Raw genomic sequence first — 51,953 nt, 5'->3', positions numbered from 1 at the left:
GAGCGCGCGCGGCGAGTACGTGGGCGGCGTGATCGCGCCGGGCATCGAGATCTCGGTGGACGCGCTGGGCGTCAAGGGCGCGCAGCTGCGCAAGATCGAGCTGGCCCGGCCGCGCAGCATCATCGGCAAGAACACCGTCGAGGCCATGCAGTCCGGCATCCTCTACGGCTTCGCCGGGCAGGTCGACGGCGTCGTGCAGCGGATGGCGCGGGAGCTGGCCGACGACCCCGAGGACGTGACCGTGATCGCCACGGGCGGGCTGGCCCCGATGGTGCTGGGCGAGTCCTCCACGATCGACATGCATGAGCCCTGGCTCACCCTCATCGGGCTGCGCCTGGTGTACGAGCGGAACGTCGGGCGGCAGTGAAGCGCTGCGCCCCGGTGCCCCCTCGGGGGCTTTACCGGGGCGCCTTGCGCGCCGCACCCGGAAATGCCAAATACCGGGGTTTTTGTCCGTTTAGTAATTAAAGTCGGGCCATGCCCACGCCATACGGATTCCGCGGCGGCATGGCGTTCAGCGCGGACGAACTGCGCGTGCTCCGCCGCGCCCTCGCCGCCGCCCTCAAGCCCCTTCCCGCCCCCGCACCCGCCGGCTCCGTACCCGCCTCCCGCGATCCGCGGCGCACCGAAGAGGTCCGGGACTGCCTCCGGCTCGCCGAGGCGCTGGACGAGGCGGAGCGCGAGGGCGGGCGGCTGCGCGCCTTCCTGCTCGCCGACCTCGCCCGGTACCGCGAGGCCCTCCCCGGCTCCGCTCACGGCTACCTGGAGCGCCTCCAGGAGGCCCTGGCGGCCGGGTACGTGCCCGGCTCCGACGACCTCGCGGCGCTGCGCGTGCTGCGCTCGCCGGCCGTCGGCCCGGCCGAGCGGGCCCGCCGTGCCGATCTGCTGCGCCGCTGCGAGCAGATCGCCGAGCGCTCCGCGCGGACCCGGCTGCGCGCGCTCCCCGGCGGCCGGGCGGCCGACGAGCCGGAGCGCCCGGCCCAGCCGCAGCCGGCGCCGAAGCCCGCGCAGCCCGGTCCCGCCGGGCCGCGTCCGGGCCGCCGCGGCGACCGGCCGGTGCCCACGCCCGGCGAGGTCTTCCCGCCGCGCCGCAGACCCACCCCGCCCCCCGCGGCCCGGACCGCCTGAGCGCTGCGCGTACTCTGGAAGTCTCGTCGCACAAGGAGGCCCTCGTCATGGATTACGTGTCCGCTCTGCTTCCCCCTGTCGTGATGGCCGTCGCCTTCACCGCAGTCATCGTGACGATGATCAAGAGCCAGGGCGGCGCGAACAAGGCCAAGGAGGACGCCGCCGTGGACGCGGTCCTCCAGAACGCCGAGGCCGCCCGCCAGGAGCCCCGCGCGCACGGCGCCTGAGGGACGGCGGACCGTACGGGTCCGCTCCGGCCCGCGGGCCACGCGAATGTGACGTACGGCCCGGGATTGCACATCCCGGGCCGTACGTCTTTTCTGTGAGGAATCGGTCGCGCGCCCCCGTCAACACGCGGCATTCTGGACATCTCCCACTATTGTTCTCGTGTGCCGAGACGTTTGGGTGAACTGGAAGATGCCGTCATGACGCGGGTCTGGCAGTGGAACCGGCCGGTAACCGTTCGGGAAGTCCTGGAAGATCTGCAGAAGGAACGGTCCATCGCGTACACCACCGTGATGACCGTATTGGACAACCTTCACCAGAAGGGCTGGGTGCGGCGAGAAGCGGAAGGCCGCGCCTATAGATATGAGGCGGTCTCCACTCGCGCCGCCTACTCGGCCGCACTGATGAACGAAGCGTGGTCGGTCAGCGACAACCCCGCGGCCGCCCTCGTCGCCTTCTTCGGGATGATGTCGCAGGAACAGCGGCAGGCGCTCCGTGATGCCATGCGCGTCGTACAGGCGGGAGCCCCCGAGGAAGTCCAGGAACCCGGCGCCGGACCCCCGGAGTCGGAACGATAGCGTCCCTTGCATGCCACCACTATCGAATGGCGTCACCGTGCGCCGGGCCCGCACCGCCGATGTGCCCGCCGTACGCCGCCTCATCGACTCCTACTCGCGTGACGGGATCCTGCTCGACAAAGCCACCGTCACGCTTTACGAGGACATCCAGGAGTTCTGGGTGGCCGAGCGCGACGAGGACGCCGAGGTCGTGGGCTGCGGCGCCCTGCACGTCATGTGGGAGGACCTCGCGGAGGTCCGCACCCTCGCCGTGGCCCCGCAGCTCAAGGGCGCCGGCGTGGGCCACCAGGTCCTGGACAAGCTGCTGCGTACCGCAAGCTGGCTGGGAGTGCGCCGTATTTTCTGTCTGACCTTCGAAGTCGACTTCTTCGCCAAGCACGGCTTCGTGGAGATCGGTGAGACTCCGGTCGACGGTGATGTCTACAGCGAGCTGCTGCGTTCCTATGACGAGGGCGTCGCCGAGTTCCTCGGTCTCGAACGAGTGAAGCCCAACACCCTAGGCAACAGCCGCATGCTTCTGCACCTGTGATCAGCGTTCTATGTCCGAATCGCGCCCCTATCTCATAGCTGTCGATCGCGCTGTTCCCCGGAGCTGCCGCATCTGAACCCGACCCGGGGGTTTGTGTTTTTCCCGGAAAAGCGGTTTGCTTTCCGTCGTAATCCACATTCGATGAAAGGGAAACCGGTGGCACAGAAGGTTCAGGTTCTTCTTGTCGACGACCTCGACGGTGGCGAGGCGGACGAGACGGTGACGTTCGCGCTCGACGGTAAGTCCTATGAGATCGACCTCAGCGCCGGCAACGCGGAGAAGCTGCGCGAAGCCCTTGAGACGTTCGTGAAGGCCGGCCGCCGTACCGGTCGTGCCGCGAGCGGCCGTGGCAAGGCGCGTGCCGCTTCCTCCGGGAACAAGGACACCGCTGAGATCCGTAAGTGGGCCAAGGAGAACGGCTACGAGGTCAACGACCGCGGCCGTGTCCCCGCGACGGTCCGTGAGGCGTACGAGAAGGCCAACGGCTGATCACCGCGGAAGCGATCCGCTCGACCTTTTCCTGCGCGCAGCAACCGTGCTCGGTGGCATTCCGTTGCCGCCACGCTCACGAGCCGTACGAGGTCGGGGGCGCGCCCCATACGTGACGTACGGGGAACCCCACCACCGCCCCCGAGGCCTGCCCCGCTCCCCGTGGAGGGCAGCGTCGCCTCGACATCGCGGCCCGGCTCCGGAGGCCGTACCCAAGCGGCCCCCCACGGACCGGCCCCCGCAGGCAGCCCGGGCCCCGCTGCCAGGACCGGCGTCGTACCGCCCCGCGCGGCCGACGGCCGGGGCGCCACCGGTGGTGGCGCGGGCATCAGGTCACCGGAGCCGAGAGCGGTCAGCTCCAGGTCCACCGAGCCCCACTCCAGCCACTCCAGCACCCCGGGCAGCTCCTCTGCCGCGCCCGCGGCCACCAGGATGCGCAGAACCGGTTCTCCGGGCTCTGGAAGGCCGTCTCCGGGCCGTTCGCCCCTGCCGAGCGCGACGGGGCCCGTGCGGCCCGCACGGCGCAGCGTGGCGAAGCCCGCGTCCGCGGGCATCTCCAGGACGTCGAAGCGGATTCCCGTCCGCAGCCGGAGCGGCGTGCCGTCGTCCGTCGGCCAGCCCAGCGCCTGCTCGTACCACCGCCGCGCGGCGGAGCCTGCGGCGTGCAGCGGTGCGCGGGGGCGCGGGAGCGCGAGGGCCATGACCGGTGCAACTCCCAGAAGACTCAGAAGTTACGCTGAGTTCGACGTTGTGCACGTAGCGTGTTTGCCGGTGGGTATAGGGCAGGCGTACGGACGCGTAAATCGGCGCAAGGGTGTTCGCCCGTAGCGGAGCTGGGCGGGCCGCGCGGATGGACTGTCAGAGGCAGCGGGTAAGACTTTCCGCGAGGGGAGGGACGATGAATCGCAGCGATGAGCGGGATGTTCGCGGGGATCGCGGCATGAGCGCGCGCGTGTCGGGAGCGGCCGCGTTCGCCATGGGCGTACTGGCATGGGGCGTATATGCCTGGCCTGCGGGAACATCGTCTCGCACCATCGGGTTGGAGCAGATGTCGGCTGTTCGGGGCAGGAGGCCAAGGACGGGTGTCGGCAGTTGGAATGAGCTGTCCCGCCCCGCGGGACTAGCATGCGGAAGGACAGGGAGGGGACCGACCCCTAACTGCCTGACCGCTCTGAGGAGCGATTAACGATGTTCGAGAGGTTCACCGACCGCGCGCGGCGGGTTGTCGTCCTGGCTCAGGAAGAAGCCCGGATGCTCAACCACAACTACATCGGCACCGAGCACATTCTCCTGGGCCTGATCCACGAGGGTGAGGGTGTCGCCGCTAAGGCCCTGGAGAGCCTCGGGATTTCGCTCGAGGCGGTCCGCCAGCAGGTGGAGGAGATCATCGGCCAGGGCCAGCAGGCCCCGTCCGGTCACATTCCCTTCACCCCCCGTGCGAAGAAGGTCCTGGAGCTGTCGCTCCGCGAGGCCCTTCAGCTCGGTCACAACTACATCGGCACCGAGCACATCCTGCTCGGCCTGATCCGCGAGGGCGAGGGCGTCGCCGCCCAGGTCCTCGTGAAGCTGGGCGCCGATCTGAACCGGGTGCGGCAGCAGGTCATCCAGCTGCTCTCCGGTTACCAGGGCAAGGAGACGGCCGCCGCCGGCGGTCCGGCCGAGGGCACCCCCTCGACCTCGCTCGTCCTGGACCAGTTCGGCCGCAACCTCACGCAGGCCGCTCGCGAGTCCAAGCTCGACCCGGTCATCGGGCGCGAGAAGGAAATCGAGCGGGTCATGCAGGTGCTGTCCCGGCGTACGAAGAACAACCCGGTCCTCATCGGCGAGCCCGGCGTCGGCAAGACGGCGGTCGTCGAGGGCCTGGCCCAGGCCATCGTCAAGGGCGAGGTGCCCGAGACCCTCAAGGACAAGCACCTCTACACCCTCGACCTGGGTGCCCTGGTCGCCGGCTCGCGGTATCGCGGTGACTTCGAGGAGCGCCTGAAGAAGGTGCTCAAGGAGATCCGCACCCGCGGCGACATCATCCTGTTCATCGACGAGCTGCACACCCTGGTCGGTGCGGGCGCCGCCGAGGGCGCGATCGACGCCGCCAGCATCCTCAAGCCGATGCTGGCCCGCGGCGAGCTGCAGACCATCGGTGCGACCACGCTCGACGAGTACCGCAAGCACCTGGAGAAGGACGCGGCCCTGGAGCGCCGCTTCCAGCCCATCCAGGTCGCGGAGCCGTCGCTGCCGCACACCATCGAGATCCTCAAGGGCCTGCGCGACCGCTACGAGGCCCACCACCGGGTCTCGATCACGGACGAGGCGCTGGTCCAGGCCGCCCAGCTGGCCGACCGGTACATCTCCGACCGCTTCCTGCCGGACAAGGCGATCGACCTGATCGACGAGGCCGGCTCCCGGATGCGCATCCGCCGGATGACCGCGCCGCCGGACCTCCGCGAGTTCGACGAGAAGATCGCCGACGTGCGCCGGGAGAAGGAGTCCGCGATCGACTCGCAGGACTTCGAGATGGCCGCGGGCCTGCGCGACAAGGAGAAGCAGCTCCTGGCCGCTAAGGCGAAGCGGGAGAAGGAGTGGAAGGCCGGCGACATGGACGTCGTGGCCGAGGTCGACGGCGAGCTGATCGCCGAGGTCCTCGCGACCGCCACCGGCATCCCGGTCTTCAAGCTCACCGAGGAGGAGTCCTCGCGGCTGCTCCGCATGGAGGACGAGCTGCACAAGCGCGTCATCGGCCAGAAGGACGCCATCAAGGCGCTCTCGCAGGCCATCCGGCGTACGCGTGCCGGCCTGAAGGACCCGAAGCGCCCCGGCGGTTCGTTCATCTTCGCGGGCCCGTCCGGTGTCGGTAAGACCGAGCTGTCCAAGACGCTCGCCGAGTTCCTCTTCGGCGACGAGGACGCGCTGATCTCCCTCGACATGTCGGAGTTCAGCGAGAAGCACACGGTCTCCCGGCTCTTCGGTTCGCCCCCCGGCTACGTGGGCTACGAAGAGGGCGGCCAGCTGACCGAGAAGGTCCGCCGCAAGCCGTTCTCCGTGGTCCTCTTCGACGAGGTCGAGAAGGCCCACCCGGACATCTTCAACTCGCTGCTGCAGATCCTGGAGGACGGTCGCCTGACCGACTCCCAGGGCCGGGTCGTGGACTTCAAGAACACCGTCATCATCATGACGACGAACCTCGGCACCCGGGACATCTCCAAGGGCTTCAACCTGGGCTTCGCGGCCCAGGGCGACGTGAAGACCGGCTACGAGCGGATGAAGAACAAGGTCAACGAAGAGCTCAAGCAGCACTTCCGCCCCGAGTTCCTCAACCGTGTCGATGACACCGTGGTCTTCCACCAGCTCACCGAGGACGACATCATCCAGATCGTCGACCTGATGATCGCCAAGGTGGACGAGCGCCTCAAGGACCGGGACATGGGCATCGAGCTCAGCACCGAGGCCAAGAAGCTGCTCGCCAAGCGCGGTTACGACCCGGTGCTGGGCGCCCGCCCGCTGCGCCGGACGATCCAGCGCGAGATCGAGGACGCCCTGTCGGAGAAGATCCTCTTCAACGACCTGCGTCCCGGCCACATCGTGGTCGTCGACATCGAGGGCGAGGGGGAGAACGCCAAGTTCACCTTCCGCGGCGAGGAGAAGTCGGCCCTGCCCGACGCCCCGCCGATCGAGTCCGCCACCGGCGGCTCGGGCCCGAACCTGAACAAGGACGCGTAAGCGCGCGCCTCAGTCCGCTGCCCCGGAACCACCTCGTGGTTCCGGGGCAGCGGCGTTTTCCGGCGGCCGCCGGCCGCTACAGCTCCACCACCTCGATGCCCTCCGGGATGCCGGCCGGGCGGGGGAGGCGGCTCCCGATGAGGAGGGTCTCCAGGCGGGGGAAGGCGGCCAGCCAGTCCATCGGGACGCCCAGGTCGTAGGAGAGCCACAGCCGGGTCAGCGGCTCGGCGACGATGCCCTCGATGAGCTGGTCGGGCGTGAACCGCCCGGCGATCTGGAGGTGCGGCCGGCCGCCCAGCCGGCGCAGCGCGTGCAGCTCCTCCAGGTCGGAGACGGGGAAGTACAGCTCGGCGTCGTCGAGATGGGCGATGATCTCGCGGGCGTACCGCTCGGTGTCGTACTTCCGCCAGGCGCTCGCCAGCTGCGCCCGTACGTCCAGGTGCGGCCGCTCCCGCAGCCCCGTGAGGTAGTCGATCGCCATGTCGTCGCCGATGGAGGTGGCGGTGAGCGCCAGCAGGTACGCCTCGTTGTTGTCGGCCGTGGCCGGGTCCGGCAGCATCTCCAGGACGATCGGCCCGATCCAGCCCAGCGCGCGGGCCGCGGCCGGCGTCGTCGGCCGCATCATGTCGCGAGTGAAGCGCTGGACACGTGCCCGGACCTCCGGATCCAGCTCGGTGGCGTGCTCCAGGCAGGCGGCGGCCAGCAGCTTGCGGTGCCGGGCCTCCGCGGCCTTCACGCCCGGGTGCGGCGCCAGCAGGCCGTTCAGCACCTGGGCGCACTCGTCGGGCCGGGCGAGCGCGACGGCCATCCGGATGACGTCCTCCCACTCGGTGTGGTGTGCGTGGTCCAGCAGCAGGGGGAAGTCGTGCTGCTGCACGGTGGCCCGCGCTGCCAGGTAGTCCTGGAACGTGCGGTGCACGAAGTCCACCGTGCCCGGCGTCGTCTCGCGCAGCAGCCCGGTGCGGTTCAGCAGGTGCCGGTAGACGTCCTCGGCGTCGCCCTGGCGCGCCGCGTCGGGGATGGCGGGCAGATGCCGCGCGAGGGTGCCGACGGCGACGTCCCGGTCCATCTCGGACCGCCCGTTGACCAGCATCCAGTGCGCCAGCCGCTGAAGCAGCTGGATCTTCGGCTGCCGGGGCAGGTCGATGGCGTCGGTGGCCACCATCGCCCGTTCCCGGTCCCGCCGCTCCAGCAGCATCGACAGGCCCGCGTCGTACAGCTCCTTGCGGCCGTGCGGGAGGTAGCCGCGGCGGTCGCGGTGGAGCGCGCACAGCAGCCCGCACATCAGCGGATTGGTGGCCAGCCGCCCGAGGTCGCGGGTGATGCGCACGGCGTTCAGCAGCGTGCGTTCGTAGTGCCCGAGGCGGTCCAGGTCGGCGGGGGACTGCTGGGCAGCGGCGCGGTGCCAGCGCTGGATGAACGCCGCGACGTCCTCGCGGCTCATCGGCGCCAGCCGCAGCTCGGTGAAGCCGTCGGCGGACAGCCAGTCCTCGGGCACGGCGGAGGGCCGTGAGGTCACCACCCAGACGTTGCCGGGGTACCGGTCCGCCCACTCCCGCAGCCGCGTCCGCAGCACCTCGCGGTCGTCCTCCGGCGCCTCGTCCACGCCGTCCACGAGGAGCAGCCCCCGGCCCGCCCGCAGCACCCGCTCCGCCCAGCCGGGCGGCTGCGCGTCCGCCGCCGGGTGGGCCATGGCCGCCAGGAAGCCGTCGGGGGTGGGGATGCCGGAGTGCGAGGCGAAGCGGCGTACGGGCAGCAGGAACGGCACCCGGCCGGACAGCTCCCCGCTCAGCGCCGACGGCAGCTCGTCGCGCGCGGTGGCGACCGCGAGCCACTGCAGCAGGGTCGTCTTGCCCGACCCCGCGACGCCGCGTACGAGCGCCTTGTCCAGCCCGGCCAGTGCCTGTTCGGCCGGGACGGGCGGGGCCTGCCGGCCGGCGTCCGGGCGCTCGCCGGCCGCCGGACCGGACCGCTCGGGCTCACCGCGCTCGCACTGGAGGCCCAGGTAGGCCGCGTCCAGCGGCCAGCTGTCCGGCGAGTGCGCGAGGTCGATGCCGAAGATCGTGAGGTGGTCGTGGAGCACGGTGAGGTCCCGCGCGTACCGCGCCTCGAAGGCGGCCTCGGCCGCGGCGGCGTCGTACGGGGGCGCAGCGCCGGTGGCCGGGCCGTCCGTGGCCGGCTCGTCCGGGACGGCCCCTGCGGTGGCCGGGCCGTCCGCTGCGGTGCCGTCCCCGCCCGCCGCCAGGTCCGCCAGCCGCCGGGTCTCCTCCGGCAGGGTGCGGGCCACGAAGTCCGAGCGCAGCGTGAAGAAGCGCAGGATGTGCACGGCCACCACGTCGAGCACGGCCCGGTGTAGCGCCCGGCCGCCGGCCGTCAGGCCGTGCTCCGCGTCCGGCGCCGCGGCGCGCATGCGCTGCGCGAAGTCGGCGGGCCGCAGCCGTACGGCCTGCCAGTCGTCCAGCTCCGTGGTGGCGAGCGCGCCGAGCGTACGGGCCAGCGCGCCGGCCACCGGCCGGAACGCCCCCTCGTCGGGCGCCGCCGTGGCCACCAGGCGCCCGGCCAGCCGTTCGAGGCCCTCCTCGGTGAGCGCCGGCTTCTCCCCGCGGAAGGCGACGAGCCGGGCCACCGGCACCGGCCGGTCGTCCGCCACGCCCGCCGCAGGGTCCTCCTCCGCGCTCACGAACAGCGTTCTGACGAGCGGCCCGACGAGGCCGGGGACGAGACGGGCGGCGGCGGTCGTGGGATCCATGCGGTGCTGTCCCCCGGTAACTGGTGGGCGCTCGGGACGCTTTCGGGGCTCAGGGTAGGGGAGCGGGACGGGGTTGTGAGGGGCCGTGACGTCACAGCGGCCGGACGACGTCGAGCGTTTCCAGGTGGGGGAAGTGGCGTGCGACGACGGCCTCGTCGGTGCTCTCTCCCGTGGGGTCGAAGAGCCGCAGCGACGCCAGACCGGGCATCGTGAGTCCGGCCGGGCAGGTGTCGAGGCAGTCGGCGTCCACGCTGAGGTGCCTGAGCGACTCCAGCGCCGCGATCGCCGCCCAGCCCGCGGCGTCCCTCGGGCACGCCCGGGAGTCGAGCAGCAGGGTCCGCAGCTCCGGCCACGCCCGCACGGCGAGCGGCCCGGACCAGTCGTGGGCCGCGGTGCCGCCCAGCCGGAGGCTCTGGAGCGGGGCGTCCTTCGGCAGGTCGTCGGGGCTCCAGGGGATCTTCGGCAGATGGACCATGAGGCTGGTGAGCCCGGACAGTGTGGCAACGGGGCGCAGGTCCCGGAGCCGGGTGAGGTGGAACAGGCCGAGCCACTTCAGAGGCAGGCCGGCGAGCGGCGAGAGGTCGGAGACGCGCGGGGTGTCGTAAAGGGTCAGCTGCGTGAGCCGCGGCGTGTCCCGGAGGAAGCCGAGGCCGTGGATGTCGTTGGCCTCGATGCGGAGGAAGGTGGCACCGGCCTCGTGCGCGTACGTCGCGAGTGCGTCCTGGGTCACCCTGCTCCGGACGTCGATCCGCTCGCGTCCGCCCATCCCGCGCAGCAGCCGCAGGTGTTCGTCGGTGTGGACCGAGTACATCAGCTCGTCCGGGTCCAGGTGCCGGACGATCTCGTCCGCGTACCGCTCCGCGTCGAACCGGTGCCAGGCCCAGACCAGTTGGGAGCGGATCCGGATCGCCCGGTGGTCCCGGAAGCGGGCCAGTACCGGCAGGGCGCGCTCCGACTCCACGTTCGAGGCCGCGACCGTGACCGCCACCGCTTCGTCCTCGCTCAACCCCTCGGGCCCCGGGAGCAGTTCCAGGACCAGTGGCCCCGCGGCCGCCAGTTCCCGGGCCTCCTCCGTGGAGCGGGGCGGCAGCAGCTCCGCCGTGCGTTCCTCAACGGCCGTACGGACCGCCGGGTCCAGCTCCGAGGCGTGCTCCAGGCAGGCCAGGGCCAGCAGCCGGATGCGAATGCGTACCGCGCGCTCGTCCGGGCCGCTCGCGGCGTCCGCGCGGGCCAGCAACTCGCGCAGGATCTCGGCGCGTTCGCGCGGCCGCCCGTGCGCCACCGCCATCCGGATCACGTCCTCCCACTGGGAGTCGTGCGCATGGGCGGTCAGCAGCCCGATGTCCCACTCCTCGACGGCGGCCCGCGCGCCCAGGTAGTCCTGGAAGGTGCGGTGCACGAAGGAGACCGCGCCGGGCGCCGGTTCGCGCAGCAGCCCGCTGCGGAGCAGCAGGTGCCGGAAGACGGCGGCGGCGTCGCCCTGGGCCGCCGCCGCGGGCACGGCGGGCAGCGCGTCCGCGATGATGCGCTCCGCGTGGTCCCGGTCCAGCTCCGTCCGGCCGTTGCGGATGAGCCAGTACGCGAGCCGCTGCAGCAGCTGGATCTGCGGCTCGTCGCTCAGCTCGATGCCGTCCGGGCCGCCCATGTCCCGTTCCCGGTCGCGGCGCGACAGCAGCATCGTCAGCGCCGCGTCGTACAGCTCCTTGCGGCCGTGCGGCAGGTAGCCGCGCCGGTCGCGGTGGAGCGCGCAGACCAGCCCGCACATCAGGGGGTTGGTGGCCAGCCGCCCCAGGTCCTGCTTGGTGCGTACGGCGTGCAGCAGCGACTGCTCGTACGCGGCGAGCCGGTCCTCGTCCGCCGGCGCCTCGACGCGGGCCGCCGCGTGCCACCGGCCGATGAACGCGGCCACGTCGTCCCGGCTCATCGGGGCGAGCGTCAGCTCGGTGAAGCCGTCGGCCGCGAGCCAGTCCTCGCGGACGGCGGAGGGGCGCGAGGTCACCATCCACAGGTTGTGGGGGAACGCGTCGAGGAGGTCGCGCAGCCACCGCCGGGTCCGGTCGCGCTCCCGCTCCGGTATCTCGTCCAGGCCGTCCACGAGGACCAGCCCCCGGCCGCTCGCCAGCACCCGGTGCGCCCAGCCGTCCGGCTGTGCGCCGGACACCGGGCAGCCGACGGCCGCGAGGAAGCGGTCCGGCGTGGGGAGGCCGTCCCCGGCGCGCTGGAGCGTCCGCAGCGGCAGTACGAAGGGGATGCGCCCGTAGAGGTGCGGCAGCGCCGCGGCGCCGGCCGCCGAAGCGCAGGAGACGGCGAGCCACTGGACCAGCGTGCTCTTGCCCGAGCCGGCGACGCCGCGCAGCAGGACGCGGTGGTGCCCGGCGAGCGCCTGGTCGGCGCGGACCGGGGAGGCGGGCGGGTCGGGGAGACCGGGCAGGCCGTCGTACGGGCCGTCGGCGTCCGGCGCCGCCGCCTGCTCCCCGTACGTCGCCTGCAGGCTCAGGTACGCCGCGTCCAGCGGCCACCGGTCCGGCGAATGCGCCAGGTCGATGCCGTAGATCGTGAGCCGGCCGTGCTTCCTGCCGAGGTACGCCAGGTAGTCCCGCTCGAAGGCGGTGTCAGCGGCTCGGGGCGACGGATGGCGGGCCAGGACCTCGTCCATCAGCGCGACGAGCCGGTCGAGGCTGCGGCTCTGCTCGACGAGGGTGCGCGCGACGAACGTGGAGCGCTGGGTGAAGAAGTGCACGATGTGCAGGCAGGCGACGCCGAGCAGGGCGTCGTACAGCTGCTCCGCGTCCTGCGAGAGCGCGCCGGGCGGTGCCGCGCCGGCCTGCTGCCGCAGCTGCCGGGCCAGCTCCGGGGCGCCCAGCCGCACGGCCTGCACGTCGTCCATGGTCAGCTCGCCGAGGGCGTGCAGGGTGCGGGCGAGCGCGTCGGCGACGGCGGCCTCCTCGGCGTCGGCGACGGGCCGCTCCCCGGGGCCCGCGGCCCGCACGGCGCGCGCCACCAGCTCCTCGGCGATCTTCCGCAGGTCCCCCTCGGTGAGCGTGCGCTTCCCGCCCGTGAACGACACCAGGGCCGAGACCCGTACCGGCTTGTCCACCAGCCCCGCGCCCGGTCCCTCCTTCACGAAGAGCTTCTTCACGAGCGGTGCCACGGCGGACGACGCCAGCCTGGTCCCGAGCGCCACTGGGTCCATGCCCGGCCCTCCCCCTCCGCGTATGCCGGCCGAATGCGCTTTTCAGGTTACCCGGATCACAGGCCCTTGGTCCCGAAACGGACATACCAAGGGCCTCGCGCAAAGCGGGTGTATCGGGGGGTTCGGTGACATGCCGCACAGCGGATTCCGGGCCTACTAAAGGCGATAGGAAAGGCGCCGGGCAGTGCTGCGGGACGCCTTTCCCGGGTGGTGTGGGACTTTCGGCAGGGGGGTGGGAAGGACCTGCGGCGGAGAAGTCGAGGATCAAGGGAATGCCTGGTGGCGGCGGAATCCGGGCCGGGAAAGCCGTGCCGGAAGGACGGCCCGGGAGATGTTTTGAAGCGCGCGGGGCGGGTAGCGCAAGGGGCCAATTCCCGCGGCTGTCGGTACGGCGTCGGGTAGTAGAAAGGCTTCTTGGCAGGCCCGCGAGCGGCGGTTACCAAGGAATGGCGATCCCGGTTGGTCCCGGCCGGGCGTCTTTTCTTTCGGAGGTAATTCCCGCATGTCGAAGTTCTCCCTCACCCGGTATTCGAAGAAGCCCGCCCTGCGTACCCGCGCCGCCGTTCTGGTGGCCGGCATGGGCGCCTCCCTCGCGCTGGGTGCCGGTGCTGCTTCGGCGATGGACGGCGGCGCGCTCCAGGCCCTTTCCACGGACGTGGCGAGCACGGTGCACGCGCAGGCCGACGCGCAGAAGAAGGCGGTCGACGCGGAGAAGAAGGCCGCGGCCGACCGTGCCAAGGCCGCCGCCGACCGCCATGAGCGGGCCCAGCGGCAGCTGCAGAAGACCAACGGCTGGGAGAAGCCGGTGGACAAGTACGGCATCGGCGAGAAGTTCGGCCTGGCCGGCAGCCACTGGTCGCACCGCCACAGTGGCCAGGACTTCGTGGTGCCCACGGGTACCGAGGTGAAGGCCGCGCACGAGGGCACCGTCGTGAAGGCGGGCCCGAACGGCGGCGGTGACGGCCCGGCGTACGGCAACGCCATTGTGATCAAGCACGGGCCGCATACGTACACGCAGTACGCGCACCTTTCGAAGATCCAGGTCCAGGTGGGCCAGAAGGTCTCCGCCGGGCAGAAGATCGCCCTTTCCGGCAGCACCGGCAATTCGACCGGCCCGCACCTGCACTTCGAGGTCCGTACCGGCCCGGACTACGGCACCGGTATCGAGCCGGTGAAGTACCTCCGCGGCGAGCACGTGGACGTCTGAGCCGCGGCAGGACACAACTCAATCCCGTGGTGACCCGGCATTCGCCGCGGTGACCAATTCGAGGGCGACCTCGAGGATGGCCGTGCGCTTTTCCTCGGGGTCGCCCTCGACGTTCTGCATGGCGAACATGCCGGCGTGCAGCGACACCAGTGCGGTGATGCAGCGCGCCTGATCCTTCAGCTCGGCCTCCGGCTCCTTGAGCAGGCCGATCATCGTCAGCATCCGTTCCTTGAACGATTCGCCGACGCTGAGGTCGCGGACGGTGGCCTGGTTCTCCTGCATGAAGCGGAAGAGCGGGGCCGCGTCGCGCAGCGCCTCGCTGTAGCGGCGGACGACCTCCTGCTTCGTCTCCAGCGTGCGCGGCCTGCCCGCGGCCCACTCGATCAGCTCGTCGCAGGGCCTGGCCAGGTCCTCGAAGAGGCTGATGACGATGTCTTCCTTGGTCTTGAAGTGGTAGTACAGCGCCGCCTTGGTGACGTCCAGCTGCTCGGCGATCTCGCGCAGTGAGGTCTTCTCGTACCCCTGCTGGGCGAAGAGGTCCAGGGCCACGTCCTGAATGCGCTGCCGGGTGTTCCCCCTGCGCGCGCGTGCTGTGCCCATGGTGCTCTCCTACCTCGTCGGTGCTCCGGTGCCCGCAGGCTATCCCTGGTCAGGCGGGGCCGGGCAAAACTTACTTGACGCCCGGCAAGTACATCCCTTACCTTCCCCCTCGTCACCAAACTTGCCGGGCGGCAAGTAAGTAAGTATCTGGAACGGGGGAGTGATGGCCGCAACCCAGGCCGCCGCACCGACGGACTCCGGCGGCAGACAGCCGGCGAGCGTCCGCGTGGTGCTCTTCGCACTGATGATCGCGATGCTGCTCGCGATGCTCGACAACATGATCGTGGGCACCGCGATGCCGACGATCGTCGGCGAGCTCGGCGGCCTCGACCACCTCTCCTGGGTGGTCACCGCCTACACGCTCGCCACCGCAGCCTCCACGCCCATCTGGGGCAAGCTCGGCGACATGTACGGACGCAAGGGCGTCTTCCTCGCGTCCATCGTGCTGTTCCTGATCGGCTCGGCGCTCTCCGGCATGGCCCAGGACATGGGCCAGCTCATCGCCTTCCGCGCCGTCCAGGGCCTGGGCGCCGGCGGTCTGATGGTCGGCGTCATGGCGATCATCGGCGACCTGGTGCCGCCCCGCGAGCGCGGCAAGTACCAGGGCATGATGGCCGGCGTCATGGCCATCGCCATGATCGGCGGCCCGCTCGTCGGCGGCACGATCACCGACCACCTCGGCTGGCGCTGGAGCTTCTACATCAACCTGCCGCTCGGCGCGGTGGCCCTGGCCATGATCGTGGCCGTGCTGCACCTGCCGAAGAAGCGGACCGAGGCACGCATCGACTACGTGGGCGCCGCGCTGCTCACCGTCGGCATCACCGCGCTCGTCCTGATCACCACCTGGGGCGGTACGGAGTACGACTGGCTGTCGGCGCAGATCGTGGGCCTCGGCGCGCTCGGCGTGGTCTCCCTCGCCGCGTTCGTCCTGGTCGAGCGGAAGGTCAGCGAGCCGGTCCTGCCGCTGCACATCTTCCGCAACGGCAACTTCTCGCTCGTCACCCTGATCGGCTTCCTGGTCGGCTTCGTGATGTTCGGGTCGATGACCTTCCTGCCGCTCTTCCAGCAGACCGTCCAGGGCGCCTCGGCCACCAACTCCGGGCTGCTGCTCCTGCCGATGCTGCTGGCGATGATGGCCGTCTCGCTGGTCGCGGGCCGGATCACCACCAGCAGCGGCCGGTACAAGGTCTTCGTGGTGGGCGGCGGCGCGCTGATCACCGCCGGCCTCTTCCTGCTGTCCCTGATGGACACCGGCACCAGCCGCTTCACCTCGGGCGTCTTCATGGCCGTCCTGGGCGCCGGCATGGGCTTCCTGATGCAGACCACCATGCTGATCGCGCAGAACAGCGTCGAGATGAAGGACATGGGCGTCGGCTCGTCCTCCGCCACGCTCTTCCGGACGATCGGTGGCTCCTTCGGCGTGGCGATCTTCGGCGCGCTCTTCACCCACCAGGTGCAGAACACCATGGCCGAGCGGGTCGGCGCGGCCGGCGGCAAGGCCATGGCGGGCGGCGCGCAGCTCGATCCCGGCGGGCTGGCGAAGCTCCCGGCCCCGCTGAAGGACGCGTACCTGCACGCGGTCGCCGACGGCACCCACCTGGTCTTCCTGTGCGGCGCCGCCATCAGCGTGCTCGGCTTCCTCGCGGCCTGGTTCCTCAAGGAGGTGCCGCTGCGCGGCGGCCCGGCGGCCAAGCCGGCCGCCGAGGCGCAGCAGGACGCCGCCCCGGCCGCGAAGGAAGAGCTGCCGCAGGGCGTCTGACCTGCTACAACGCCATGTACGGCCCCGGCACCGGTCCTCGGTGCCGGGGCCGTTGTCAGTGGCGCGTGCCAGCATCGGAGCGTGGACAGTGCACCCGGCTCCGCGCGCCTCGCCCATCTGCGGCAGCTGCGCCTGGCCAAGGACGCGATGGACCGCGACTGGGCCGAGCCGCTCGACCTGGACGCGGTGGCGGCGCACGCCGGCTACTCCCGCTTCCACTTCGTCCGCGCCTTCAAGGCGGTCTACGGCCTCACGCCCGGCCAGTACCTCAGCCGGCGCCGCATCGAGCGCGCCGAGGAGCTGCTGCGCACGGCCGACCTGTCCGTCACGGAGATCTGCACGCTGGTCGGCTTCGCGAGCCTGGGCACCTTCTCGGCGACCTTCAAGAAGCAGACCGGCCTCTCGCCGAGCGCGTACCGCGACCGGCACGTCGGCCGCGGCACCGCGCTCATACCGGGCTGTTACGCCCTCCTGTGGTCCGGCGGCTTCAAGAGCCTGGAGGACCGCGGCCCGCAGGGCCGGGCCGCGCAGGACCCCGGCCCGCAGGACCGCAATTCCGGAGAAGCGCCGTAGCGGGCGGCCTGCCTACGGTGACGGGGACGGACGGAAAAGCCGGCCGGCCCGCGTGGGAGCGGCCGCGGCCCGCCCGTTCCCACCTCTCTCATCCCACCAGGAGCACATCATGATCAAGGGACTCTCCATCACCACCGTCTGGGTTCTCGACCAGGACCGGGCGAAGGAGTTCTACACCGAGAAGCTGGGCCTGGAGGTCCGCACCGACATGCGGATGGGCGGCGAGGACGGCATGCGCTGGCTGACCGTCGGCGCCAAGGACCAGCCCGACCTGGAGCTGACGCTGATGGTGCCGGGCACGCCGGGCCTGGACCCGGAGTCGGCCGAGGCGTTGAAGAAGCTGGTCAGCAAGGGCGCGCTGGGCGCCGGGGTGCTCCGCACGGACGACATCCACGCGGAGTACGCCGCGCTGAAGGCCAAGGGCGTGGAGTTCCTCCAGGAGCCGCAGGAGCGTCCGTACGGCACGGAGGCGATCTTCCGCGACGACTCCGGCAACTGGTTCTCCCTGACCCAGCCCAGCGAGCGGCTCGACATGGACAAGAGCTGGGGCGACTGCGTGGAGGGCTGAGGGGGCCGGTCCGGGGACGGAGCGCGCCGCGGGGGTTGCCCCCTCGCGCGAGGGGAGTGGACTGGTGACGGCGGCCCGCACGGGGCCGCCGGATCCGGGCGCCGCGGGCGCCCACAGGGGGATCGGACACGCCATGAAGAGCAAGAGGGAACGGGTACGGACACCGGACAGGGCGGTGTCGAACGCCGTGGCGGCCGTGCTGCTCACGCTGGTCACCATGGCGATGGCGACCTGGCGGGTCGGAGTGGCGGACGCGGGCGCGACGGGGGCGGCGCACACGGCCGGCGTGACGGAGGAGCAGTTCCGCGCGTGGGCGGGCCTGGCGCTGGCCTACGCCGAGGCGTGCGCGCGCCACCTCGCGGAGCCGGCCGGGACCGAGCCGAACGGGCAGTTCTCGGTCGAGGTCGCCGTGGCGGTGAGCGCGCTGCTGACCGTGGCGGTGGGCACGCTGCTGCTCCTCCGCTTCGGCATCCGGATACGCGTCAGGAAGAAGCGGATCGAGCGGTCGTCGTCGAGGCGGTACTGACCGGCCGCCCGGCCCGGTGCGGCGCCGCCCGGACCGGCGCGGGCGTGCGGCCGGCGCGCCCGGCCCGCCCCGTGCCGGCACCCGGCCCCGTCAGTCCTCAGGGCCCGGGAGGCGGATGACCGGGAAGCTGCCGGTGGCGGTGGGGGCGTTCTCGGGGAGCCAGAGGACGGCGACGGCGCCGGTCGTGCCGTCCACAGCGGCCTCCGCGTTGCGGAAGGTCAGCCGGGCGCCGAGCACCCTGGCCTGGCCGGCGGCGATGGTCAGGCCCAGGCCGTGGCCGCGGCCCGAGCGGTCGCTGCTGCCGGTGCGGAAGCGGCTGGGGCCCTCGCGGAGCAGCGCCTCGGGGAAGCCGGGGCCGTGGTCGCGTACGCGGATCACCCGGCCCTCGACCGTGACCTCCACCGGCGGCTTGCCGTGCCGGGAGGCGTTGGCGATGAGGTTGCCGAGGATGCGCTCAAGGCGGCGCGGGTCCGTACTGACCTCCGCGTCCCGCAGCACCTCGATCCTGATGTCGGGGCCCAGCGCACGGACCCGGCGGCGCACGAATTCGCCCAGGTCGACGTCCTGCAGCTCGGCACGCTCCGCGTAACCGTCCAGCCGGGCCACCTCCAGCACGTCCTCGACCAGCGTCCGCATGGCCTGCGCCCGGTCCCGTACCAGTTCCGTGGGGCGGCCGGGCGGCAGCAGCTCGGCCGCGGTGAGCAGTCCCGTGACGGGCGTACGCAGCTCGTGCGCGATGTCGGCGGTCACCCGCCGCTCGGCCTCGATCCGGGTCTGCAGCGCGTCCGACATGGCGTCCATGGCGTGCGCCAGCTCGTCCGTCTCGTCCCGCACCCGGCCGCCGATCTCGTCCCGCACCCGTACGGAGGTGTCGCCCTCGGCGAGCTTGCGGGCCGCGGCCGCCGCTTTCCGCAGCCGCTTGGAGAGCCGCCCGCCGACCAGCACGCCCAGCGCGCAGCCGGCCGCGACCACCGAGATCGACCCGATGAACAGCGCCTGGTCCAGGTCGTCCAGGACGGTGAAGCGGTCGGGGAAGTCGTTGTGCAGGGAGAGCACCCGGCCGTCGTCCAGCGGGGCCGCGGCCCACACCTCCGGCGCTGCCTCGCCGTTGTCCTCCAGGTAGGTCGCGCGCCGGCCCTCGGCGACCTCGGCGCGCAGCGCCTTGGGCAGCTTGGGGTCGTCCAGCTGGGCGCCGAACTGCAGCCGGTTGGTGGTCTCGTAGATCCGCTGGGTGAAGTTCAGCCGCTCGATCTGCACGTCGCGGCTGTTGTCGAGCATGGAGACCCGGGCGGCGTTGTGCACGACGAGGCTCAGCGCGATGGCGACCAGGGCTCCGACGAGCGCGATCGCCGCGCTGAGCTTCCAGCGCAGTCCCGTACGCAGGGCGAGTCCGACCACGCCGCGGTCAGCCTCTCAGCTTGTAGCCGAAGCCGCGGACCGTCTCGATGCGGTCCTGGCCGATCTTGCCGCGCAGCCGCTGCACGTGGACGTCGACGACCCGGGTGTCCCCGCCCCAGCCGTAGTCCCACACCCGCTCCAGCAGCCGGTCGCGGGAGAGGACCGTGCCCGGCGCGTCGGAGAACTCCAGCAGCAGCCGCATCTCGGTCGGCGTCAGCGCGACCGGCTCGCCGGCCCGCCGTACCTCCATGCCCTCGGTGTCCACCTCCAGGTCGCCGAAGCGCAGCAGTCCGTCGTCGGCCGCCGCGCTCTTCTCGACGGCCCCGCCGCGCGCGTCGGGCCCGCTGGCGTGCCCGAACCGGCGCAGCACCGCCCGTATCCGGGCCACCAGCACCGCGCCGTCGAACGGCTTGGTGACGTAGTCGTCGGCGCCCGCCTCCAGGCCGAGCACCACGTCGATGGAGTCGGCGCGCGCGGACAGCATGATCACCGGGACCGTGGACTCGTCCCGGATGCGCCGGCACAGGCTGACCCCGTCCAGGCCCGGCACCATCACGTCCAGCAGCGCGATGTCCGGCCGGCTGGCGCGGAAGGCGTCCAGGCCCGACAGGCCGTCGGGCATCGCCGTCACCCGGAAGCCGTCGCGCTCCAGCGCGAGCTGGGTGGCCTCCCGGATGACGTCGTCGTCCTCGACGAAGAGCACATGGGTCTCGGCCATGCGTGTTCTCAATCCTCCGATGGTGTGGCGCCCGTGTCGGTGCCGTCCCCGGTCTTGCTGTAGTCCGTGTGGTACCGGGCGTACTCCTTGAAGCGGTCCTTCGCCCAGTGGTACGTCATCACATCCTCGCCCGTGGGGCAGCAGACGGCGTCGCCGGTGCCGTAGGTCTGCTTGGTGATCTCCAGCTCGCCCTTGTTGACCCCGGCGTAGACCGGCGGCTGTTCGTTGCTGAAGACGTTCTCGTAGCCCTTGCCGCCCTTGCGGTACACGTACGAGCCGATGCCGACGGAGTCCGCGCAGGTCATCACGTTGATGATGACGTCGGGGGCCTTGTCGCCGGTCAGCGAGGCGTACGTGACGTCGATCGGGTACTCGTCGGCCGTGCACGGCTTGGCGAGGGTCTTCTTCACCTCGGCGCCGACCGCGGGGTCCTTGCGCAGCAGCGCCCGCGCGTCGACCTTCTTGTACGCCACGGACGACGAGGGGGAGGGGGTCGGCGTCGCACTGCGCGGCCTCGCCGGCACCGGCGAGTCGGCCGCCGAGCCCTCGGACCGCACCCCGTCACCGGTCGTCTCGCACCCGGCCAGCAGCAGCGCGATCGCGGCGATGCCCGCGAGGGCCGTGCCGGCCATGCGCCACAAGGTCGCGGGCAGGCGCGAAGAAGCGGCCGGCCGCTTCTTCCCGGCCGGCCCGCCGTCGGCTCCGCCGCCTCTGGTCACACCGCTCCTGCTCACCATGTGCCTGTCACCCGTCGCCGGCCGGCGGGCCGGCCGTGCCGCGGCCGGTCAGGCCGCGCACCGCTCCCGCTCCTGGTCGTCGCGCTCCAGTACGCGCGCGTCGGCCTCGCGGTTCACTAGCTCCTGGCGCAGCCGGGCCAGCGCCCGGTGCAGCGTGCTCTTGACCGTCCCCGTGGACATGCCCAGTGCCGCCGCGGTCTCCTCCGTACTCATCTGCTCCCAGTGTCGCAGGACGACGACGCTGCGCTGCTTGGGAGCCAGCACCGAGAGGATGTCCATGAGCAGGGCGCGGTCGGCGCGCTGCTCGGTGCCGTCGTCCACGCTGGCGTCCGGGAGCTGCTCGGTGGGCACCTCCTCCAGCTTGCGCGCCCGCCACCACTCGGTCCGCGTGTTGATCATGACGCGGCGCAGGTAGGCGTCGGCGAGGGACTTGTCGGCGATGCCGTCCCAGCGCCCGTACGTCCGCACGAGGGCGGTCTGCAGCAGGTCCTGGGCGTCGACCGGGTCGGGCACCAGACGCCGGGCGCTCCGCAGCAGGGCATCCTGCCGGGTGCGCACGTACTCTTCGAAGTCCAGTACCTTGCCGCCGCTGGTCGCCATACCGACGCCTCCGATCCTCTGCTGCGTTCCCCACGTTGTCCGTGCCGGTGGTCGCGGACCGGCCGAACGGGTCGGTGCACGGTCTCTCTGTCCAGCACGAAGAGGACGCTACGGAGGGGGTGTTGCGGCGCAATGTGCGGCTGCCCCACAGCGAGTTCACGGAAATCCGTCGGTTGTGTAACAGCGCCGCGCGGCTCCTCCTCGCGGGGGACGGCGGCGGCCGGGAGGTCCTTCCACAGGGGGAGACGGGTCCGCCCGGCGGCGGGTTCCACCGGACGCGGCATTCGGCGGTACCGGCATATGCCATTGCCCTGTTCTGTGGTCGTATGACGGAGAATCATCCGCTCTGCCCGAAAGGATGCACTTTGTCATGCGCCGCCTCGCCGCCGCCCACAGCCCGCCGACCGGTGAAGCAACCAGGGGCCGGAGGAGACCCGGCCTGCCGGGCCGCCGCGGACGCCGTGCACGGAGCCGGTGGTGCGCGGTCCTCCTCGTGCTCGCGGCCGTACCGACGGCCACCTGCGGGGTGCGGGACGCCGGGAGGACGGACGACGCGCCGGGACTGACCGGGGCACGCGGCGCGGCCGGGCCGCGGTACCCGGTCCGGGTGCTGGCCTTCGCCGCCAACACCGGCTCGGACACGCTCTCCGCGTACGACGCCCGGCTGGCCCGGCCGCTGGGCGCCTCCCCTGTGGGCAACGGCCCGACGGGGGTGGGCGCGGCCCCGAACGGCGACACCGCGTACGTGGCCGACAGCAGGAGCGACACCGTGTCCTTCGTGGACACCGAGACCCGGCGGGTGCGCGCCGCCGTCCGGGTCGGGGACCGGCCCTTCGCCGCGGTGCCCAGCAGGAACGGCGCCCGCGTGCTGACCGCGGACTCCGGCGCGAACACCGTCACCGCGGTCAGCGTGGCGCGCCGCCGGGTCATCGCGAAGGTGCCCGTGGGCCGCATGCCGCACAGCATCGTCACCGTCCCCGGCGGCCGGGCGTACGTCACCGACAACGGCTCCGACACCGTGACGGTCATCAGCCCCGGCCTGCGCGCCGTCGGCGTCATCCGCGTCGGGGACTTCCCCAGCGGGATCAGCGCCACGCCCAGGGGCGACCGGGTCTTCGTCTCCAACACGGGCTCGGGCACCGTCTCGGTGATCAGTACGGCCTCGAACCGGGTGGTCGACGTGCTGCCCGCCGGCGAGGCGCCCGTGGGCAACGCCGTCAGCCCCGACGGCCGCAGCCTGTACGCCGCCGACTCGACGGCCAACGAACTGGTGATCACCGACGTCGGCCGCGGCCGCGTCCGGGCCAAGGTGCCCGTCGGCGTGAACCCGCAGGGCGTGGCCATCACCCCGGACGGACGCCGGGTGTGGGTCACGAACGAGGCGTCCGACACGGTGACTGTCGTCAATCCGGCGGTCCTGCGGGACCGGGCCACCCTGCCCGCCGGCCACCAGCCGGAGGGCATCGCCGTCACACCCCGCTGATCCCCGCTCCGGCCGGGCCGCGTGCCCGGCCGGAGCGGTCAGAACGGATCAGGCCAGACGGATCAGGCCGGGTCAGGTCAGGTCAGCGGGAGCCGGTACAGGCCGTCCGGGAGGGGTTCCACCAGGCCGTCGGCGACCAGGCCGTCCAGGGCGCGGGCCCGCTGGACCGGCTCGTGCCACACCGCGTCCAGCCGCGCCTGCGGGACCGGGGTGACCGCCTCGCGCAGCACGGCCAGCAGCTTGCCCCGCACCTGGCGGTCGGTGCCCGCGTACGTCTGGACGCGGCGCGGCGGGCCCTCGTGCTCGGGGGAGCCGGCCAGCCGCCAGGCGCACTGCGCGGCGATCGGGCAGCGCACGCACTCCGGGCTGCGCGCCGTGCACACCAGCGCGCCCAGCTCCATCGTGGCCGCCGCCCACTTCGCGGCCGTGGCCTCGTCCTCGGGCAGCAGCGCGCGGGCCAGCTTGCGCTCGGCGGCGGTGGTGGCGTTCGGCGGGTACTGGCGGCCGGTGACCGCGCGGGCGAACACGCGCCGGACGTTGGTGTCCAGCACCGCGTGCCGCTGCCCGTACGCGAAGGAGGCCACGGCGGCCGCGGTGTACTCGCCGACGCCGGGCAGCGCCAGCAGCTGGGCGTGCTCGCGCGGCACGTCACCGCCGTGCCGCTCCTTTATCGCCGAGGCGGCGGCGTGCAGCCGCAGCGCGCGCCGGGGGTAGCCGAGCCGGCCCCAGGCGCGTACCGCCTCGCCGGACGGCTCGGCGGCCAGGTCGGCCGGGCGGGGCCAGCGGGCCAGCCACTGTTCGTAGACCGGCAGGACACGGTTGACGGGCGTCTGCTGCAGCATGAACTCGCTGACCATCACGCCCCAGGCACCCGCCTCGGGGCGGCGCCACGGCAGATCGCGGGCGTGCTCGTCGAACCAGTCGTTGACCGGCTCGTGCAGCCGCCGGCCGGCCTTGTCGACGGCGTCGGCGGCCGTGACGGTGCCGGTGGCGGAGGCTGCGGCAGGGGCGGAGGCGGCGGCGGAGTCGGCAGGGCGTGGCGCCGGGGTCCCGGCGGTACGCCCGGTGGGCGTGACGGCCGGGTCGCCGGCGGACTGGGCGGTGGCAGGAGAGGAAGTCATGGCACCGTCGATCCTGACACGGGGCGTCTCGGCGGTGAAACGTGCCGGGCCCGTGCCGCCCGTTGTGCACCTGCACGTGGTACCCGCACTGCTGCAACGGGGCGTGCGCGGCCGCTCTGCCGGAGAGGCGGAAACAGGCGGCGGGCGGGCTCCTGCGCGGCGCGCGGCCGTACGCGGAGCGGCTGCCCGGCCGCGGGTGGCGGCCGGCGCGTCGGTCCGGCGCGCGAGGATGGCCGCATGACCGACAGCACGCCCTCCGGCCTCCCCTGCCCGCCCGGCATCCTGCGGGCCCTCGCCGACCACACGACCATGACCCTCGCCTACACGGACGACGAGGGGCCCCAGGCCTGCGCCGTCCTGTACGCGCTGACCGAGGACACCGAGCCCGCCCTCGTCTTCGTCACCGCCGAGTCCACCCGGCACGGCCGGGCGCTGTCCGCCGCCGGGCCGGCCGCACCGGTCGCGTTCACCGCCCAGCAGGACGGCCAGGACTGGACGGGCCTGACCGGCGTCCAGGGCCGCGGCCGGTGCCGCCGGCTGGAGGGTGCGGAGCGCCGCCGGGCCTGGCGCGCGTACGCCGACCGCTTCCCCTACGTGGCCGTCAGCCCCAAGCTCCGCAGCGCCATGGACCACACCGGCTTCTGGCTGCTCAGCCCCACCTGGCTCCGGCTGATCGACAACGGCCGCGGCTTCGGCCACAAGGAGGAGTGGACCGCCCCCGGCGCGCCGCCCGCGGCCCGGTGAGCAGCCGGCGCGCCCGGAGGAGGGTCACCCCGGGACGAACGGGTACCCAGGGTGCGGCAGCGGAGGAACCGCACGTACGGCTGGAGGCGGCATGGCGAGCGGCCACGCGACGAACGGCAGCCTCGCGCACCGGCTCCTCGCCGACCACCTGGTGGACGGCGAGCTGGTGCCGGGCAGCGAGATCGGCCTGCGCATCGACCAGACCCTGACGCAGGACGCCACGGGCACGCTGGTCATGCAGGAACTGGAGGCCATCGGCCTGGACCGGGTGCGCACCGAGGTGAGCGTGCAGTACGTCGACCACAACATCCTGCAGGCCGACGGACGCAACGCCGAGGACCACGCGTTCCTGCGCTCGGCGGCCCGCCGGTTCGGGCTCTGGTACTCCAAGCCCGGCAACGGCGTGTCGCACCCCGTCCACATGCAGCGGTTCGGCATCCCGGGCCGGTCGCTGGCCGGGTCCGACTCGCACACCTGTGCCGCGGGCGCGCTCGGCATGCTCGCCATCGGGACCGGCGGGCTGGAGGTCGCCCTCGCCATGGCCGGCCGCCCGCTGCGCCTCACCATGCCGGAGATCTGGGGCGTCCGGCTGACCGGCTCCCTGCCGGAGTGGGTGAGCGCCAAGGACGTGGTGCTGGAGATGCTGCGGCGGCACGGCGTGAAGGGCGGCGTGCACCGGATCATCGAGTACCACGGCCCCGGCCTCGACCGCCTGTCCGCGATGGACCGCCATGTGATCGCCAACATGGGCGCCGAACTGGGCGCCACCACCACCGTGTTCCCCGCCGACGAGGCGGTCCGCGACTTCCTGCGCAGCGAGGGCCGCGAGGACGCGTACCGGCCGCTCGCCGCCGACCCGGACGCCCGGTACGACCACGAGGACGAGATCGACCTGAGCGGCCTCGAACCACTGATCGCCCGCCCCACCTCGCCCGGCAACGTCGTCCCGGTCCGCGAGGTCGCCGGAGAACGCGCCGACCAGGCCGTCATCGGCTCCTCCGCCAACCCGGGGCTGCGCGACTACGCCGTCGCCGCGGCGATGGTCAAGGGCCGGCAGACCGCGCCCGGCGTGAGCTTCGACGTGAACCCGACCTCGCGCGAGACCCTGCTCGACCTCACCCGGTCGGGCGCCGTGGCGGAGCTGGTCGCCGCCGGGGCCCGCATCCACCAGGCGGGCTGCCTCGGCTGCATCGGCATGGGCCAGGCGCCCGCCGCGGGCCGCAACTCCCTGCGCACCTTCCCGCGCAACTTCCCCGGCCGCTCCGGCACCGAGGACGACCGGGTCTGGCTCTGCTCCCCGGAGACCGCCACCGCCTCCGCGCTGACCGGCGCCCTCACCGATCCCCGCGCCTGGGCCGCGGAGGCAGGCGCCGCGTACCCCACCGACCTTCCGGCGCTGCGGCGCGAGCCGGTCAACACGGCCATGCTGGAGCCGCCGCTGCCCCCGGAGGAAGCCGCACGCGTCGAACTGGAGCGCGGCCCCGGCATCTCGGCGCTGCCCGCACTCGACCCGCTGCCCGGCACGCTGGCCGGCCCGGTCCTGCTCAAGGCCGGCGACGACGTGTCCACGGACGAGATCTCCCCAGCGGGTGCCCGGGCGCTGCCGTACCGGTCCGACATCCCGCGGCTCGCCGACTTCACGTTCACGCGCCTCGACCCGGAGTACCCGCGGCGCGCCGCGGAGCACCGGGACAGCGCCGGACGGGACGGGCAGGGCGGCGGACACCTCGTCGTGGCCGGTGACAACTACGGCCAGGGCTCCTCCCGTGAGCACGCCGCGCTGACCCCGCGCTACCTGGGCCTGCGCGCCGTCCTCGCCAAGTCCTACGCCCGCATCCACTGGCAGAACCTGGCCAACTTCGGCGTACTGCCACTGGAGTTCGAGGACCCGGCCGACTACGACAGGATCCGGCAGGGCGACGAACTCCGCCTGGAGAACCTGCACGCGGCGCTCGCACCGGACGCCGAACCGGCCCTCACGGCGGTCAACGTCACCCGCGACGAGCGGTACCGGCTGCGCCACCGGCTGCCCGCCGGCCGCCGCGACGCTGTACGGGCGGGCGGGGTCATCCCCGCGCTCGCGGCAGAGGAGGCCGGCCGCTGAAGACCCGCCCCGGCGCCCGAACTTCCCGGGTTGACCAGGAAGAACCAGGCAGATGATGGGAAAAGTAGGGGCCCCGTCGGCGGGTACTGGCTGGCATCGGCCCTGATCTCTCGTACAGTTTCCGCGTGGGATCTCTGCGCAATCCGATCGGGCCGCTTCCCTCGTCCATCTACTGGCGACGGAGGGCGGTCGCGCTCGCGATCCTGGCGCTCCTCGTCCTGCTGGTGGTGTGGGCCGTGAACCTGGGCAACACCAGCGGTGACGGCAGCGCCAACGGCAAGGGCTCGGCCGGCGGTCCCGCCACGTCGATCACCCCGGGGCCCAACGCCACCGACTCCGGCATCAGCCAGAAGCCGGGCGGCCGCGACGAGTCGGGCGACGGCGGCGGCGCCGGCGGCTCCGGCACGGGCTCCGGCGGTGCCGGGAGCGGCGGTTCGGGCGGTGCAGGCGGTGCCGGTGGCGGCACGGGCGGCGGCACGCCCATCGGCGAGGGCGGCTCGGGCTCCGGCGCGGGCGCCGGCAGCGGCGGCGGCGTCCTCGTCCCCGGCGGCTCCGCGCTCGCCAACTGCCAGGGCTCCGGTGTGGAGTTGAAGCTGCGCAGCGTGAAGAACTCCTACGGCCCCGACGACCGGCCGAAGTTCGAGGTGACCGTCAGGAACACCTCGGACCAGGACTGCAAGGTCGACCTGGGCCGGAAGGCCGCCGTGCTGACGATCAGTCACACCGACAGCGACGACCACCTCTACGCCTCTGACGACTGCCCGCCGGACACCGGCGCCGCGCTCCTGAAGGTCCCCGCCGGGTCGGCCATCACCCGGACCGTCGAGTGGGACCGCAAGCCCAGCGGGCCGCACTGCGCGACCCCCGCCGGGAAGTCCGCGAAGGCCGGCACCTACCTCGCCGAGATCACCGTCGACGGCCTCGCCTCGGACAGCACGTCGTTCGTCCTGGCCAAGGACTGAGAACCGCCGTACCGAGACCGAGACCCGCCGTACGGGCCCCGGTCGTACGGCCGCGGGGCCGCTCGACGAGGTACGAACGGCTCGCACGCCGCACGCCGCACGCCGCACGCCGCACGCCGCACGCCGCACGCCGCACGTCGCACGCCGCACCTCGGCGTGCGAACGGCTCAGACGTAGCGTTCGAGGATCGAGGACTCGGCGAGGCGGCTGAGGCCCTCGCGGACCGAACGGGCGCGGGCCTCGCCGACGCCGTCCACCGTCTGCAGGTCGTCGACGCTGGCGGCCAGCAGCTTCTGCAGACCGCCGAAGTGGTCCACGAGCCGGTCGATGACCGCGCCGGGCAGCCGCGGGACCTTGGCGAGCAGCCGGAAGCCGCGCGGCGAGACCGCGGAGTCCAGGGTCTCGGGGGAGCCGCTGTACCCGAGGGCGCGCGCCACGATGGGGAGTTCGAGCAGCTCGGTGTGGGACAGCGCGTCCAGTTCGGCGAGCGCCTCGGAAACCGTACGGGACCGCTTGGCCGTCGGCTCGGGGACGTAGTCGCGCACCACCAGCTCGCGCTCCGGCTCGACGCCCGCGATCAGCTCGTCCAGCTGCAGGGAGAGCAGCCGGCCGTCCGTGCCCAGCTCGACGACGTACTCGGCGATCTCGGTGGCGATCCGGCGGACCATCTCCAGGCGCTGCGCCACGGCGGTCACGTCCCGGACCGTCACCAGGTCCTCGATCTCCAGCGCGGAGAGCGTGCCGGCCACCTCGTCCAGCCGGAGCTTGTACCGCTCCAGGGTCGCGAGCGCCTGGTTGGCGCGGGAGAGGATCGCGGCCGACTCCTCCAGCACCCGGCGCTCGCCGTCCACGTAGAGCGCGATCAGCCGCATGGACTGGCTGACCGAGACGACCGGGAAACCGGCCTGGATCGACACCCGCTGTGCCGTGCGGTGCCGGGTGCCGGTCTCCTCGGTCGCGATGGAGGCGTCCGGGACCAGCTGGACGCCGGCCCGCAGGATCTTGGTGATGTCCTTGTCGAGCACCAGCGCGCCGTCGAGCTTGCACAGCTCACGCAGCCGGGTGGCGGTGAACTCCACGTCGAGGACGAAACCGCCGGTGCACATCGACTCGACCGTCTTGTCGAAGCCGAGGACGATGAGACCGCCGGTGTTGCCGCGGAGGATGCGCTCCAGTCCGTCCCGCAGTGCCGTGCCCGGCGCGACCGCGCTGAGCGACGCGCGCATCAGACTGTCACCGCCGGAGCTACCGCCGGACCTTCCGGGGGACGACGCCCGGTCGTTGGCTGCCACTGCACTCCTCCGTCGCAAGGTCTGTCGGTGCCGCAGCCCGCCCGGAGCCGCCGTGGCCGCGTACGTACGTCGCGGACGCGATCTGCGGCAGGACTGCGTTGACGGGCGAGACCAGGGCAAAGTCTACCGGCGACGCGCCGTTTACCTAGGGGAGTCCTGCCCGGACGGCGCCGGGCGGCACCCGCCCGGCGCACCGGAGGCGGCCTCCGCGGCAGCGCGGGCGGCCGCCCCGCGGCTCGCAGGGCGCCCGGTCCCCGCGGCTCAGCGGCCGCTCAGCGGCGACGCCCCGGCCTCCTCCGGCGAGCCCTCCTGCCGGGGCGGCTCGCGGCGCGGACGGCGCGGCAGCACGCGCAGCGCCTCGCCGACGTCCGCGACCTCCCGGACCCGCATGCCCGCCGGGATCTTGCCGGGATCGGCCGGCACCAGCGCGTGGGTGAAGCCGAGGCGCGCCGCCTCGGCGAGCCGCCGCTGCACGCCCGTGACCCGGCGGACCTCGCCCGCGAGGCCGACCTCGCCGATCGCCACGAGGTTCTTCGGCAGCGGCGTGTCGGAAGCGGCGCTGGCCAGCGCGAGCGCCACGGCCAGGTCGGCGGCCGGCTCGGACAGCTTCACGCCGCCGACCGTGGCGCTGTAGATGTCCCGCTTGCCGAGCGCGGAGATCCGGCCGCGCTGCTCCAGCACGGCCAGCATCATCGAGACGCGCGAGGTCTCCAGCCCCGAGGTGGTCCGGCGCGGGGAGGGGATCTGGGAGTCGACCGTGAGCGCCTGGACCTCGGCGACCAGCGGGCGGCGGCCCTCCAGGGTGACGGTCAGGCAGGTGCCCGGCACGGGCTCGTCACGGCGGGTCAGGAAGAGGCCCGACGGATCGGCGAGGCCGGTGATCCCCTCGTCGTGCAGCTCGAAGCAGCCGACCTCGTCGGTCGCGCCGTACCGGTTCTTGACGCCGCGTACGAGACGGAGGCGGGCGTGCCGGTCGCCCTCGAAGCTCAGCACGACGTCGACCAGGTGCTCCAGCAGGCGGGGACCCGCGATGTTCCCGTCCTTGGTGACGTGGCCGACCAGGAGCGTGGACATGCCGCGCTCCTTGGACGCGCGGATCAGCGCGCCGGCCACCTCCCGGACCTGGGCCATGCCGCCGGGCGCGCCGTCGATCTCGGGCGAGGCGACGGTCTGCACGGAGTCCAGGACCAGCAGCGAGGGCTTGACCGAGTCGAGGTGGCCGAGGACGGCGGAGAGGTCGGTCTCGGCCGCGAGGTAGAGGTGGTCGTCGAGGGCGCCGATGCGGTCGGCGCGCAGCCGCACCTGGCTCGCGGACTCCTCGCCGGTGACGTACAGCGTGCGGTGGTCGTCGCTCGCGGCCTTGGCGGCGACGTCCAGCAGCAGCGTGGACTTGCCGACGCCGGGCTCGCCGGCGAGCAGCACCACGGCTCCGGGCACCAGGCCGCCGCCGAGCACGCGGTCCAGCTCGGCGACTCCGGTGGAGCGCGCGGTGGCCTGCCGGCCGTCGACCTGGCCGATGGGCAGTGCGGCCGTGGTGACCCGGCCAGGGGCCGTGGTCCGGACGGCCGCGCTGCCGCCGGCCTCCTCGACCGTGCCCCACGCCTGGCACTCGGGGCAGCGGCCGAGCCACTTCGCGGTGGTCCAGCCGCACTCGGTGCAGCGGTACGACGGGCGGTCCTTGGCCGGCGATTTACGGGTTGCCATGGGAGCCACCGTAGCCGTGGGGTCCGACAACGCGGCCGGGCGGCGGGACGGACGGTGCGTTCCGGGCAGCGGCCCGACGACGCGTTCGGGCGGCCGGGACGGAAGGTACGCGTGTGAGGGACGGGGCGGATCGGACGCCTGTCCCCTTTTGAGGGAGAACGCCACCCGAAAGGATTAAAAGCGCCCGAGTGGCCCTGACCGGTCTCCGTCATCTGTCTACGGTCGCCGGGTGATGAGCAGCAGGCCCGGACATCCCACGCAGACCGCCGCCGAAGCGCCCCACGCCGTGCGTACGGAGCGCAGCCGGCGGCCGGGCCGGGCCGGCCGTGCCGCCCGGTCCGACCGTCACGACCGCCACGACCTCTCGCTGGAGCGTTACGAGCCGCACGTGGACGGCCTGTTCACGTACTGCCTCTCCGTCCTGTGCGAGCACGGCGCGGCCACCGAGGTGCTCGGCGAGGTGCTCGCGCTCGCCGAGCGGCAGCACGGCCGCCGCCCCTCCGACCCCGCCCTGTACCGCCCCTGGCTGTACGCGCTGGCCCGCTGGGCCTGTCTGCGCCGGCTCGCCGACCCGGACGCGCGCCCCGAGCCCGCGGCCGCCGACGAGACCGACCAGCGGCGCGAACTGGCCGCGCTGGCCTGGCCCGAGGCGGCCGGCACCACGCCCGAGCAGCGCGAGGCCCTGGAGCTGTCCGTACGGCACGGGCTGGGCTCCCGCGAGCTGGCCGCCGTGCTGGGCATGGAGCCGGTCGCGGCGCGCGCCCTGCTGTCGACCGCCGCCTGCGAGGTGGAGCGCACCCGGGCGGCGCTGGCCGTGGTCGAGTTCGGCCGCTGCCCCGACGTGGCCCGGCTGGCCGGGGACACCCGGATGCTGCTGGGGACGGCGCTGCGGCGGGAGCTGGTGCGGCACGTGGACGCGTGCGAGGAGTGCCGGCGCACGGCCGAGCGGGCGACCGCGGGCGGGCCGTGGCCGGGTGCCGAGCCGGTGGCCCAGGGGCCGCTGCCGATGGTCAGCGCGCCGCGCGCGGCGGCCCGCGTGGCGATGCGGGCCGCCCTGCGGTCGCGGACCGGGCGGGCGGTGGAGCCGCTGGACAAGGGGGCGCAGGGGCGTACGAAACGGGCGGGGGGCGTAAACGGTTCTGCACCCCGGTACGACCGCAGCGGCTTCCCGCTCGGGCCCAAGGACCGGGCGGCACGCAACGCCCGGCTCCGCAGCCGCGCGCTCACCACGACCGTGGTCGCCACCGTGGTCGCCGCGCCCGTGCTCGCGCTCTGGGCGGCCTACCGCGGCGCCCCGCTGACCGGCGAGACCGAGGGGCCCGCCGTCACCGCGGGCGACAGCGACGCCGACCGGCTGGGCTCGAGCGAGTACGAGAAGGCGGGCAGCGCGCAGACCACGCCCGACCCCGGCTTCAGTGCCGGCAAGCGCTCACCGGACGTCTCGGTGGAGGTCATCGGGACGCACGGCGAACGGCTGCGGGAGGCCGCGCCGAGCCCTTCGCGGTCCCGCTCGGGGCCGGGGCGGCTGACCGTCGCGGCGCAGCCGAGCGGGGACCTCACCCTGGTCACGCTGTCCGCCTCCGGCGGCTCAGCGGTGCGCTGGGCGGCGCATGCGGACGCACCGTGGCTGCAGTTCAGTACGACGGCGGGGGTGCTGCGGCCGGGCGAGAGCACGACGATCAAGGTGTACGTCGACCACGACCGGGAGCCGGCCGGCTACTGGCGGGCCCGGGTCACGGTCGATCCGGCGGGCGCTGTGGTGACGATCGAGGGGCGCGGTGCGACGCGGCCGGACCCGGGCGGGCCGCGGCCGACGCCCACGGATCCGCCGGGGCACCCGACGACTCCGCCGCCGGATCCCACGCCGTCGGATCCGTCACCGAGCGATCCGCCGCCGTCGTCCACGCCCACTCCGACGCCCACGGAGCCGTCGCCCAGCGACCCGCCGCCCAGCTCGGCACCGCCTCCGTCGGACAGCGGCAGCCCGACGGGCTGAGCATCCGGGGAGAAGCTGCCCCGGCCCCGCCCCTTCCCGGAACCGGGGGCGCTGCCCCCGGGCCCCCGGTCCTCACACGCCGGACGGGCCGTTCTTTGCGGGCATCGTCGGCATCGGGAGCAGGACCGGGTCCGCCGGGTGCGGGGCCACCGGGCGTTCCGTCGCCAGGCGTTCCTCGCAGAGTTCGGCGAGGCGGTCGTAGCCCTCCTTGCCCATCAGCTCGATGAGTTCGGGCGCGTACGACTCGTACACCGCCTTCGACGCGCCGTGCGCCGACGTCGCCGAGGTGCACCACCAGTTCAGGTCGTGGCCGCCGGGGCCCCAGCCGCGGCGGTCGTACTCACCGATGGTGATCTGCAGCACGCGGGTGTCGTCGGGCCGGTCGATCCACTCGTACGTACGGCGGACCGGCAGCTGCCAGCAGACGTCCGGCTTGGTCTCCAGCGGCTCGCGGCCCTCCTGGAGCGCCAGGATGTGCAGCGAGCAGCCGGCGCCGCCGGGGAAGCCGGGGCGGTTCTGGAAGATGCAGGAGCCCTTCCAGCGCCGGGTCTGGCGCTCGCCGTCGTCCTCGTCCTCCTCGACCCAGCCGGTCGTGGTGCCCACGTCGTGGAACTGCCAGATGTCCGGTGTGAGCCGCGCCACGTGCTCCGCGACCCGCTCCTCGTCCTCCTCGTCGGAGAAGTGCGCGCCGAGCGTGCAGCAGCCGTCGTCGGCGCGGCCGGCCTCGATGCCCTGGCAGCCGCCGCCGAAGACGCAGTTCCAGCGCGAGGTGAGCCAGGTCAGGTCGCACTTGAAGACCTGCTCGTCGTCGGCCGGGTCGGGAAAGGTGACCCAGGCGCGGGCGAAGTCGAGGCCGACCTCGTCGGTCACCTCGTCGGACGCCGCCCCGCGCGCCTGTTGCTTTTCGAGCTTCTTGAGGGCTTTTTCCTGCTTCGCCTTTTTCGTCTTCGCCACATCCCCAGCCTAAGGGCGACACCGGGCCGCAGTAGCTTTCTGTCCATGAGACTCGGTGTCCTCGACGTGGGTTCGAATACGGTGCATCTGCTGGTCGTGGACGCGCACCCCGGTGCGCGCCCGCTGCCCGCCTGGTCCCACAAGGCGGAGCTGCGGCTGGCCGAACTCCTCGACGAGGACGGGAACGTCGCGGAGGCGGGGGTCGACCGGCTGGTCGCCACGGTCCGCGAGGCGATGCAGGTCGCGGAGGACAAGGGCGTCGAGGACGTGCTGCCGTTCGCCACCTCCGCCGTGCGTGACGCACCCAACGGCGAGGCGGTGCTGGCCCGGGTCGCCGAGGAGACCGGCGTCACGCTGCGGGTGCTCTCCGGTGAGGACGAGGCGCGGCTCACCTTCCTCGCGGCCCGCCGCTGGTTCGGCTGGTCGGCCGGGCGGCTGCTGCTCCTGGACATCGGCGGCGGCTCGCTGGAGATCGCGTACGGCCTGGACGAGGACCCGGACGCGGCGGTCTCGCTGCCGCTCGGCGCGGGCCGGCTGACCAACAGCGACCTGCCCGGCGACCCGCCGGACGCGGAGGACGTACGGGCCCTGCGGCGCCGGGTCCGGGCCGAAATCGCGCGGGTGGTGAGCGACTTCACACGCTTCGGGCCGCCGGACCACGTCGTGGCCACGTCCAAGACCTTCAAGCAGCTGGCCAGGATCGCCGGCGCGCCGGGTTCGGCGGAGGGACTGTACGCGCAGCGCGGGCTGACCCGGCGGGCGCTGGAGGAGTGGGTGCCGCAGCTGGCCACGATGACCGCGGAGAAGCGCGCCGAGCTGCCCGGGGTCTCCGAGGGGCGGGCCCGCCAGCTGCTGGCCGGGGCGCTGGTCGCGGAGGCGGCGATGGACCTCTTCAAGGTGGACGAGCTGGAGATCTGCCCGTGGGCGCTGCGCGAGGGCGTCATCCTGCGGCGGCTGGACCACCTGCCGAACGGCGAGGCGGCCTAGGGCGACCGGGGCCCGCCCGCGGACTTCCGGGCCGGCAGGATCGCGTCATGGGGGCGTCATAGTGGCGTCTGACATACCGGACCGCCTGCCCCCGGTAGCGCACGGGCCCGTACCCTGTCCCTCGTGACGGAGCCAGTGGTGCGCATCCCGGATGCGAAGGTCGCCCTGTCCACGGCGTCGGTGTATCCGGAGTCGACCGCGACGGCCTTCGAGATCGCCGCACGCCTGGGGTACGACGGCATCGAGGTCATGGTCTGGACCGATCCGGTCAGCCAGGACATCGAGGCACTGCGCCGGCTGTCCGACTACCACGGCGTGCCGATCCTGGCCGTCCACGCGCCGTGTCTGCTGATCACCCAGCGGGTGTGGTCCACCGACCCGTGGACCAAGCTCCAGCGCGCGCGGAACGCCGCCGAGAAGCTGGGCGCCTCCACGGTCGTGGTGCACCCGCCCTTCCGGTGGCAGCGGAACTACGCCCGGGACTTCGTGCGCGGCATCTGGCGCATGGAGGGCGAGACGGACGTGCGGTTCGCCGTCGAGAACATGTACCCCTGGCGGTACCGGGACCGCGAGATGCTGGCGTACGCGCCGGACTGGGACCCCACCAAGGACGACTACCGGCACTTCACCGTCGACCTGTCGCACACCGCGACGGCCCGCAGTGACGCGCTGCACATGGTGGACCGGATGGGCGACCGGCTCGCGCACATCCACCTCGCCGACGGCAACGGCTCCAACAAGGACGAGCACCTGGTGCCGGGGCGCGGCAAGCAGCCGTGCGCCGAGCTGCTGGAGCGGCTGGCCGCCACCGGGTACGACGGCCACATCGTGATCGAGGTCAACACCCGCCGCGCGCTCTCCGCCGCCGAACGCGAGGCCGACCTCGCCGAGGCCCTCGCCTTCACCCGCCTCCACCTGGCCTCGCCGAACTCGGTGTACGGCTCGTGAGCGGCCCCGGCGAGGGCACCGCCGGGGCAGCGCCGCGGCGGCGCGGCCGGCCCGCGCGCTCGGCGGGCGCGGAAGGCCCCGGCGCGCGGGAGCGCATCCTCGCGGCGGCCCGTACGGAATTCGCCGAACGCGGCTACGACAAGACCTCCATCCGCGGCATCGCCAAGTCCGCGCAGGTGGACCCGGCGCTGGTGCACCACTACTTCGGCACGAAGGAGCAGGTCTTCGGCGCGGCCATCGAGGTCACCATGGAGCCGGCGCTGCACCTTCCCGACCTGCTGGCGCAGGGTGCCGACGGCATCGGGGAGCGGTTCGCGCGGTACTTCATCGGCATCTGGGAGAACCCGGTGAGCCGGGCCTCGCTCCTCGCCGTCGTCCGGTCCGCCGTGACCCACGACACCGCGGCGAAGGTGCTGCGCGGCGTCGTGCTGCGGCGGATGCTGGAGCGGGTGGCGGCGGAGCTGGCCGTGCCCGAGCCGCGCTTCCGGGCCGAGCTGGCCGCCTCCCAGCTGGTCGGCATCGCGATGCTGCGGTACGTGATCCAGGTCGAGCCGCTGGCCTCGGCGGACACCGAGGAGATCGTGCGGATGGTCGCGCCGACGCTGCAGCGGTACCTCACGGAGGCGTGAGCGGCCGCCGTCCGCCGGTGGCCGGATGCGTCCGGTCCCGTCCGCATGGCGATCGGGCGTCTCACATTCCGGAGGGACTGTCCAGATCTTGGATCAGGGGCGTAGTCTCGGATCAGCTGATATGTGACTGCCGTGACGTGACTGCGCCGCAGGCCGGAGGCCCGGCGCAGGGTCCCGCGAGGCGCCGGCGTGGCGGCGAGTCCGACGAACCCCAAGGGAGTGACCATCGTGCCTGAGCTGAGGTCCCGCACCGTTACCCACGGCCGCAACATGGCGGGCGCCCGTGCCCTTATGCAGGCCTCGGGCGTAGCGGGCGCGGACATCGGCCGGAAGCCGATCATCGCGGTGGCCAACAGCTTCACCGAGTTCGTGCCGGGCCACACCCACCTCGCGCCGATCGGCCGGATCGTCTCCGAGGCGATCCAGGAGGCGGGCGGCATCGCCCGGGAGTTCAACACCATCGCCGTGGACGACGGCATCGCGATGGGCCACGGCGGCATGCTCTACTCGCTGCCCTCCCGCGACCTGATCGCCGACTCCGTGGAGTACATGGTCGAGGCGCACTGCGCCGACGCCCTGATCTGCATCTCCAACTGCGACAAGATCACCCCGGGCATGCTGATGGCCGCGATGCGGCTGAACATCCCGACGGTCTTCGTCTCCGGCGGCCCGATGGAGGCCGGCCGGGCCACGCTGGTCAACGGCACGGTCCGCAAGCTGGACCTGATCGACGCGATCTCCGACGCGGTCAACGAGAACGTCTCCGACGAGGACATCCTCCGGATCGAGAACAACGCCTGCCCGACCTGCGGCTCCTGCTCCGGCATGTTCACCGCCAACTCGATGAACTGCCTGACCGAGGCCATCGGCCTGGCCCTGCCGGGCAACGGCTCGGTGCTCGCCACGCACACCGCGCGCAAGGCGCTGTACGAGCGCGCGGGCCGGACCGTCGTGGAGATCACCAAGCGCTACTACGAGCAGGACGACGAGACGGTCCTGCCGCGCAACGTCGGCTCCCGCGCGGCCTTCGAGAACGCCATGGCGCTCGACATCGCCATGGGCGGCTCGACCAACACGATCCTGCACCTGCTGGCCGCGGCCCAGGAGGCGGGCCAGGACTTCGGCCTGACCGACATCGACGCGGTCTCCCGCCGGGTCCCCTGCCTGTCCAAGGTCGCGCCGAACGTCGCGCCGCAGGGCACGTACTACATGGAGGACGTGCACCGCGCGGGCGGCATCCCGGCCATCCTGGGCGAGCTGTTCCGCGGCGGCCTGCTGAACGAGGACGTCTCCTCCGTGCACGCCGACTCGCTGGCCGACTGGCTCAAGGAGTGGGACATCCGCGGCGGTTCGCCGTCCCCGGAGGCGGTCGAGCTGTTCCACGCCGCGCCCGGCTGCAAGCGCTCGGCGACGGCGTTCTCCCAGTCCGAGCGCTGGGACTCGCTCGACACCGACGCCGAGAACGGCTGCATCCGCTCCCTGGAGCACGCCTACTCCAAGGACGGCGGCCTGGCCGTGCTGCGCGGCAACCTCGCCGAGGACGGCTGCGTCGTGAAGACCGCCGGCGTCGACGAGTCGATCCTGGTCTTCGAGGGCCCCGCCGTGGTCTGCGAGTCCCAGGAGGAGGCCGTCGAGCGCATCCTGAACAAGCAGGTCAAGGAGGGCGACGTGGTCGTCATCCGGTACGAGGGCCCCAAGGGCGGCCCGGGCATGCAGGAGATGCTGTACCCGACCTCCTTCCTCAAGGGCCGCGGCCTGGGCAAGGCGTGCGCGCTGGTCACCGACGGCCGCTTCTCCGGCGGCACCTCGGGCCTGTCCATCGGCCACGCCTCCCCGGAGGCGGCGGCCGGTGGCACCATCGCGCTGGTCGAGGACGGCGACCTGATCAAGATCAACATCCCGGAGCGGTCGATCGAGCTGGCCGTGGACGAGGCCACGCTGGCCGCCCGCCGCGAGGCCCTGAACGGCGTGTACGCGCCGAAGAACCGCGAGCGCAAGGTCTCCGCCGCGCTGCGCGCCTACGCCGCGATGGCCACCAGTGCCGACCGCGGCGCGGTCCGGGACGTCAGCAAGCTCGGCTGACCGGCTGACCGGCTGGTCACGCGCACCACTCGCCCCCGGCGTACGGACCTCCGTACGCCGGGGGCGCTCGCGTACCGGCTACCAGCGCCCCGGGTCCTCGGCGTCCACCCCGAAGACCGTGCCGTCCGGGGCCGAGGCGAAGACCCGGCGCCCGGCCGCGTCCACCACCGGCGACGGCACCGTCTCCAGGAAGCCGCCGCGCCCCGTGGCCAGCCGCGGCTCCGTCTGCCCGAGCAGCGCCCCGCGCCGGGTGTCCACCGCCAGCAGCCGCCCGTCGGCCGAGCTGAAGTACAGCCGGTCGCCGGCCACCACCGGCCGTGAGCCGCGGCTCACCGATGTCTCCACCGACCAGGTCCGCGCGCCGACCGCCTGCAGCGTCCCGCCGTAGGCGAGCAGGTAGACCGTCCCGCCGCGCACCACGGCCAGCGCGTCGTCCAGCGGCGCCGCGAGCCGGTACCGGCGGACCGCGCCACTGGCCGGGTCGTACCGCACCACCGCCTCCGTACGGGAGTCCGGCGCCGCCGCGGTCAGGAAGAGCGCCCCGCCGGCGCCGGGGCCCGCCGGGGTGAGCGTGCCGGGCAGCACCTTCTCCCACCGGACCGTGCCGTGCGCGAGGCCGATCGCGGTGACGAGGGTGCGGCCGTCGTCCCGCACGGTGGCCGCGTACGCCGTGGAGCCGTCCGTGCCGTACGAGCGGAAGCCCGGCAGCGCGTGCCCCGGGAACGCGCGGTGCCAGCGCTCCTCGTGCGTCCGGGCGTCCAGCGCGGTGACGGTGCCGTCGGCCGCCGTGAGCAGCACGGCGTCACCGGCTACGGCCACCTGCCCGTGGTAGGCCGAGACGTTCTTGGTCCAGCGCCGGGCGCCCTTGCCGTCCGCCGAGGGATCGAAGGCGTCCAGCCGCTTGCCGTCGGCGGACAGCACGTACACCAGCCCGCCGGCGGGCACGGGCGCGGCCGGCGGCAGGTCGGTGGCGGCGGCGGGCCCCGCGGGCAGCCGCCATGTCACGGCGCCGTGCTCCGGCTCCACGCGCGCGGCCCGCACGCCCCGCTGCGCGCAGAAGAGCGCGGGCGAGGCGGCCGCTCCGGACTGCGCGGCACGCGGCGCGAAGGAGCAGAACGGCATCTCGGCGGCATGCCCCGCGGACCGTTCCAGCAGGGCGGTGCGCCACGGGTGGAACGGCTCCGCCGCGCCCGCCCCGGCCCTGACCTCGGGGGCGTCCGGCGGGAGCAGCGCCCGTACGCCCAGGAAGCCGCCCCCGCCGACGACGACGGCGGCGACCGCGGCCCAGGCCGCCCAGCGGCGCGCGCGGCGCGGTGCGGCCGGCTCCTCGGGCGGTGCGCCCGTGAGAGCGGGCGACGGCACCGGCGGCCTGGCCCGCACATGGGTGGGGTCGGCCTCGGCGGGCTCCCGCGGGGCCGGTATCCGCGGCGCCGGCGGAGCTGCGGAGGCCGCGGGCTCGGGCGCGTCGAGCGTCGAGTCCGGCTCCAGCAGCGAGTCCGGGACGGGGCCGGACTCCGGGCCGAGGAGGGATTCCGGGCCGTAGAGGGAGCCGGTGGCGTGCGCGGCGACCGCGGCCGGCGGCTCGTGGAACGGCGCGAGGTCCAGCTCCGTCGGCAGGTCCACGCGGAGCCTGGCCATCAGCTGGCTCGGCGTCGGCCGGTCCGCCGGGTCCTTCGCCAGACAGCTGCGCAGCAGCGGCGCCAGCTCCTCCGGCACGCCCGCGAGGTCGGCCTCGTCATGGACGACCTGGTACGCGACGAGGTACGGGCTCTCCGAATCGAAAGGGCCGCTCCCGGTCGCCGCGTGCACCAGCACCGAGCCCAGCGCGAACACATCGGCGGCCGGTCCCACTTCGCGCGGCCGCTGGAACTGTTCGGGTGCCATGAAAGGCGGCGTCCCGATCAATTTGCCGGTTTCCGTCCGCATTTCGCTGTCGGACGGTCGGGAAATGCCGAAATCGATGACTTTCGGGCCGTCGGGGGCCAGCAGGACATTGCTCGGTTTCAGATCGCGGTGCACCACGCCCGCACGGTGGATGTCGCGCAGCGCCTCCGCCAGACCGGCGCCCAGTTTCCGTACCTCGTCCGGAGCCAGCGGGCCGTTCCGTTTCACATGGGCGGAAAGCGTGGGGCCCGGAATGTAGAGCGTCGCCATCCACGGGCGCTCCCCGTCGGGATCGGCGTCCACGACCGGCGCGGTGAATGCGCCGCTCACCCGGCGCGCGGCCGCCACCTCCTGCCGGAACCGGCCGCGGAACTCCGGGTCCTGCGCGAATTCCGCGTGCACCACCTTCACCGCGAGCCGCAGCCCGGACGCGGAACGCGCCAGGTGCACCACGCCCATGCCGCCCGCCCCGAGCAGCTTTTCCAGCCGGTAGTTCCCCGCGTATTCCGGATGTTCCGCTTCCGGTCCGGCGCCGGAACTCCGCAGCGGCGGCATCTCCCCACCCCCGTGTATTCGGCCGCGCAAACGGCCGCAGATGCGACGCTCGGAGCCTAGTGGATGACCGTTGCGGCCCGGACACCGCTTGCTAGCCTGACCCCCGTTCGCGTCGCCGAGAGGTGCGGCGGGAACGGCCGGAAATCGCCCCGCCGGGCGACGGCATTCACACCACATTCCACGGGGGAACGCACGATGAGCACGCAGGAGAACACCGTCGACGGCGCGGCCGGACAGGCCGCCGCGGTATCGGCCTACCGCAGCTACCCGATCGCGCCGGGCTACCGCCTCAACGTCCGCAGCGGCCCGAGCACCGGCGCCGCTGTCGTCCGCACGCTGCCGGCCGGCTCCTCGGTCCCGATCCGCTGCCAGCGCACCGGCCAGCGGGTGATCGGCCCGTACGGCACCAGCGACATCTGGGACTGCATCGGCAGCGGCCAGTACGTCTCCGACACGTACGTGCACACCGGGAGCGACGGCTTCGTCGCGCCGCGCTGCGCGAGCTGACCGGACGACGGCGCGCGGGGACGGCCGGGGATAATCGACGGCATGAGCGAGGAGCACAAGCGCCCGGCCGCCGAGCCGGCCGGCCCCGAGCCGGTCGCCCTCCGGTTCTTCGGCACCACCTGGGTTCACCACGACGGCGGCTACGCGCTGCGCCGCGTCGGCGTGGCCCTCGGCGCGCTCGTGCTGGCCGCGCTCGGCGCGCTGGTGCTGCGCTTCGCCTTCGAGGGCCTGGCGGTCGCCGAGGTCGGCTCGCTGGTGAACGTCCTGATCGTGGTCTGCTTCGCGGTCTGCAGCGCGCTCGCCTTCCGCCGTACGTGGGAGGGGTTCGTCCGCCGCCGCGAACCGGCCGCCGACCGGGCCGCCGAGAAGGCCGAGAAGTCCGCGCAGAGCCTGATGATGATCGGTTTCATCGGCTCGCTGCTGGCCTACTTCTGCCGCGCGCTCATCGAGGCGCCCGGCGAGAAGCTGCACCGCGCGGAGTACGAGGAGGCGCGCGCCCGGTACGAGCGCCGCCGCACCGCCCGCACGGGCAACCCCGCGGCGCGCAAGGCGGCCGCGAAGGCCGGCGGCAAGGGCAGGAAGCGCCGCTGACCCACGCCGGCGTCACACCTCCCGCCGCCGTCAGTACGTCCGGTCCGGCTTCCCCTTTCCGTACAGCCAGGTGTCGAACAGCCCCGACAGGTCCTTGTGCGCCCGCCGCTCGCAGAAGGCGATGAAGTCCCGGCTGCTTGCGGTGCGGTGCCGGTACTCGGCCGGCCACTCCTTCAGGATGCGGAAGAAGGTCCGGTCGCCCACCGCGTTCCGCAGCTGCTGGAGGACCATCGCGCCGCGCTCGTACACCGGGGTGTCCATCACGTTCGCGGCCTTCCCCGGGCGGCCCGGCGGGAAGTCCCACAGCGGGTCGCCGGCCGGCAGCCGGTAGTGCGCGTCGAACTGCTTCTGCGGCGACTTACCGCCGTGCTCATCGGCCCACAGCCACTCCGCGTACGTCGCGAAGCCCTCGTTGAGCCAGATGTCCTGCCAGGTCTTCGGCGTCACCGAGTCGCCGAACCACTGGTGCGCCATCTCGTGCACCACGGTCAGCTCGTCGGGCGCCCCCGAGTAGATCGGCCGGGTCTGCGTCTCCAGGGAGTAGTCGACGCTCTTGGGCGGATGATCGACGATGGCGCCGGCGGAGGAGAACGGGTACGGCCCGAACACCCTGCTCTCCCAGTCGACGATCTCCGGCAGGCGGCCGAGCGGCCGGGCGCTCTTCCGCTCCTCCTTCGGGTCGACGGCCGTGATCAGCGGCACGCCCTGCTGCGTACGGCCGGTCCGCAGCCGGAACTTCCCGACGGTGGCGGTGGCCAGGTACGAGGCCATCGGCTCGGCACTGTGCCAGCGGAAGGTGCGCGTGCCGTCCGCCGCCTTCTTCCGGCTCCGCAGCTCGCCGTTGGAGACGGCGGTCCAGCCGTCGGGAACGGTGACCGCGATGTCGTACGTGGCCTTGTCGCTCGGGTGGTGGTTGCCGGGGAACCAGGTCTGCGACCCGGCCGGCTCGCCCACGACGAACGCCCCGTCCGCCGTGCGCACCCACCCCTCCGTCGAGCCGTCCGGGTCGGTGAAGTCCGAGGGGCGGCCCCCGTAGGCGAGGGTCGTGCGGAAGGTGTGTCCCTTGGCGAGCGCGCTCGCCGGGCGCACTCGCAGTTTGTCACCGCGCCGGGAGAAGTCGGCCGGCTCACCGTCCACCTGAACGCGCGTCACCTTCAGGCCGTGCAGGTCCAGCGAGAAGGACGCCAGGCGCTGCCGGGCCCGCGCGGTGAGCCGGGCGGTGGCGTCGAGCGTGCCGTGCGGCACGTCGTAGTCCAGGTCGAGGTCGTAGTGGCGCACGTCGTAGCCGCCGTTGCCGAGGGCGGGGAAGAGAGGGTCGCCGAGGGTGTCCCGGCCGTCCACGGCGGCGGTGCCGGCGCCGGGCGTGATGCCGGAGGTGCAGGAGGACAGCAAGAGTGCCACGGACAGGGCGGCGGTCGCGCCGCAGGCGCGCAGGGGCCGGCGTTTCACGAAGAGTCCTGGGGGTGTGGGGGCGGAAGAGGACGCGCTGACCTTATGGGGTCATACGGTTTCCTGTATCCCCCCGGAAGCGGAAACGTGTTCCGCCGCCGGGGGGATGTCCCAGGACAGGGCCCCCGTTTCAGGGGCGGCGGGTCAGGAGGCCGCGCCGCGCACCGGCATGTGGTCGATGCTCACGCCGGCCGGCTCGGCCAGCCGGCGGCGGCGCTGCTCGGCCCAGGAGAGCAGGGCCGCCTCGCACGCGTGGTCGAGGTGGCGCAGCCCCGAGAGGTCCAGCTGGATCTCCCGGTCGGCGGGCAGCTCCTCCAACTGATCCAGGAGGCGCGGCAGCCGCAGGAAGGTGGCGTTGCCGACGGCGCGCACCCGGACCGGCCCCGCGGTCCTGTCGGCCGCGGGCTCCGCGGCCTCGAGCGGGGGAGCGTCGAGCGCGGTGGCCTCGGGCGCGGTGGCCGTGGCGGCCCCGCCGCCGTGCACCGACTTGGCGACCACGAGGCTGTGCACCTCGCGGGCCTGAGCGCCGTCGATGCCGTCGCCCGTCACCTCCAGGTGTACGTGCGAGGTCTCCCAGGCGGTCTTCGCGACGGCCATGAGCAGACCGATCAGCACGCCCTCGAACATGTTGGTGACCACGATGGCGATCGCGGTCGTCGCGAGCACGATGGCCTCGCCGCGGTGCGAGCGCCACAGCGGGCCGATCTCCTTCAGCGGCATCAGCTTCCAGCCCGCGTGCACCAGCACACCGGCCAGCGCGGCCACCGGGATGACGCCCAGCGCGGCCGGGAAGGCAGCGGCGAACACCAGCAGCCACACGCCGTGCAGCACGCGCGAGGCCTTGGTCTTCGCGCCGGCCGACACATTGGCGGAGCTCCGTACGATCACCGCGGTCATCGGCAGCGCGCCGAGCACGCCGCACACGGTGTTGCCCGCGCCCTGGGCCATCAGCTCCTTGTCGTAGTCGGTCTTCGGCCCGTCGTGCAGCCGGTCCACGGCGGCCGCGCTGAACAGGGACTCGGCGGAGGCGATGAGCGTGAAGGCGAGCACCGTGCCGATGACGCCGAACTCGGCGACGCGCGAGAAGTCGTCGGCGCCGGGCGGCTGGATGGCACCCAGCAGGCCCTGCACCTCGACGCGGGCGACCGGCAGGTCGAGCACGAAGACGGCGAGCGTGGCGAGGGCCACCGCGGCGAGCGGCGCGGGCAGCACGCGGGCCGCCTTCTTCCAGCGCGGCCACAGGACCAGGACGGCTATGGTGCCGGCGCCGATCGCCAGGGCCGCCAGCGCGGAGTTGGAGCCCACGGTGTCGATGAAGAGGTCGGGCAGTCCGCCCAGGTTGGCGAGGCCGCTGCCGGGCGCCTTCGCGTCGGCGAGCGCGTACAGCTGGCCCGCGATCAGTACCAGACCGATGCCGGCCAGCATGCCCTGGACCACCGCGACCGAGATGGCACGGAACCACCGCCCGAGCTTGAGCGCGCCCATGAGCAGCTGGAGCAGGCCCGCGACGAGCACGAGGATGCCGAGCGCGCCGACGCCGTACTCCTTCACCGCTTCGTAGACCAGCACGGTCAGGCCGGCGGCCGGGCCGCTGACCTGGAGGCTGGAGCCGGGCAGGAGGCCGGTGAGCAGACCGCCCACGATGCCGGTGACGAGACCCAGTTCGGCGGGTACGCCGGAGGCCACGGCCACGCCGACGCAGAGCGGGACGGCGACGAGGAAGACGACGAGTGAGGCGGTGAAGTCGGCGCGGAAGGTGCCGCGCCGGCCGGCGGAGCCCGGCGGCGCGTCGGTGCCAGGGGGGCCGAGACGGGAGTTGAAGATCCGTTCGACGACATTGCGCATGAGGATGCCTCCAGCTGGTGCCCGCCGGCAGCGCGTACTGCGGCAGGAGCTTGCGGATGGATTGCTGGATCCGTACGAAGCGGACGGGCACGCCGGGGCGGCCGGAAGCGCCGGGCCGCGCGGCCGGTCACCGTCGGCCACCGGCCGCCCGGAGGCGGTCGTGCGGCGGTCGGTTCCGGTCAGCGGTCCGTTCCGGTCAGGTGTTCATGGCGTGCGGACGCCCGTGTGGTGCGGTTGCGCGGGCAGGGGGAAGCCCGTTCCGACATCCCTCAGCAGCGGAAAACACAGAGGGTGAGAGGAATTTGACCGATTCTCTGCGGTGATGTGGCGTGCGCGTGCCCGAGCGGAACGGCCGAGTCGTGCTGGTCCACCGGCGCGGTGCGGCAGCACACGCAGTAGGCGCGCGGGTCGGGCGGTGTGGGCGGCCCGGCGGAAGTGCGGACGGCCCGTCGGAGGTGACAGGTCTCGGGCCCGACCTCGCCCTTGGCGCCGCCTTCGAGGGCGGCCTTGGCGGTGGTCTCGGCGGCCGGTGCGGAGGCGCCGTTCTTGGGCGCCGACAGATGACTGCCGTGGGCCTCGGCCGGCTCGGCGAAGGCGAAACCGGCCGTGGTCAGCAGGGCCAGCAAGGAGGCAATGAAGATGGCCAGGGCAGGGCGTATCGCGGTACCCGGCTTCCCCATCGTCGCCTCCTCCGGCGCCCGTGGACAGTCGATTCCATTGTGTCCAAAGTCGGCCCCCGTACGGCAAGTCCGCGTGTAACCGTCAAGTTAACGCGGAGTTATCGGAGAGGAACGATCTCCTCCGTTCGCTCCGGCGGCCGCCGGGAGTACGTACCGAACCCCCGCACGCCGGGCGCTCGGCCGCCGGCCCGCGCCGGGCCGGTGACACCACGCACGTGCGCCTCTACTGAACGTCGCCTCCCCCCGCCAGGTTCCCTCCCGCGCGCTCCTTGACGCCCCACCATCGCCAGGCGCACTATTCAACACGTGATGAATTACGAGCCCGGCAGCACGCACGAGCCGCACGCGCCCCACAGCACACACGAGGTCCCTGCGCCCGGGGATCCCGGCGCTGCCGACGCGGACACCGGCACCGACGCCGGCCCGGCTCCCGCCGTACACGCCCGCGGCCTCTCCGTCGTACGCGGCGGCCGCACCGTCCTGGACTCCCTGGACTTCGACGTCCCGCGCGGGCAGGTCACCGGCCTCCTCGGCCCCTCCGGCTGCGGCAAGACCACGCTCATGCGCGCCCTCGCCGGCACCCAGGCACACGTCACCGGAGCGCTCGACGTCCTCGGCCGGCCCGCGGGCGACGCCGCACTGCGCCCCCGCACCGGCTACGTCACCCAGGCCCCCTCCGTGTACGACGACCTCACCGTCCGGCAGAACCTCGCGTACTTCGCCGAGGTCCTGCACCCGGGACGGGCCGCCCGCACCACCCGCCGCGAGGCCGTCGACCGCGCCCTCGACGACGTCGACCTGACCTCGCACGCCGACGTGCTCGCCGGAAACCTCTCCGGCGGCCAGCGCAGCCGCGTCTCCCTCGCGGTCGCCCTCCTCGGCGACCCCGAACTGCTGGTCCTGGACGAACCGACCGTCGGCCTCGACCCCGTGCTCCGCCGCGACCTGTGGCGCCTCTTCCACACCCTCGCCGCCGACCGCGGCGTGACGCTGCTGGTCTCGTCCCACGTCATGGACGAGGCCGAACGCTGCGACCGCCTCCTCCTCATGCGCGAGGGCCGCCTCCTCGCCACCGGCTCGCCGTCCGACCTCACGGCCCGCACGGACATGCGGACCGTGGAGGAGGCGTTCCTGACCCTGGTGGACCGGGCCGAGGATGCGGGCACGGCGGCACCCCCGCGGCAGGACGCCGGCCCCGCCCGCCCGCACCCCGAGGCCGCGCCCCACGCCCCCCGCCGCTCCGCGGCGCCCCGCACCGCCGCCACCACCGCGCGCGTCCTCCACCAGCTCCGCCACGACCCCCGCACCATCGCGCTGCTCCTCCTCGTGCCCTGCGCGATGATCGCCCTGCTCCGCTACGTCTTCGACGCCGATCCCCGCACCTTCGACACCATCGGCGCCTCCCTCCTCGGCATCTTCCCGATGATCACGATGTTCCTGGTGACCTCCATCGCCACCCTCCGCGAACGCACCTCGGGAACCCTCGAACGCCTCCTCGCCATGCCCCTCGGCAAGGCCGACCTGATCGCCGGCTACGCCCTCGCCTTCGGCCTGCTCGCCGTCGTCCAGTCGGCCCTCGCCACCGGCCTGTCCGTCTGGCTGCTCGGCCTGGACGTCACCGGCTCCCCCTGGCTCCTCCTCCTGGTGGCCGTCCTGGACGCCCTCCTCGGCACGGCCCTCGGCCTTTTCGTCTCCGCCTTCGCGGCCTCCGAATTCCAGGCCGTCCAATTCATGCCGGCGGTCCTCATGCCGCAACTCCTGCTCTGCGGCCTCTTCGCCCCGCGCGACGCCATGCAGCCGGCGCTCTCCGCCCTGTCCGACGTCCTCCCGATGTCGTACGCGGTCGACGCCATGAACGAAGTACTCCGCAACGCCGACATCACCGCCACGTTCCTCCGCGACGCCGGCATCGTCACCGGCTGCGCCCTCCTCGTCCTCGCCCTGGGCGCGGCAACCCTCCGCCGCCGCACGCCCTAGCCCCGGCCCACCGAAGGGTGAGCCGGGGGCCGGTGGCCGGGAGCCGGGGCGACAGCCCGGGGGCCGGCTCAGCAGCGCTCCGTCGCCCCGCCGTCGTCGAGGTACTTGCCGTAGATCCAGCCGAGGCTGCTGCCGGCCGTGTCACGGATCCAGGTCCACCTGTTGCCGGCGGTGTTGGTGACGTAGCAGTCGTAGGTCACCTTGACGCCCTTGTTGACGTACCCGACCGTGGTGCAGTCGCCGTACGGACCGGTGTGCACGGCCGCCGAACCGACAGAGATCTTCCCCGAACCGCTGTCCTTGTTGCTGTGCGGCCAGTGGGCATTGCCGCACGTCACGGCGGAGGGCGCGGCGCCCGCCGAGGTGGCGGGCAGGAGCACGGCACCGGACGTGAGTGCTGCGCCCAGGGTGGTGATGGCCAACGCCTTACGGATACGCATGGAGTCTCCTCACAGGCTGTGCGCCACGGACGGCAGCGCCGTGGCGGATGACGGACGTCGGACGTACCGGACGGCCCCGCTTCCGCCGCTCCCCGTGACAGCGGCGGGCGGCGGGGCGACCGGGACGTTTCGAGACTCCGGAGGCGGGCGGTGCCAGGTCAACGGCGTACCGCTGTCCCGGACAGCGCACGTCTGTCCCAGCAGGTCAGCGCCCTGTTCGGGGTGCGGCCCGGACGCCGCCCGCCCGGTGCGGGGGCGGCGCGAAGTAGCCGTTGGCCGGATGGCATGTCCCGGGCAATATGACAGCCATGGGAGACGGGGACGGCTCAGCGCCGTACGCGGCACGCGATACGGGCGAATTCATCGAGGCGATGCGGCGCCTGAAGGAACAGTCGGGCCTGACCTACCGCCAACTGGAGGAGAAGGCCGCCGCACACGGGGACACACTGCCGCGCAGCACCCTGGCCAACGCGCTCGGCGGCCGCTCCCTGCCGCGCCCCGACCTGCTGGCCGCTTTCGTACGCGCCTGCGGAGCCGGCGACCAGGCGGCGGAGTGGACCCGAGCCCGCAGCCTCCTCGCCACGAAAGCCGCAGCGGGAGCAAAGGCAGGAGCGGGCGTGGGAACGAGCGACGGAGCCGCCGCTCCCACCGCCCCGCCGTCCCCGCGGCCGGGCCGCCCCTCGGCGTGGCGCACAGCACTGCGCCCCACCGCTCTGTCGGCCCTCGCGGCCGTCTTCGTACTGACCGCGCTGCTCCTGTGGGCACTGACGTCCCTCGGGGGTGGCGACGACCACTCCCCGAATGCCGGGCGGAACCACCCCTCCACAGGCGCAGCGGGAGGCCAACCCTCAGAGACGGCGGAGGACACCACCTCGGACTCCGCCACCGCGCTCCCCGAAGGCCCGGTCCGCATCCACCCTCTCAGCGCGCCGAAGCTCTGCCTGACCGAGGGATACGTTCCGGACGGCCGGTACGACTCCGTGGTGGCCGTCCAGCGCCCCTGCGCGGACGTGGCACCTCAGCGCACCACCCTCGTCCCGGCGGGCTCCGGCACGTACCGCATCCAGTGGTACCGCCCCGACCAGGGGAAAGGCTGCCTCGCCGTACGCACCGCCGGTCCTGCCACCGGCCTCCTCGAACCGCAGGACGACTGCCCCGGCGCCACCCGCCTCCGCATCGAGCCCGCCGCGGCCCGCAGTGACGATTCCGCCGTCCACCTCTTCCGTACCGAGGACGGCCGGCGCTGCGTGACCATCGCCGCCCCCGCCACCACCGAAGGCGCCGAGGCCGTCCTCACCCCCTGCACGGCCTCCAAGGCCCAGCGCTTCCGCATCGCCCCCGCACCGTCCGGCCCCGCGCCCGCGGACTCCGCCGGGCCCACCGCGTCGGACCCGCGCGGCGCCTGAACACCCGGCCGCACCCGCCCCGCACCCCCGCCCACAACGTGAAACGCCCCGGCACCCGCGCGTCCCCGAATGCGAGGATGACGCGGTACCGCGCGCCCGGCGCGCACCGCGAAGTCCCACCGGCGAGGTGAACCGCATGTCCCACAAGGTCGCCGTCCTAGGCACAGGAAAGATCGGCGAGGCCCTGCTCAGCGGCATGATCCGCGGCGGCTGGTCGCCCACCGACCTGCTGGTCACCGCCCGCCGTCCCGAGCGCGCGGCGCAGCTCCGCGAGCGCTACGGCGTCGAGGCGGTCAGCAATGCCGACGCCGCCAAGGGCGCCGACACCCTCATCCTCACCGTCAAGCCGCAGGACATGGGCGCGCTCCTGGACGAGCTGGCCCCGCACGTGCCCGCCGACCGCCTCGTCATCAGCGGCGCCGCCGGCATCCCCACCTCCTTCTTCGAGGAGCGCCTCGCCCCGGAGACCCCGGTCGTACGGGTCATGACGAACACCCCGGCCCTCGTCGACGAGGCCATGTCCGTCATCTCCGCCGGCACCCACGCCACGGACGCGCATCTCGCGCACGCCGAGGAGATCTTCGGCGGCGTCGGCAAGACGCTCCGCGTCCCCGAGAGCCAGCAGGACGCCGCCACCGCGCTCTCCGGCTCCGGCCCGGCCTACTTCTACTTCCTCGTCGAGGCCATGACCGACGCCGGCATCCTGCTCGGCCTGCCCCGCGACAAGGCACACGACCTGATCGTCCAGGCCGCCATCGGCGCTGCCGTGATGCTCCGCGACAGCGGCGAGCACCCGGTCAAGCTGCGCGAGAACGTCACCTCGCCGGCCGGCACCACCATCAACGCCATCCGCGAGCTGGAGAACCACGGCGTACGCGCCGCACTCATCGCCGCCCTCGAAGCGGCCCGCGACCGCAGCCGCGCCCTGGCCTCCGGCAACGGCTGACGCCCGCGACCGGCGGCTGCCCCGCCGGGCAGCCGCCGCGGCGAGCCCTCGCCCTTCCCGGCCGCGCGACCGGGCCACCGGCCCGGCCACACGCGACCGCACGGCTACGCCACCAGCCCCATCGCCCGGTACGCCGCGTCGACCCGGGGCCGGGCCAGCCGCCGGGCCCGCTCGGCACCGGCCCGCAGCACCCCGTCCACGTACGACGGATCGGCGGCCAGCTCCGCGTGCCGCTCCCGCACCGGCCGCAGCGTTTCCACCACGGCCTCCGCCGTGTCCTTCTTCAAGGCGCCGTAGGAGTCGTACTCCCCGGCCAGCGCCCGCGGGTCCCCACCGGTACAGGCCGCCAGCACGTCCAGCAGGTTGGCGACCCCGGGCCGCTCCGCCCGGTCGTACACGACGTCGCTCCCCGCGTCCGTCACGGCCCGCATCACCTTCTTGCGCACCACGTCCGGCTCGTCCAGCAGGTAGACGATCCCCGCCGTACGGGTGCGCGACTTCCCCATCTTGGCCGTCGGCTCCTGCAGGTCCATGACCCGTGCGGCCACCGCGGGCAGCGTCGCCTTCGGCACCACGAACGTCTGCCCGTACCGCTGGTTGAACCGCACCGCCAGATCCCGGGTGAGCTCCACGTGCTGCGCCTGGTCCTCACCCACCGGCACCTCGTCCGTCCCGTACGCCAGGATGTCCGCCGCCATCAGCGCCGGATACGTCAGCAGCGACAGCCGCACGCTCCCGCCGCGCTCCCGCTCCCGCGCCGCCTTCTCCTTGTACTGGATCATGCGGCGCATCTCGCCGTCCGTGGCCGTGCACTCCATCAGGTAGGCGAGCCGCACGTGCTCGTCGACCTGGCTCTGCACGAAGACCGTGCACCGCTCCGGGTCCAGCCCACTGGCCAGCAGCAGGGTCGCCGCCTGCCGGCTGAGCCGCCGCACCCGCGCCGGATCGTGCTCGACGGTCAGCGCGTGCAGGTCGACCACGCAGAAGAGCGCGTCAGCGCGGTACTGGTCCTCCGCAGCCCAGCGCCGCATCGCCCCGAGGTAATTGCCCAGCGTCAGATGCCCCGTCGGCTGCACCCCACTGAAGATCCGCGTCATCTCTCGATCCCCTTGCCTGCTCATTCGCTCGGTCACTGGAGACCGCCGCACCGGCCCGGCCGGCCGGTCACAGGAGGGAGATACGCGAACGGCCGCCGGAGGCGGCGGCCGTGAACATGCATGCGCTGTGGTCGGCCGCCGTCAGGCGGGCCACCACTGCTGTACGAGCGCACGCGTATGCATGGCCTCAAGGTACCGCCGGGAGGCCGTCCAGGCACGGGTTTGAACGAAGTCGGGGCGTCGTGTAGTGTCCTCCGAGTTGCCACGGAGTCAGCGACT

44 protein-coding genes and 1 pseudogene are annotated in these 51,953 nt (G+C 73.1%); 27 read left to right on the top strand and 18 right to left on the bottom strand.

Features of this window, described 5'->3' with window-relative positions; genetic code table 11:
- The 6 genes from C3486_RS23065 to C3486_RS23040 form a co-directional block, all read left to right on the top strand.
- A partial coding sequence (locus C3486_RS23065; protein ID WP_146075042.1) for a type III pantothenate kinase occupies nucleotides 1-367 on the top strand: 367 nt, incomplete at its 5' end.
- Between the two features lie 110 nt (nucleotides 368-477).
- A complete protein-coding gene (locus C3486_RS23060) occupies nucleotides 478-1,128 on the top strand; it encodes a hypothetical protein (protein WP_103834662.1) in 651 nt (216 codons plus the stop codon).
- Nucleotides 1,129-1,175: 47 nt separating this feature from the next.
- The gene (locus C3486_RS23055) at nucleotides 1,176-1,355 is read left to right on the top strand and encodes a hypothetical protein (RefSeq protein WP_103834661.1); all 180 of its coding nucleotides are present in this window, start codon (nucleotides 1,176-1,178) and stop codon (nucleotides 1,353-1,355) included.
- Nucleotides 1,356-1,517: 162 nt separating this feature from the next.
- Nucleotides 1,518-1,931, top strand: a complete 414-nt coding sequence (locus C3486_RS23050) for a BlaI/MecI/CopY family transcriptional regulator (protein WP_103834660.1) — start codon at nucleotides 1,518-1,520, stop codon at nucleotides 1,929-1,931.
- 10 nt (nucleotides 1,932-1,941) lie between these two features.
- Complete coding sequence (locus tag C3486_RS23045; protein ID WP_051872224.1) at nucleotides 1,942-2,460, top strand: amino-acid N-acetyltransferase; 519 nt, start codon at nucleotides 1,942-1,944, stop codon at nucleotides 2,458-2,460.
- A gap of 156 nt (nucleotides 2,461-2,616) precedes the next feature.
- A complete protein-coding gene (locus C3486_RS23040; RefSeq protein ID WP_103834659.1) occupies nucleotides 2,617-2,949 on the top strand; it encodes an Lsr2 family protein in 333 nt (110 codons plus the stop codon).
- Here C3486_RS23040 and C3486_RS37700 read toward each other — a convergent pair.
- A complete protein-coding gene (locus tag C3486_RS37700; RefSeq protein ID WP_103834658.1) occupies nucleotides 2,880-3,650 on the bottom strand; it encodes an SCO3374 family protein in 771 nt (256 codons plus the stop codon). The genes C3486_RS23040 and C3486_RS37700 overlap by 70 nt on opposite strands.
- Nucleotides 3,651-4,137: 487 nt before the next feature.
- Between C3486_RS37700 and C3486_RS23025 the strand changes: the two genes are divergently transcribed.
- Nucleotides 4,138-6,663 (top strand): ATP-dependent Clp protease ATP-binding subunit, encoded by a 2,526-nt coding sequence (locus C3486_RS23025; RefSeq protein WP_103834657.1) that lies wholly within the window; start codon nucleotides 4,138-4,140, stop codon nucleotides 6,661-6,663.
- Between the two features lie 76 nt (nucleotides 6,664-6,739).
- Here C3486_RS23025 and C3486_RS23020 read toward each other — a convergent pair whose 3' ends face one another.
- Together C3486_RS23020 and C3486_RS23015 are read right to left on the bottom strand one after the other, a co-directional pair.
- A complete protein-coding gene (locus tag C3486_RS23020) occupies nucleotides 6,740-9,412 on the bottom strand; it encodes an NACHT domain-containing NTPase (protein WP_103834656.1) in 2,673 nt (890 codons plus the stop codon).
- 91 nt (nucleotides 9,413-9,503) lie between these two features.
- A complete protein-coding gene (locus C3486_RS23015) occupies nucleotides 9,504-12,605 on the bottom strand; it encodes an NACHT domain-containing NTPase (RefSeq protein ID WP_103834655.1) in 3,102 nt (1,033 codons plus the stop codon).
- A gap of 502 nt (nucleotides 12,606-13,107) precedes the next feature.
- Here C3486_RS23015 and C3486_RS23010 point away from each other — a divergent pair.
- Nucleotides 13,108-13,812, top strand: coding sequence for a M23 family metallopeptidase (locus C3486_RS23010; protein ID WP_103834654.1), 705 nt, complete (start codon nucleotides 13,108-13,110; stop codon nucleotides 13,810-13,812).
- A gap of 18 nt (nucleotides 13,813-13,830) precedes the next feature.
- Here the strand turns inward: C3486_RS23010 and C3486_RS23005 are convergent, their stop codons facing one another.
- Nucleotides 13,831-14,412, bottom strand: a complete 582-nt coding sequence (locus tag C3486_RS23005; protein ID WP_103834653.1) for a TetR/AcrR family transcriptional regulator — start codon at nucleotides 14,410-14,412, stop codon at nucleotides 13,831-13,833.
- A gap of 163 nt (nucleotides 14,413-14,575) precedes the next feature.
- Between C3486_RS23005 and C3486_RS23000 the strand changes: the two genes are divergently transcribed.
- The 4 genes from C3486_RS23000 to C3486_RS22985 all read left to right on the top strand — a co-directional run bounded on the left by C3486_RS23000 (nucleotide 14,576) and on the right by C3486_RS22985 (nucleotide 17,838).
- A complete protein-coding gene (locus C3486_RS23000) occupies nucleotides 14,576-16,171 on the top strand; it encodes an MDR family MFS transporter (RefSeq protein ID WP_103834652.1) in 1,596 nt (531 codons plus the stop codon).
- A 147-nt stretch (nucleotides 16,172-16,318) separates the two neighbouring features.
- Nucleotides 16,319-16,744 carry a helix-turn-helix transcriptional regulator gene (locus C3486_RS22995; RefSeq protein WP_103834665.1) on the top strand — a complete coding sequence of 142 codons (426 nt, stop codon included), beginning with the start codon at nucleotides 16,319-16,321 and terminating at the stop codon, nucleotides 16,742-16,744.
- Between the two features lie 109 nt (nucleotides 16,745-16,853).
- Nucleotides 16,854-17,312 (top strand): VOC family protein, encoded by a 459-nt coding sequence (locus C3486_RS22990; protein WP_103834651.1) that lies wholly within the window; start codon nucleotides 16,854-16,856, stop codon nucleotides 17,310-17,312.
- Between the two features lie 133 nt (nucleotides 17,313-17,445).
- A complete protein-coding gene (locus tag C3486_RS22985) occupies nucleotides 17,446-17,838 on the top strand; it encodes a hypothetical protein (RefSeq protein ID WP_146075041.1) in 393 nt (130 codons plus the stop codon).
- Between the two features lie 90 nt (nucleotides 17,839-17,928).
- Here C3486_RS22985 and cseC read toward each other — a convergent pair whose 3' ends face one another.
- The 4 genes from cseC to C3486_RS22965 all read right to left on the bottom strand — a co-directional run bounded on the left by cseC (nucleotide 17,929) and on the right by C3486_RS22965 (nucleotide 21,291).
- Entirely contained in the window at nucleotides 17,929-19,236 is a 1,308-nt protein-coding gene (gene cseC / locus C3486_RS22980; protein WP_103834649.1) for a two-component system sensor histidine kinase CseC, read from the bottom strand.
- A 7-nt stretch (nucleotides 19,237-19,243) separates the two neighbouring features.
- Nucleotides 19,244-19,954: a two-component system response regulator CseB gene (cseB, locus tag C3486_RS22975; RefSeq protein WP_103834648.1), complete on the bottom strand. Its 711-nt coding sequence runs from the start codon at nucleotides 19,952-19,954 to the stop codon at nucleotides 19,244-19,246.
- Nucleotides 19,955-19,962: 8 nt separating this feature from the next.
- Nucleotides 19,963-20,586, bottom strand: coding sequence for a hypothetical protein (locus tag C3486_RS22970; RefSeq protein WP_258052952.1), 624 nt, complete (start codon nucleotides 20,584-20,586; stop codon nucleotides 19,963-19,965).
- A gap of 153 nt (nucleotides 20,587-20,739) precedes the next feature.
- Nucleotides 20,740-21,291: a SigE family RNA polymerase sigma factor gene (locus C3486_RS22965; protein ID WP_030260466.1), complete on the bottom strand. Its 552-nt coding sequence runs from the start codon at nucleotides 21,289-21,291 to the stop codon at nucleotides 20,740-20,742.
- A 493-nt stretch (nucleotides 21,292-21,784) separates the two neighbouring features.
- Between C3486_RS22965 and C3486_RS22960 the strand changes: the two genes are divergently transcribed.
- Nucleotides 21,785-22,774: a beta-propeller fold lactonase family protein gene (locus C3486_RS22960; RefSeq protein ID WP_258052951.1), complete on the top strand. Its 990-nt coding sequence runs from the start codon at nucleotides 21,785-21,787 to the stop codon at nucleotides 22,772-22,774.
- Between the two features lie 77 nt (nucleotides 22,775-22,851).
- Here C3486_RS22960 and C3486_RS22955 read toward each other — a convergent pair whose 3' ends face one another.
- On the bottom strand, nucleotides 22,852-23,895 hold the full coding sequence (locus C3486_RS22955; RefSeq protein ID WP_258052950.1) for an A/G-specific adenine glycosylase: 1,044 nt from the start codon (nucleotides 23,893-23,895) through the stop codon (nucleotides 22,852-22,854).
- A 237-nt stretch (nucleotides 23,896-24,132) separates the two neighbouring features.
- Between C3486_RS22955 and C3486_RS22950 the strand changes: the two genes are divergently transcribed.
- From C3486_RS22950 to C3486_RS22940, 3 genes are all read left to right on the top strand, one after another.
- A complete protein-coding gene (locus C3486_RS22950) occupies nucleotides 24,133-24,639 on the top strand; it encodes a pyridoxamine 5'-phosphate oxidase family protein (RefSeq protein ID WP_103834646.1) in 507 nt (168 codons plus the stop codon).
- Nucleotides 24,640-24,730: 91 nt separating this feature from the next.
- Complete coding sequence (locus C3486_RS22945) at nucleotides 24,731-26,743, top strand: aconitate hydratase (RefSeq protein WP_103834645.1); 2,013 nt, start codon at nucleotides 24,731-24,733, stop codon at nucleotides 26,741-26,743.
- A 125-nt stretch (nucleotides 26,744-26,868) separates the two neighbouring features.
- A complete protein-coding gene (locus tag C3486_RS22940; RefSeq protein WP_103834644.1) occupies nucleotides 26,869-27,705 on the top strand; it encodes a hypothetical protein in 837 nt (278 codons plus the stop codon).
- A gap of 167 nt (nucleotides 27,706-27,872) precedes the next feature.
- Here C3486_RS22940 and disA read toward each other — a convergent pair whose 3' ends face one another.
- Together disA and radA are read right to left on the bottom strand one after the other, a co-directional pair.
- A complete protein-coding gene (gene disA, locus C3486_RS22930) occupies nucleotides 27,873-28,997 on the bottom strand; it encodes a DNA integrity scanning diadenylate cyclase DisA (protein WP_103834642.1) in 1,125 nt (374 codons plus the stop codon).
- A 261-nt stretch (nucleotides 28,998-29,258) separates the two neighbouring features.
- On the bottom strand, nucleotides 29,259-30,701 hold the full coding sequence (radA, locus tag C3486_RS22925) for a DNA repair protein RadA (RefSeq protein WP_103834641.1): 1,443 nt from the start codon (nucleotides 30,699-30,701) through the stop codon (nucleotides 29,259-29,261).
- 232 nt (nucleotides 30,702-30,933) lie between these two features.
- Here radA and C3486_RS22920 point away from each other — a divergent pair, with 232 nt between their 5' ends.
- Nucleotides 30,934-32,697: an RNA polymerase sigma factor gene (locus C3486_RS22920; RefSeq protein ID WP_181138658.1), complete on the top strand. Its 1,764-nt coding sequence runs from the start codon at nucleotides 30,934-30,936 to the stop codon at nucleotides 32,695-32,697.
- Nucleotides 32,698-32,769: 72 nt separating this feature from the next.
- Here the strand turns inward: C3486_RS22920 and C3486_RS22915 are convergent, their stop codons facing one another.
- Nucleotides 32,770-33,651 carry a hypothetical protein gene (locus C3486_RS22915; protein WP_103834640.1) on the bottom strand — a complete coding sequence of 294 codons (882 nt, stop codon included), beginning with the start codon at nucleotides 33,649-33,651 and terminating at the stop codon, nucleotides 32,770-32,772.
- Between the two features lie 45 nt (nucleotides 33,652-33,696).
- On the opposite strand from C3486_RS22915, the gene C3486_RS22910 reads away from it, so the two are divergent.
- From C3486_RS22910 to ilvD, 4 genes are all read left to right on the top strand, one after another.
- Entirely contained in the window at nucleotides 33,697-34,638 is a 942-nt protein-coding gene (locus C3486_RS22910; protein WP_103834639.1) for a Ppx/GppA phosphatase family protein, read from the top strand.
- A 135-nt stretch (nucleotides 34,639-34,773) separates the two neighbouring features.
- Nucleotides 34,774-35,586 (top strand): sugar phosphate isomerase/epimerase, encoded by an 813-nt coding sequence (locus tag C3486_RS22905; RefSeq protein WP_103834638.1) that lies wholly within the window; start codon nucleotides 34,774-34,776, stop codon nucleotides 35,584-35,586.
- The gene (locus C3486_RS22900; protein WP_103834637.1) at nucleotides 35,583-36,215 is read left to right on the top strand and encodes a TetR family transcriptional regulator; all 633 of its coding nucleotides are present in this window, start codon (nucleotides 35,583-35,585) and stop codon (nucleotides 36,213-36,215) included. The genes C3486_RS22905 and C3486_RS22900 overlap by 4 nt, the downstream gene beginning before the upstream one ends.
- 228 nt (nucleotides 36,216-36,443) lie before the next feature.
- Entirely contained in the window at nucleotides 36,444-38,297 is a 1,854-nt protein-coding gene (gene ilvD / locus C3486_RS22895; protein WP_103834663.1) for a dihydroxy-acid dehydratase, read from the top strand.
- Between the two features lie 78 nt (nucleotides 38,298-38,375).
- Here ilvD and C3486_RS22890 read toward each other — a convergent pair whose 3' ends face one another.
- Complete coding sequence (locus tag C3486_RS22890) at nucleotides 38,376-40,736, bottom strand: PQQ-binding-like beta-propeller repeat protein (protein ID WP_103834636.1); 2,361 nt, start codon at nucleotides 40,734-40,736, stop codon at nucleotides 38,376-38,378.
- Between the two features lie 195 nt (nucleotides 40,737-40,931).
- On the opposite strand from C3486_RS22890, the gene C3486_RS22885 reads away from it, so the two are divergent.
- Together C3486_RS22885 and C3486_RS22880 are read left to right on the top strand one after the other, a co-directional pair.
- Nucleotides 40,932-41,243 carry an SH3 domain-containing protein gene (locus C3486_RS22885; protein ID WP_103834635.1) on the top strand — a complete coding sequence of 104 codons (312 nt, stop codon included), beginning with the start codon at nucleotides 40,932-40,934 and terminating at the stop codon, nucleotides 41,241-41,243.
- 42 nt (nucleotides 41,244-41,285) lie between these two features.
- Nucleotides 41,286-41,834, top strand: a complete 549-nt coding sequence (locus tag C3486_RS22880; protein ID WP_103834634.1) for a hypothetical protein — start codon at nucleotides 41,286-41,288, stop codon at nucleotides 41,832-41,834.
- Between the two features lie 30 nt (nucleotides 41,835-41,864).
- Here the strand turns inward: C3486_RS22880 and C3486_RS22875 are convergent, their stop codons facing one another.
- The 3 genes from C3486_RS22875 to C3486_RS22865 form a co-directional block, all read right to left on the bottom strand.
- Nucleotides 41,865-43,283 carry a M1 family metallopeptidase gene (locus tag C3486_RS22875; RefSeq protein WP_103834633.1) on the bottom strand — a complete coding sequence of 473 codons (1,419 nt, stop codon included), beginning with the start codon at nucleotides 43,281-43,283 and terminating at the stop codon, nucleotides 41,865-41,867.
- Between the two features lie 144 nt (nucleotides 43,284-43,427).
- Nucleotides 43,428-45,128: a SulP family inorganic anion transporter gene (locus tag C3486_RS22870; protein WP_103834632.1), complete on the bottom strand. Its 1,701-nt coding sequence runs from the start codon at nucleotides 45,126-45,128 to the stop codon at nucleotides 43,428-43,430.
- A 269-nt stretch (nucleotides 45,129-45,397) separates the two neighbouring features.
- Complete coding sequence (locus tag C3486_RS22865; RefSeq protein ID WP_103834631.1) at nucleotides 45,398-45,808, bottom strand: hypothetical protein; 411 nt, start codon at nucleotides 45,806-45,808, stop codon at nucleotides 45,398-45,400.
- A 309-nt stretch (nucleotides 45,809-46,117) separates the two neighbouring features.
- Between C3486_RS22865 and C3486_RS38160 the strand changes: the two are divergent.
- Nucleotides 46,118-46,756 (top strand): annotated as a pseudogene (locus C3486_RS38160) (ABC transporter ATP-binding protein); the annotation flags it as partial.
- Between the two features lie 159 nt (nucleotides 46,757-46,915).
- Entirely contained in the window at nucleotides 46,916-47,785 is an 870-nt protein-coding gene (locus C3486_RS37695; RefSeq protein WP_219822242.1) for an ABC transporter permease, read from the top strand.
- A 68-nt stretch (nucleotides 47,786-47,853) separates the two neighbouring features.
- Here the strand turns inward: C3486_RS37695 and C3486_RS22855 are convergent, their stop codons facing one another.
- Nucleotides 47,854-48,225 (bottom strand): SH3 domain-containing protein, encoded by a 372-nt coding sequence (locus C3486_RS22855; RefSeq protein ID WP_146075040.1) that lies wholly within the window; start codon nucleotides 48,223-48,225, stop codon nucleotides 47,854-47,856.
- Nucleotides 48,226-48,533: 308 nt separating this feature from the next.
- Here C3486_RS22855 and C3486_RS22850 point away from each other — a divergent pair, with 308 nt between their 5' ends.
- Together C3486_RS22850 and proC are read left to right on the top strand one after the other, a co-directional pair.
- On the top strand, nucleotides 48,534-49,631 hold the full coding sequence (locus C3486_RS22850; RefSeq protein ID WP_181138657.1) for a helix-turn-helix transcriptional regulator: 1,098 nt from the start codon (nucleotides 48,534-48,536) through the stop codon (nucleotides 49,629-49,631).
- A gap of 136 nt (nucleotides 49,632-49,767) precedes the next feature.
- A complete protein-coding gene (gene proC, locus C3486_RS22845; RefSeq protein ID WP_103834628.1) occupies nucleotides 49,768-50,577 on the top strand; it encodes a pyrroline-5-carboxylate reductase in 810 nt (269 codons plus the stop codon).
- Nucleotides 50,578-50,681: 104 nt separating this feature from the next.
- On the opposite strand, the gene trpS is transcribed toward proC, so the two are convergent.
- Nucleotides 50,682-51,674 (bottom strand): tryptophan--tRNA ligase, encoded by a 993-nt coding sequence (trpS, locus tag C3486_RS22840; RefSeq protein WP_103834627.1) that lies wholly within the window; start codon nucleotides 51,672-51,674, stop codon nucleotides 50,682-50,684.
- Nucleotides 51,675-51,953 lie beyond the last annotated feature (279 nt).

This window comes from Streptomyces sp. Ru73 (assembly GCF_002920575.1).
Classification (GTDB): Bacteria; Actinomycetota; Actinomycetes; order Streptomycetales; family Streptomycetaceae; genus Streptomyces.
The sequence above is the reverse complement of the archived record's forward strand: the minus strand, read 5'-3'. Positions and strand labels throughout refer to the sequence as shown.

Excerpts from the sequence above, each read along its gene's own strand:
- C3486_RS22885 (WP_103834635.1), top strand. The coding sequence starts at position 40,932 with ATGAGCACGCAGGAGAACACCGTCGACGGCGCGGCCGGACAGGCCGCC.
- C3486_RS22955 (WP_258052950.1), bottom strand. The coding sequence starts at position 23,895 with ATGACTTCCTCTCCTGCCACCGCCCAGTCCGCCGGCGACCCGGCCGTC.
- C3486_RS22865 (WP_103834631.1), bottom strand. The coding sequence starts at position 45,808 with ATGGGGAAGCCGGGTACCGCGATACGCCCTGCCCTGGCCATCTTCATT.
- C3486_RS23025 (WP_103834657.1), top strand. The coding sequence starts at position 4,138 with ATGTTCGAGAGGTTCACCGACCGCGCGCGGCGGGTTGTCGTCCTGGCT.
- proC (WP_103834628.1), top strand. The coding sequence starts at position 49,768 with ATGTCCCACAAGGTCGCCGTCCTAGGCACAGGAAAGATCGGCGAGGCC.
- C3486_RS22880 (WP_103834634.1), top strand. The coding sequence starts at position 41,286 with ATGAGCGAGGAGCACAAGCGCCCGGCCGCCGAGCCGGCCGGCCCCGAG.
- C3486_RS22945 (WP_103834645.1), top strand. The coding sequence starts at position 24,731 with ATGGCGAGCGGCCACGCGACGAACGGCAGCCTCGCGCACCGGCTCCTC.
- C3486_RS22990 (WP_103834651.1), top strand. The coding sequence starts at position 16,854 with ATGATCAAGGGACTCTCCATCACCACCGTCTGGGTTCTCGACCAGGAC.
- C3486_RS23015 (WP_103834655.1), bottom strand. The coding sequence starts at position 12,605 with ATGGACCCAGTGGCGCTCGGGACCAGGCTGGCGTCGTCCGCCGTGGCA.
- trpS (WP_103834627.1), bottom strand. The coding sequence starts at position 51,674 with ATGACGCGGATCTTCAGTGGGGTGCAGCCGACGGGGCATCTGACGCTG.
- C3486_RS22850 (WP_181138657.1), top strand. The coding sequence starts at position 48,534 with ATGGGAGACGGGGACGGCTCAGCGCCGTACGCGGCACGCGATACGGGC.
- C3486_RS23060 (WP_103834662.1), top strand. The coding sequence starts at position 478 with ATGCCCACGCCATACGGATTCCGCGGCGGCATGGCGTTCAGCGCGGAC.
- C3486_RS37700 (WP_103834658.1), bottom strand. The coding sequence starts at position 3,650 with ATGGCCCTCGCGCTCCCGCGCCCCCGCGCACCGCTGCACGCCGCAGGC.
- C3486_RS22920 (WP_181138658.1), top strand. The coding sequence starts at position 30,934 with ATGAGCAGCAGGCCCGGACATCCCACGCAGACCGCCGCCGAAGCGCCC.
- C3486_RS22985 (WP_146075041.1), top strand. The coding sequence starts at position 17,446 with ATGAAGAGCAAGAGGGAACGGGTACGGACACCGGACAGGGCGGTGTCG.
- C3486_RS23020 (WP_103834656.1), bottom strand. The coding sequence starts at position 9,412 with ATGGATCCCACGACCGCCGCCGCCCGTCTCGTCCCCGGCCTCGTCGGG.
- C3486_RS22970 (WP_258052952.1), bottom strand. The coding sequence starts at position 20,586 with ATGGCCGGCACGGCCCTCGCGGGCATCGCCGCGATCGCGCTGCTGCTG.
- C3486_RS23045 (WP_051872224.1), top strand. The coding sequence starts at position 1,942 with ATGCCACCACTATCGAATGGCGTCACCGTGCGCCGGGCCCGCACCGCC.
- C3486_RS22855 (WP_146075040.1), bottom strand. The coding sequence starts at position 48,225 with ATGCGTATCCGTAAGGCGTTGGCCATCACCACCCTGGGCGCAGCACTC.
- radA (WP_103834641.1), bottom strand. The coding sequence starts at position 30,701 with ATGGCAACCCGTAAATCGCCGGCCAAGGACCGCCCGTCGTACCGCTGC.
- C3486_RS22950 (WP_103834646.1), top strand. The coding sequence starts at position 24,133 with ATGACCGACAGCACGCCCTCCGGCCTCCCCTGCCCGCCCGGCATCCTG.
- cseB (WP_103834648.1), bottom strand. The coding sequence starts at position 19,954 with ATGGCCGAGACCCATGTGCTCTTCGTCGAGGACGACGACGTCATCCGG.
- C3486_RS22910 (WP_103834639.1), top strand. The coding sequence starts at position 33,697 with ATGAGACTCGGTGTCCTCGACGTGGGTTCGAATACGGTGCATCTGCTG.
- C3486_RS23005 (WP_103834653.1), bottom strand. The coding sequence starts at position 14,412 with ATGGGCACAGCACGCGCGCGCAGGGGGAACACCCGGCAGCGCATTCAG.
- C3486_RS23000 (WP_103834652.1), top strand. The coding sequence starts at position 14,576 with ATGGCCGCAACCCAGGCCGCCGCACCGACGGACTCCGGCGGCAGACAG.
- C3486_RS22995 (WP_103834665.1), top strand. The coding sequence starts at position 16,319 with ATGGACCGCGACTGGGCCGAGCCGCTCGACCTGGACGCGGTGGCGGCG.
- C3486_RS22870 (WP_103834632.1), bottom strand. The coding sequence starts at position 45,128 with ATGCGCAATGTCGTCGAACGGATCTTCAACTCCCGTCTCGGCCCCCCT.
- C3486_RS23055 (WP_103834661.1), top strand. The coding sequence starts at position 1,176 with ATGGATTACGTGTCCGCTCTGCTTCCCCCTGTCGTGATGGCCGTCGCC.
- C3486_RS22890 (WP_103834636.1), bottom strand. The coding sequence starts at position 40,736 with ATGCCGCCGCTGCGGAGTTCCGGCGCCGGACCGGAAGCGGAACATCCG.
- C3486_RS23010 (WP_103834654.1), top strand. The coding sequence starts at position 13,108 with ATGTCGAAGTTCTCCCTCACCCGGTATTCGAAGAAGCCCGCCCTGCGT.
- C3486_RS37695 (WP_219822242.1), top strand. The coding sequence starts at position 46,916 with ATGCGGACCGTGGAGGAGGCGTTCCTGACCCTGGTGGACCGGGCCGAG.
- C3486_RS22965 (WP_030260466.1), bottom strand. The coding sequence starts at position 21,291 with ATGGCGACCAGCGGCGGCAAGGTACTGGACTTCGAAGAGTACGTGCGC.